Origin of the sequence: Kitasatospora sp. NPDC127121, assembly GCF_042677305.1 — a bacterium.
In the GTDB taxonomy this organism is placed as follows: Bacteria; Actinomycetota; Actinomycetes; order Streptomycetales; family Streptomycetaceae; genus Kitasatospora.
In genome coordinates, this window is the sequence record NZ_JBHXTQ010000002.1 from 112,662 (window position 1) to 154,959 (window position 42,298).

At 72.0% G+C, this 42,298-nt stretch carries 43 protein-coding genes and 1 tRNA gene (1 of these 44 running past the window's edge); 13 read left to right on the forward strand and 31 right to left on the reverse strand.

The window, feature by feature from the left end; genetic code table 11:
- Positions 1–632: the 3' portion of a zinc-binding alcohol dehydrogenase family protein gene (locus ACFVHI_RS02740; protein WP_380335089.1), read on the forward strand. The gene continues 358 nt to the left of window position 1, outside the view; the window shows 632 of its 990 coding nt (coding positions 359–990); the start codon falls outside the window, past its left edge; the stop codon is at positions 630–632.
- Positions 633–746: 114 nt separating this feature from the next.
- Here ACFVHI_RS02740 and ACFVHI_RS02745 read toward each other — a convergent pair whose 3' ends face one another.
- The 6 genes from ACFVHI_RS02745 to ACFVHI_RS02770 all read right to left on the reverse strand — a co-directional run bounded on the left by ACFVHI_RS02745 (position 747) and on the right by ACFVHI_RS02770 (position 6,123).
- Entirely contained in the window at positions 747–1,574 is an 828-nt protein-coding gene (locus tag ACFVHI_RS02745) for a putative adhesin (RefSeq protein WP_380335092.1), read from the reverse strand.
- A gap of 137 nt (positions 1,575–1,711) precedes the next feature.
- Complete coding sequence (locus tag ACFVHI_RS02750; protein WP_380335094.1) at positions 1,712–2,905, reverse strand: PQQ-binding-like beta-propeller repeat protein; 1,194 nt, start codon at positions 2,903–2,905, stop codon at positions 1,712–1,714.
- Positions 2,906–3,082: 177 nt separating this feature from the next.
- Complete coding sequence (locus ACFVHI_RS02755) at positions 3,083–4,213, reverse strand: methyltransferase domain-containing protein (RefSeq protein WP_380335097.1); 1,131 nt, start codon at positions 4,211–4,213, stop codon at positions 3,083–3,085.
- 254 nt (positions 4,214–4,467) lie between these two features.
- Positions 4,468–5,316 (reverse strand): helix-turn-helix domain-containing protein, encoded by an 849-nt coding sequence (locus ACFVHI_RS02760; RefSeq protein WP_380335099.1) that lies wholly within the window; start codon positions 5,314–5,316, stop codon positions 4,468–4,470.
- Between the two features lie 178 nt (positions 5,317–5,494).
- On the reverse strand, positions 5,495–5,752 hold the full coding sequence (locus ACFVHI_RS02765; RefSeq protein WP_371518753.1) for a hypothetical protein: 258 nt from the start codon (positions 5,750–5,752) through the stop codon (positions 5,495–5,497).
- On the reverse strand, positions 5,749–6,123 hold the full coding sequence (locus ACFVHI_RS02770) for an ATP-binding protein (protein ID WP_380335102.1): 375 nt from the start codon (positions 6,121–6,123) through the stop codon (positions 5,749–5,751). The genes ACFVHI_RS02765 and ACFVHI_RS02770 overlap by 4 nt, the downstream gene beginning before the upstream one ends.
- Positions 6,124–6,290: 167 nt before the next feature.
- Here ACFVHI_RS02770 and ACFVHI_RS02775 point away from each other — a divergent pair, with 167 nt between their 5' ends.
- From ACFVHI_RS02775 to ACFVHI_RS02785, 3 genes are all read left to right on the forward strand, one after another.
- The gene (locus ACFVHI_RS02775) at positions 6,291–7,151 is read left to right on the forward strand and encodes a helix-turn-helix domain-containing protein (protein ID WP_380335105.1); all 861 of its coding nucleotides are present in this window, start codon (positions 6,291–6,293) and stop codon (positions 7,149–7,151) included.
- Positions 7,152–7,159: 8 nt separating this feature from the next.
- Positions 7,160–7,336: a DUF397 domain-containing protein gene (locus tag ACFVHI_RS02780; RefSeq protein ID WP_380335108.1), complete on the forward strand. Its 177-nt coding sequence runs from the start codon at positions 7,160–7,162 to the stop codon at positions 7,334–7,336.
- A gap of 256 nt (positions 7,337–7,592) precedes the next feature.
- Entirely contained in the window at positions 7,593–7,997 is a 405-nt protein-coding gene (locus ACFVHI_RS02785) for a hypothetical protein (protein ID WP_380335111.1), read from the forward strand.
- 59 nt (positions 7,998–8,056) lie between these two features.
- Here ACFVHI_RS02785 and ACFVHI_RS02790 read toward each other — a convergent pair whose 3' ends face one another.
- From ACFVHI_RS02790 to ACFVHI_RS02845, 12 genes are all read right to left on the reverse strand, one after another.
- The gene (locus tag ACFVHI_RS02790) at positions 8,057–8,650 is read right to left on the reverse strand and encodes a hypothetical protein (protein ID WP_159398501.1); all 594 of its coding nucleotides are present in this window, start codon (positions 8,648–8,650) and stop codon (positions 8,057–8,059) included.
- Between the two features lie 209 nt (positions 8,651–8,859).
- Complete coding sequence (locus tag ACFVHI_RS02795) at positions 8,860–9,630, reverse strand: ABC transporter permease (RefSeq protein WP_380335114.1); 771 nt, start codon at positions 9,628–9,630, stop codon at positions 8,860–8,862.
- A complete protein-coding gene (locus ACFVHI_RS02800) occupies positions 9,627–10,553 on the reverse strand; it encodes an ATP-binding cassette domain-containing protein (RefSeq protein WP_063349236.1) in 927 nt (308 codons plus the stop codon). The genes ACFVHI_RS02795 and ACFVHI_RS02800 overlap by 4 nt, the downstream gene beginning before the upstream one ends.
- Entirely contained in the window at positions 10,553–11,389 is an 837-nt protein-coding gene (locus ACFVHI_RS02805; protein ID WP_380335117.1) for a DUF4097 domain-containing protein, read from the reverse strand. Before ACFVHI_RS02805 ends, ACFVHI_RS02800 begins: the two co-directional genes overlap by 1 nt.
- A 132-nt stretch (positions 11,390–11,521) precedes the next feature.
- The gene (locus tag ACFVHI_RS02810) at positions 11,522–12,097 is read right to left on the reverse strand and encodes a YlcI/YnfO family protein (protein WP_380335120.1); all 576 of its coding nucleotides are present in this window, start codon (positions 12,095–12,097) and stop codon (positions 11,522–11,524) included.
- 159 nt (positions 12,098–12,256) lie between these two features.
- On the reverse strand, positions 12,257–13,324 hold the full coding sequence (locus ACFVHI_RS02815; protein WP_380335122.1) for an adenosine deaminase: 1,068 nt from the start codon (positions 13,322–13,324) through the stop codon (positions 12,257–12,259).
- 64 nt (positions 13,325–13,388) lie between these two features.
- On the reverse strand, positions 13,389–14,684 hold the full coding sequence (locus ACFVHI_RS02820) for a DUF445 domain-containing protein (protein WP_063349233.1): 1,296 nt from the start codon (positions 14,682–14,684) through the stop codon (positions 13,389–13,391).
- Between the two features lie 210 nt (positions 14,685–14,894).
- Positions 14,895–16,190 carry a nucleotide sugar dehydrogenase gene (locus tag ACFVHI_RS02825; protein ID WP_380335236.1) on the reverse strand — a complete coding sequence of 432 codons (1,296 nt, stop codon included), beginning with the start codon at positions 16,188–16,190 and terminating at the stop codon, positions 14,895–14,897.
- Positions 16,191–16,316: 126 nt separating this feature from the next.
- Positions 16,317–17,549, reverse strand: a complete 1,233-nt coding sequence (locus ACFVHI_RS02830) for a glycosyltransferase family 2 protein (RefSeq protein ID WP_380335125.1) — start codon at positions 17,547–17,549, stop codon at positions 16,317–16,319.
- A 129-nt stretch (positions 17,550–17,678) separates the two neighbouring features.
- Positions 17,679–18,638, reverse strand: a complete 960-nt coding sequence (locus ACFVHI_RS02835) for an ATP-binding cassette domain-containing protein (protein WP_063349230.1) — start codon at positions 18,636–18,638, stop codon at positions 17,679–17,681.
- Positions 18,639–18,688: 50 nt separating this feature from the next.
- Positions 18,689–19,516 carry an ABC transporter permease gene (locus ACFVHI_RS02840; protein WP_380335128.1) on the reverse strand — a complete coding sequence of 276 codons (828 nt, stop codon included), beginning with the start codon at positions 19,514–19,516 and terminating at the stop codon, positions 18,689–18,691.
- A complete protein-coding gene (locus ACFVHI_RS02845) occupies positions 19,509–20,378 on the reverse strand; it encodes an ABC transporter permease (protein ID WP_380335131.1) in 870 nt (289 codons plus the stop codon). Before ACFVHI_RS02845 ends, ACFVHI_RS02840 begins: the two co-directional genes overlap by 8 nt.
- Positions 20,379–20,662: 284 nt before the next feature.
- Between ACFVHI_RS02845 and ACFVHI_RS02850 the strand changes: the two genes are divergently transcribed.
- Positions 20,663–23,038 carry a transglycosylase domain-containing protein gene (locus ACFVHI_RS02850; protein WP_380335134.1) on the forward strand — a complete coding sequence of 792 codons (2,376 nt, stop codon included), beginning with the start codon at positions 20,663–20,665 and terminating at the stop codon, positions 23,036–23,038.
- An 82-nt stretch (positions 23,039–23,120) separates the two neighbouring features.
- On the opposite strand, the gene ACFVHI_RS02855 is transcribed toward ACFVHI_RS02850, so the two are convergent.
- The 3 genes from ACFVHI_RS02855 to ACFVHI_RS02865 form a co-directional block, all read right to left on the reverse strand.
- Positions 23,121–24,299 (reverse strand): winged helix DNA-binding domain-containing protein, encoded by a 1,179-nt coding sequence (locus ACFVHI_RS02855; protein ID WP_380335137.1) that lies wholly within the window; start codon positions 24,297–24,299, stop codon positions 23,121–23,123.
- Between the two features lie 127 nt (positions 24,300–24,426).
- Positions 24,427–24,729, reverse strand: coding sequence for a co-chaperone GroES (locus ACFVHI_RS02860; protein WP_079136310.1), 303 nt, complete (start codon positions 24,727–24,729; stop codon positions 24,427–24,429).
- A gap of 282 nt (positions 24,730–25,011) precedes the next feature.
- Entirely contained in the window at positions 25,012–25,353 is a 342-nt protein-coding gene (locus ACFVHI_RS02865; RefSeq protein WP_063349226.1) for a DUF3618 domain-containing protein, read from the reverse strand.
- A gap of 146 nt (positions 25,354–25,499) precedes the next feature.
- On the opposite strand from ACFVHI_RS02865, the gene bcp reads away from it, so the two are divergent.
- The gene (bcp, locus tag ACFVHI_RS02870) at positions 25,500–25,976 is read left to right on the forward strand and encodes a thioredoxin-dependent thiol peroxidase (RefSeq protein ID WP_063349225.1); all 477 of its coding nucleotides are present in this window, start codon (positions 25,500–25,502) and stop codon (positions 25,974–25,976) included.
- A 125-nt stretch (positions 25,977–26,101) separates the two neighbouring features.
- Here bcp and ACFVHI_RS02875 read toward each other — a convergent pair whose 3' ends face one another.
- A complete protein-coding gene (locus ACFVHI_RS02875; protein WP_380335140.1) occupies positions 26,102–28,591 on the reverse strand; it encodes a chitinase C-terminal domain-containing protein in 2,490 nt (829 codons plus the stop codon).
- A gap of 265 nt (positions 28,592–28,856) precedes the next feature.
- On the opposite strand from ACFVHI_RS02875, the gene ACFVHI_RS02880 reads away from it, so the two are divergent.
- Both ACFVHI_RS02880 and ACFVHI_RS02885 read left to right on the forward strand, forming a co-directional pair.
- Positions 28,857–29,684 (forward strand): HNH endonuclease, encoded by an 828-nt coding sequence (locus tag ACFVHI_RS02880; protein ID WP_063349224.1) that lies wholly within the window; start codon positions 28,857–28,859, stop codon positions 29,682–29,684.
- Between the two features lie 65 nt (positions 29,685–29,749).
- Positions 29,750–29,834, forward strand: a tRNA-Leu gene (locus ACFVHI_RS02885).
- 60 nt (positions 29,835–29,894) lie between these two features.
- Here the strand turns inward: ACFVHI_RS02885 and rdgB are convergent.
- The 4 genes from rdgB to ACFVHI_RS02905 form a co-directional block, all read right to left on the reverse strand.
- Positions 29,895–30,500: an RdgB/HAM1 family non-canonical purine NTP pyrophosphatase gene (gene rdgB, locus ACFVHI_RS02890; protein ID WP_063349223.1), complete on the reverse strand. Its 606-nt coding sequence runs from the start codon at positions 30,498–30,500 to the stop codon at positions 29,895–29,897.
- A gap of 31 nt (positions 30,501–30,531) precedes the next feature.
- Positions 30,532–30,921 (reverse strand): hypothetical protein, encoded by a 390-nt coding sequence (locus tag ACFVHI_RS02895; RefSeq protein WP_380335144.1) that lies wholly within the window; start codon positions 30,919–30,921, stop codon positions 30,532–30,534.
- A gap of 172 nt (positions 30,922–31,093) precedes the next feature.
- Positions 31,094–31,819, reverse strand: a complete 726-nt coding sequence (gene rph, locus ACFVHI_RS02900; protein ID WP_063349221.1) for a ribonuclease PH — start codon at positions 31,817–31,819, stop codon at positions 31,094–31,096.
- Between the two features lie 105 nt (positions 31,820–31,924).
- Positions 31,925–32,158, reverse strand: coding sequence for a glucose PTS transporter subunit EIIB (locus ACFVHI_RS02905; RefSeq protein ID WP_063349220.1), 234 nt, complete (start codon positions 32,156–32,158; stop codon positions 31,925–31,927).
- 399 nt (positions 32,159–32,557) lie between these two features.
- Between ACFVHI_RS02905 and ACFVHI_RS02910 the strand changes: the two genes are divergently transcribed.
- The 4 genes from ACFVHI_RS02910 (at position 32,558) to ACFVHI_RS02925 (ending at position 38,721) form a co-directional block, all read left to right on the forward strand.
- Entirely contained in the window at positions 32,558–33,859 is a 1,302-nt protein-coding gene (locus tag ACFVHI_RS02910) for a PTS transporter subunit EIIC (RefSeq protein WP_063349219.1), read from the forward strand.
- A gap of 818 nt (positions 33,860–34,677) precedes the next feature.
- A complete protein-coding gene (locus ACFVHI_RS02915) occupies positions 34,678–35,949 on the forward strand; it encodes a PTS transporter subunit EIIC (RefSeq protein WP_380335149.1) in 1,272 nt (423 codons plus the stop codon).
- A gap of 427 nt (positions 35,950–36,376) precedes the next feature.
- The gene (locus tag ACFVHI_RS02920) at positions 36,377–37,438 is read left to right on the forward strand and encodes an LLM class flavin-dependent oxidoreductase (protein ID WP_380335152.1); all 1,062 of its coding nucleotides are present in this window, start codon (positions 36,377–36,379) and stop codon (positions 37,436–37,438) included.
- Positions 37,435–38,721, forward strand: coding sequence for an LLM class flavin-dependent oxidoreductase (locus ACFVHI_RS02925; RefSeq protein WP_380335155.1), 1,287 nt, complete (start codon positions 37,435–37,437; stop codon positions 38,719–38,721). Before ACFVHI_RS02920 ends, ACFVHI_RS02925 begins: the two co-directional genes overlap by 4 nt.
- A 33-nt stretch (positions 38,722–38,754) precedes the next feature.
- Here the strand turns inward: ACFVHI_RS02925 and ACFVHI_RS02930 are convergent, their stop codons facing one another.
- The gene (locus tag ACFVHI_RS02930) at positions 38,755–39,501 is read right to left on the reverse strand and encodes an MBL fold metallo-hydrolase (RefSeq protein ID WP_350881195.1); all 747 of its coding nucleotides are present in this window, start codon (positions 39,499–39,501) and stop codon (positions 38,755–38,757) included.
- A gap of 199 nt (positions 39,502–39,700) precedes the next feature.
- Positions 39,701–39,892 carry a MerR family transcriptional regulator gene (locus ACFVHI_RS02935; protein ID WP_208869099.1) on the reverse strand — a complete coding sequence of 64 codons (192 nt, stop codon included), beginning with the start codon at positions 39,890–39,892 and terminating at the stop codon, positions 39,701–39,703.
- 186 nt (positions 39,893–40,078) lie between these two features.
- On the opposite strand from ACFVHI_RS02935, the gene ACFVHI_RS02940 reads away from it, so the two are divergent.
- Positions 40,079–40,549, forward strand: a complete 471-nt coding sequence (locus ACFVHI_RS02940; RefSeq protein ID WP_380335158.1) for a type II toxin-antitoxin system PemK/MazF family toxin — start codon at positions 40,079–40,081, stop codon at positions 40,547–40,549.
- 9 nt (positions 40,550–40,558) lie between these two features.
- Here ACFVHI_RS02940 and ACFVHI_RS02945 read toward each other — a convergent pair whose 3' ends face one another.
- From ACFVHI_RS02945 to ACFVHI_RS02955, 3 genes are all read right to left on the reverse strand, one after another.
- Positions 40,559–41,527: a PLP-dependent cysteine synthase family protein gene (locus ACFVHI_RS02945; RefSeq protein WP_380335161.1), complete on the reverse strand. Its 969-nt coding sequence runs from the start codon at positions 41,525–41,527 to the stop codon at positions 40,559–40,561.
- A gap of 79 nt (positions 41,528–41,606) precedes the next feature.
- Positions 41,607–41,885, reverse strand: a complete 279-nt coding sequence (locus ACFVHI_RS02950) for a MoaD/ThiS family protein (RefSeq protein WP_063349212.1) — start codon at positions 41,883–41,885, stop codon at positions 41,607–41,609.
- A 111-nt stretch (positions 41,886–41,996) separates the two neighbouring features.
- Complete coding sequence (locus ACFVHI_RS02955; protein WP_347878546.1) at positions 41,997–42,116, reverse strand: putative leader peptide; 120 nt, start codon at positions 42,114–42,116, stop codon at positions 41,997–41,999.
- Positions 42,117–42,298: the final 182 nt, after the last annotated feature.

Here is a 42,298-nt window from a genome sequence, read left to right on the forward strand (position 1 = left end):
CCCCGCTGGGCCTGGCCACCGCCGTGCTGCTGCTCACCGACGCCGGCCGGCTCACCGCAGGGGACACCGTCCTGGTGCACTCGGCCGGCGGCGGGATCGGCCACGCCGTCGCCCAACTGGTCCCGCTGATCGGGGGCGGCGGTCGGCTGATCGGCACGGTGGGCCGACCGGAGAAGGCGGCGGCCGCCGTCGCCTCCGGCTACGACCACGCCTTCGCCCGCGACGAGGCGCTGCCCGAGGCCGTCCGGGCCGCGACCGGCGGCCGGGGCGTCGACCTCGTGCTGGACCCGCTGGGCACCGAGGCCCTGGAGCTCGACCTCGAACTCACCGCGCCCGGCGGCCGGATCGTCCTCTTCGGCAACGCGGGCGGCGGCGCCGTCGCCGACCTGCCGCCGCTCGGCCGCCTGATGGCCGGGAACCTCACCGTCACCGGCTTCAGCCACCGCGCCCTGGCCGCCACCGCCCCCGAGCGGCTGGCCCGAGCCATCCGCACGGTCCTCGACCTGCTCGCCGCCGGTGACCTCACGCTGCCGGTCACCGAAGTCCCCGGCCTGACCGCCGTCCCCGCCGCGCACGATGCCATGGCGGAGGGTCGGGCCACCGGCAAGTACGTGGTGCGCGTGGCCGGTTGAGCCCTGCCCCGGGCGGCGCCCCTTGCGCAGGAAGTCGGGTGGGCCGACTTCCTGCGCAGAGCGCGGAGCGCGGAGCCTGAAGCGCGGAGCCCGGAGCGTTGGAGGCCGGGCGGGTCAGGGGTTGTAGAGGCCGCCGGCCTCGCCGGGGTCGCCGGGGCCGTTGTAGCCCTGAGGACGGCCCTGGTTGCGCGTCCCGGGCCTGTTGGTCTCGACAAAGCGACAGGCGGCGAAGTGCACGTCGCCCATGCCGGGCCGCAGGATGTCGCTCAGCAGCACGTCGCCGTCGAAGACGATCGAGCGGCCCGCGAGTTGGGGGTCGGTCAGCGTGGCGACGTTGATGACGGCGGCGGCTGGCGTCCCCGGGTCGAGTTCGACGTCGTACCCGCCGCCCACCGGGCTGGCGATCGCCGGGTTTCCCCGGATGGTGAGGCCGCTGGGGTAGGAGATGGTGTAGTTCTGCAGGCTCCGCCCGCCCACCACGGTGCGCGTGGCGCCACGGTCCTGCCCCTGTTCCACGCTGCCGCCCCGGTTGGCGCCGTTCTCCACCTGCCCGCCCAGGTCGTCGGGGAGGACCATCCCGTGCTGCGTGTAGAAGTGCACCCTCGTCCCCGCGGGCACCCGGAAGGTGCCGTTCGCGGCCTCCCAGGCGCCGTGACCGCTGAGCACGAGACCGTCCGTACGCGCGGGCGCGGTGTTGTCGGCCTCCCAGTCGTCGTCCGGGTTCTGGTGATTGATCATGGGCCGGTTCTGGTCGGCCGCGCGCTGGATCCCGGTCGCGCGGAGCATCTGCACGACGGCCGCGTTGCCGTGGCTGCTCTGGAGGCCGAGCAGCGACTGGGCGGCGGCCTGCGCCCGGTTCGGGTTCCTGGTCGCCGGCTCCGAAGTGCGGGCCGGCGTGCGGGCCTTGCCGGCGGCACCCTTGGTCCTGTCGTGGGCGTGCATCGTCCCCCTCTCGACTCGAAAGCTCACTCTCCTGGATATCGGTGGCGTCGGCCCGGGCGCCAGGTCCGTACGGGCAGTGCCCGCTGCCTGAAGGCGCACCGCGCGGTGCCCTGCCGCGCCGAGACCTCGCGCGGTGGTCAGGCCGCGGGTATGCCCGCCGCGTAGAGGCCTGCCCGGCTGCCGCGGTAGGCGACGCCGCCGAAGGCCGTCAGCGAGAGCCCGGTGTACTCGGTGCCGAACTTGGCCGGATCGTCCTGCCATTGAAGCCGGCCGGTGGCCAGGTCGAGGGTGTGCAGCCGACCGTCGTTCAGCGCCACGTAGACCCGGCCGTCGGCGACGGCCATGGTGCTCATGCCCCGGCCCAGGCCGTCCGGCACCGAGGAGGTCCACCGGCTGCGGCCCGTACTCGCCTCCACGGCGACGACCCGGTCGTTGTCGAGGAGGCAGAGCGTCCCGTCGGCGACCGGGGCGGGCCGGACACCGGGGTGGCCGAGATCGTCACGCTGCCAGAGCACCCGGCCGGTCGCCGCGTCCAGGGCGGAGACGGTCGAGGCGGCACCGGTCGAGGCAGAGGCGGTCGAAGTGGCGCCGGTCGGGGCGGAGGCAGCGGAAGTGGACAGGTAGAGGACGCCCTCGTGGACCACGGGCCGGTCGACGAGCTTGCCGACGGCGGGCTGCTCCCAGCGCCGCTCACAAGTCTTCGCGTCGAGGGCGGAGATCCCGCCTGCGGGGGCGGCGAGGTACACGGTGCCGCCCGCGATCGCCGGCCCGCAGGCGGCCTCCAGCGGGCCGGCCCACCGGGCCTCGCCGGTCGCCGCGTCGTAGGAGTGGACGCGGCCGTCGCAGGTCACGAACACGTCCCCGCTGACGGTGGGGCCGTCCGTCCATCCGGACAGGTAGCCCCCCGGCGCGGGCACGGCCCATCGGACGGCTCCGGACGCGGCGTCCAGGGCGTGGACGTGGGAGTCGGTGGTCACGCAGACCAGTCCGTCGCCTGCGGCGATCGGCCAGCCGAAGTTGCTGTCGGCGGGATTGTGCGAGGTGACCTTGGCGCTCCAGCGCGGGGTGCCGGTCCGCAGGTCGAGGGCGCTGACCGTGCCGTCGAAGTCCGCGACGTAGAGGTCGGGCTGCGGGGTGGCCGACAGGGCGACCCGGCTGCCGGTACCGGTCCTGCTCCAGACGCGGTGGCCGGTGTCGGCGTCCCGCCGCGCCCACCAGCCGATGCCCCCGACGGTGACGGCGGCCCCCGCCACACCGGCGACGCCCAGCAGCATGCGCCTGCGGCTGACGTGGGGGCGGACGGGATCGGTCTGCGATTCGTTCGAGGTCACACCGAAGGTGACCGTCTGCGCCCGCCGCCGGTTCCACCGCGCGGGCGAGCTTCACAAAAGGCGCCGAGAAGGGCGGCCAGGATGCGGCCGGGATTCTGAAGGCTGTGCGCAGGAAGTCGGACCGGCCGACTTCCTGCGCGGGGACTCAGGTCAGTCGCTTGAAGCTTCGCGGCCGGGTCATCCGATCAGCTTGCCGGGCTCGTCGAGCCACACGTGCTGTTCACCGGTCGGCGTCATCGTCACGCCGAAGCGGGTGAGGTCCGGTTCGCCGTCGGCCAGCCATCCCCGGCGGGCGCGGACGATCTCGTCCCACAGGCGGCGGGGCCCGGCCTGCTGGACGGCGTCGGCGGCGCCCCAGTCGTGGTGGCGGACGGACGCCCAGGAGCCGACGCCGTCGGAGAGCTGCATGCGGTAGGTGCCGCCGGGGTCCGTGTCGTCCCAGGTGTGGTGATACCGAACGCCGGGCACCCGGAGGCCGATGGCGAACGCCACGTCCACGTTCTCCAGCGCCAGCTCCGGGTCGATCGGCGACGAGCCCCGGTGGATCGGCCGGTCGGTCGGTTCGGTCACCGGGTGGGGGCGCTGGCTGCGGACCCACATGAAGCTGACGTTGTCCACGAACCTGCCGTGGGAGGGCTCCCCCGGACCGCCGACCACCAGGCGCAGGAGTCCGGCGTTGGCGTAGGGCGTGCCCCAGGGGGTGACGATCACGCCGCCGGGGCGGGTCTGTTCGAGCCAGGCACGCGGCAGTCGGCGAACCGCCGCCGTGGAATGGACGCGATCGTAAGGCGCCCGGAGGGGCTGGCCTTCGAGGCCGTCGCCGGTCGAGCAACTGGGGTGGAAGCCTGCTGCGGTGAGTCGTCGGGCCGCTGCGGCGGCGACCGCTCGATCCACCTCCACGGTGGTCACGTGGGCGTCGCCGAGCCTGGCGGAGAGGAGCGCGCTCGTCCATCCGGTGCCGGTGCCGATGTCGAGCACGGTGTTCCCGTCGACCACGTCCAGGTGCCGGAGCATCCGCGCGACGAGGGACGGCATGGAGGCCGAGGAGGTGGCGATGCCCGGCCCGGTATCCAGGCCGTCATCGATCTGGGTGACCACCACCTCGTCGGCGTTCACCAGGGCCCACCAGGCGTCCGGGTGGTCGGTCCGGGTGATCAGGCCGTAGCCGGTCGGCCTGTCGCCGTCCGGGGCCCAGACGGAGTCCGGGACGAAGGAAGAGCGCGGGGCACGCTCGAACGCGCCCCGCCACCCCTCGCCCAGTGCCCCCGCTGATTCCATTCGGGTCAGCAACTGTGCGTAGTCGTCCATCAGTTAGCGCTCACTTCTTCGGCGGCGTCACGGGCTTGGTCCACTGACCGTCGGACTCCTTCGGGGACTGCTTCTTGTCCCCGTCCTCGCCACCCTTGCCGTCTCCGTGCTCGCCCATTCCGGCTCCTCTCGATCGGTGCCGGTCATTCGGGTGCCGGCAAGGTCCTGTCCAGCACGGTAGAGGCCCAACCTTGCTGGCGTGAGCGGCATTTCTCCGTATTTCTCCTGTGCGCGGCGAGGCTTCCGCAGGTTTCTCAGGTGGCTGCCAGTGCCAGCGTCGAGCGCGCACGGGCGATCAGCCGGTGTGCCGCGGGGCCGTACACCGCAGCATCGTGCAGCTTGCCCCAGACCTTCCGGTACAGCGCGATGTCGACGGGTTCATCGAGCCACAGCTCGGCGTTCCACGTCTCGACGATCGTGAGCCTGTCGTCGTAGATCCAGAAACCGTGCTTGGGAATGACTGTCACCGGAGCCCCGAGCGGAACGATCCCCACCTCAACCGTGTCGAGCCCCAGCAGGCCGCCCAGTCGGTCGAGTTGAGCGGCCAGGACGTCGGGCGGACAGATCTGCACGTACAGTGCGGCCTCGGACATGATGAAGCGGAAGCGCTTCCCTCGCTGGTAGAGGGACTCCTGGCGCTTCAGCCGGGCACATACTCCTTCCTCGATGTCACGCGGCCCGTCATCCAGATCGGTTGCGTGAGTCAGGACGTGGCGGGCGTATTCCGCGATCTGGAAAATGTCCGGGATGATGGCAGGTTCGTAGCCGGTGGTCACCGCCGTCTCCCGGCCGTGCCTGACTCCGGCTTCCTCGCGCACCCGGTACCCGCCGGCCAGCACCCGCTTCCATCCCCGATAGCGGGACTCCAGGCCTTGCAGCCTGCCTTTCAACTCGGCGGCGGCCTCCGGACGCCCCAATGCTTCGGCCCACGCGTGAAGATCCGCGGGAGTGGCCGTCTGCTTGCCGTTCTCCAGCTTCGAAATCTTCGACGCCGGCCAGCCCAGTCGTCCGGCGAGGTCGCGGCCGTTCACGCCCGCCTCGGTGCGCAACTCCCGTAGCCGCACACCGAGAGACAGCCGGGCCTGCTGAAAATCGGTACTCACCACCCGGAGGCTACCTGTCGACCGAACTCGCACGTCGGAACCGCGAAGTGCCGTGCGGCATCGCAGGCTTGGCGCTCGGCAAGCACTGCGGGGGTGACCGTGCAGTCGTGGAGGTGACGGGCTCGGGTTTCGCAGAGGGCGCCGAGGAGGGAGGCCAGGAGGTTGAAGGTCAGGAGGCCTAGCATCGGCGGCGGTCCCGCTCACGCTTGTACTCGCGGAGGAGGGCGAGGAGGTTGATGAGGGTGCTCGCCGGGATGTTGCCGAGGGAGACGAGGGCGCGGCCGTCGAGGTTGGTCTCGCCGGCCTGGGCGGAGGGCCAGAGGAGCCCGAACTCGCGACCCTCGGTCCGGAGTTCGACGATGAGTCCGGTGATCTGGCGGGCCGTGAGGTGGCGCAGCGCCGGATCGGCCGGGTGGATGGGGTGGTGGGCGATCACGCGACACCGTCCAACTCGAACCAAACGATTTTGCCCAGCTTCAGGGGGTCGACGCCCCAGCGGTGGGTGAGGCCGGCGACCAGCTGGAGGCCCCGGCCGGACTCGGCGAGCGGGCACGGCGTTCGCTGCTCGGGGAGGGCGGAGGAGCGGTCCGCGACGGTGACGCGGAGGGTGTTGGAGAGGGGGTCGGAGAGGAAGTGGATGAGGACGACGGGGGAGGTCGTCTCGCCGTGACGCCAGGCATTGACGATCAGTTCGACGAGGGCGAGCTCGGCGTCCGCGATGGAGGAGGAGGGCCAGCCGACGCGGGCCATGCCGTCGCGGAGGGTGTCGCGAGCGAGGGTGAGGGAGGGGGAGTTGAGGTTACGCACGATGTCTCCCAGTGACGGAGATGGGTGCTCTTCAATGCCCGAGCGGCACTACCGACAATCCGCTCGGTGAGCGGTGCATCACAGACTGTAGGGCATGCGATAGCAAATTTGCTAGCGAGGCCAGGAAGATATGCCTATCTGCTCGCTGGACTCGCCACACACCGACGATGGATGCTGGGAAGATGCCACCTACCCCAACCGCACGCCGCAAGCGCGTCGGCATCGAGCTGCGAAAGATGCGAGAGGCCGCCGGACGCACAGCTGGAGACGCTGCCGCCGTTCTCGGGCTGGACCGGAGCAAGGTCACGCTGATCGAACAAGGCGCCTACCCGGTCAGCGCTGAACGGGTGCTTGCGCTCGCCGCCGAGTACGAGGAGGCCGACTCTGCGTACGTCGACGCCGTCGCCGAGATGGCCGCCGACCGCACCAAGGGGTGGTGGGAGGAGCACAGAGGGCTCGTCCCACCAGGGATTCTTGAGATCTCCGAAGTTGAACACTATTCCAGCGCGTTGGTGACGTATCAGATCTGCCATGCGCCCGGGCTCATGCAGACCGAGGAGACAGCTCGCGCGATCTTCCGAGAGGTCTATCCTCCGCTGCGGCCACTGAACATCGAAGCGCGAGTCGAGAACCGGATGCGGCGAGCAGAGCTCCTGACACGCAGCGATCCACTGGAATACGAAGCAATCGTGCACGAGGCCGCGCTGCGCATGGAGTTCGGGGGAACGGCTGTCGCCAGAGAGCAGCTGAAGCAGTTGCTCGTGCTCTCGGAGGCCCCCAACGTGACACTGCGCGTATTGGAGTTCAGGGCCGGCGGATTCAAGGGTGCGGGCCACGCCGTGCTGTATGCAAGCGGGCCGGTACCCCGCCTCGATACGGTCCAGCTTGACTCCGTAGGATCGCCAGCGTTCCTGACCGAGATGAACCAGCTGGAGAACTACCGGAACATCATCGGGGCGATGCGTGATCGCGCGCTCGATCCATCGGCCTCCCGTGACGTGATCTCCAGCATCATGAACAGCCTGTGAGGGATCCCGTGGAATGGCGAAAGCCCAGTGCCTGTGGCGACGGCAATAACTGCCCAGAGGTCGCCATCACCTCCGACGCCGTCTACGTCCGCAGCAGTCTGCTCCCCGACGCCATCGCCCAACTCACCCCCACCGAATGGCGCGACCTCGTCTCCGCCATCCGCGCCGGCGAGTTCGACGTCTGATCCACCACGCAGGGCGGGCCGTTCGTCGAACGGCCCGCCCTGGCCGTCCCCTTGAGCCCCTTCCGCCCCTGCTAACCCAGCAGTCCGATAACCCCATATTCACAAGACGGCCTGATCCCACCGCTCCCCAACCACCCCCGTACGACCATCGGTTTGCCGCCGAGGAGGGCCGGGGTAGTGCCGAGGAGTTCGCACTCCCACGGACTCCAAGTCCGGTGCGAGCGCTGATTGTTAGACATTGCGAAGGGATATATCCATGAACAGGACCCTCCGGAGCGCCCTCGTGGCAGTCGCCGCCGTCGGCGCCCTCGGCGCCGCCGCTGCCGCTCCCGCCATGGCCGCAGGCACCGCGCCGGCCCAGCCGACGGCCCGGGTGCAGGCACAGCTCAGCAACCCGAAGACGGTCAAGGCCGACGACTTCAACAAGGCCCGCGACATCCTGATCAAGGCGGGCAGCAAGACGGCCGAGAAGACCCACCCGTCCCACGGCGTCAAGGACGTCCCCGTCTCCTACGGCACGAGCCTGCTCGCCGAGGCCCGCGACGAGTTCCGCGCGGCGGACAAGAACCTGCCCGAGAAGGACAAGCAGTCCGGCATGTCGCACGCCCACTACAAGGCCGTCCACGACGCGGCCAAGAAGATGGGCATCGACACCTGGTAACCCCGCCCGGGCCCTCGCGCGGCCTCCCCGCCGCGCGAGGGCCTACCGCCCCCCCAGCTCTACCGGGGCGTCGGGCCCTGCCGGCTCGGCCGGCCGTCCGGGTCGAGGGTGAACACCACGGTCTCGGTCCCCTTCACCCCGGTCACCGCGATCCGGTCCGGCCCGGACCAGTCGACCCTGCCGAACTCGCCGCCACGGATGTCCCATTCGCCCAGTTCCCAGTGGCGGGCGGACCAGCCGCTGCCGGTCAACAGCTCGACCCGGTAGATCGGGTCGATCGAGAAGGCGACGTCGGTCACGGTCAGCACGCGGTCCGGGCGCTCCGGGTGGCTCTTCCGGCTGACGGGCTGCCCGTCGCGGTCGAGCAGCAGCGACAGGAGCACGGCCAACCCCCCGAGGAAGACGAGTGACACCAGGGCGGCCGCGCAGCCGACCTGCGACCACCAGGTGCGGAACTCGAACTGGATCACCAGCGAGACCACGGCCAGCACGACGGTGGCGCCGAGCAGCGGCAGCGGGTGGTTGAGCCAGCGCTCGACCTCCACCAGCCCACCTGAGAACGAGGCCTGATAGCCCGGCAGATAGACGAGGAGCGCCGCCAGCGCCACACCTCTGAGCCACCACACGATCCGCTTGCGACGTGCCGCCGTCATGCGCCCCTCCCCAGGGTGAGCCTTTGCCCGGACTTTACTACCGGATGTCCGGCGGTTGGGGCTCCGGTCGGCTCCGGCCCAGGCCCGGGGCGTCCACCACTACCGGCCACGACTCAGGACCGGCCACGACGCGGTACCGGCCACGACGCCGAGAGGCCCGGGCGGACATCGCTGTCCTCCCGGGCCTCCCGCTACCGGCCGTACCCCCGTCACCGCCGGTAGAAGACGCTCCTCGACCAGAAGTAGCCGATCAGCGTCAGCCCGGTGCACCACGCCAGCGCGCTCCAGGCGCTGTTGCCGATCGGGGTGCCCATCAGCAGCCCCCGCAGGGTCTCGATGATCGGCGTGAACGGCTGGTACTCGGCGAACCACCGCAGGGCGGTCGGCATCGAGTCGGGCGGGACGATGGCGCTGCCGATGAAGGGCAGGAACTGAATCGGCATCGGCAGGTTGCTGGCGCTCTCCACCGTCTTGGCGACCAGCCCGATGCCCGCCGATATCCAGGTCAGCGCGATGGTGACGAACAGCAGCAATCCGACGGCCGCCAGCCATTCCACCAGCCCGGCGTTGGGCCGGAAGCCCATCGCGAGGGCCGCGCCGACCACCAGGACCAAGCCGAGCATGGTCTGTATCACGCTGCCGACCACGTGCCCGGCCAGGAAGGCCGAGCGCGATATCGCCATCGTGCGGAAGCGGTTGACGATGCCTTCCGTCATGTCGACGCAGACCCCGATCGCCGTGACCAGCGACCCCGAGGCCGCCGCCATCAGCAGGATGCCGGGCGTCACGTAGTCGATGTAGCTGCCGCCGCCGATGCCCGCGCCGAGCGCGCCGCCATAGGCGTAGTTGAACAGCAGCAGCATCATCACCGGCATGATCACGACTGCGAAGGTCAGGGACGGGTACCGCAGCGCGTGCTTGAGGTTGCGCCGCAGCATGGTCAGCGAGTCACTGACCGCGTAGCTCACCGAAGCGCTCATCGGACGCCCTCTCCCGTCAGCGTGAGGAACACGTCGTCCAGATCGGCCGTCTCCACGACCAGCGACTCGGCCCGGACCGAGGCGTTGTCGAGCGCGTCCAGCACCGCCTTCACGGTGACCACGGAGTTGTCCCCCGGGATGTCCAGCCGCAGCGCCTCGGTGTCGACCACCGCGTAGTCGAACAGTCCGGCGGCAGCCCCCAGTTGGGCCGCGTCCGCGAACTGGAGCCGGATCCGCCCGCCGGGGACGATCCGCTTCAGCTCGTCCGCCGTGCCCTCGGCGACGATCCGCCCGCCGTCCAGGACGGCGATCCGGTCGGCGAGTTCGTCGGCCTCCTCCAGGTACTGGGTGGTGAGGAAGATCGTCACCCCATGGTCGGCGACCAGCCCCCGGATGATCTCCCACATCGTCCGCCGACTGCGCGGGTCCAGCCCGGTGGTCGGCTCGTCGAGGAAGATCACCCGCGGATCGCCGACCAGCGTCATCGCCAGGTCGAGCTTGCGCCGCATGCCGCCGGAGAAGGTGACGACCGGCTTGCGCGCCGCCTCCGTGAGGTCGAACCGCCGCAGCAGATCCTCGGCCCGCCTCCGCCCCTCCCGACGGGGGAGGTGGTTGAGGTCCGCCATCAGCAGCAGGTTCTCCTCGGCGGTGAGCAGGTTGTCCACCGCCGAGAACTGGCCGGTGACACCGATCGCCGCCCGCACCCCGGAGGCCTGCTCGACCACGTCGTGCCCGGCCACCCGGGCCACCCCGCCGTCGGCCGGGATCAGGGTGGAGAGGATCTGCACGGTGGTGGTCTTGCCGGCGCCGTTCGGCCCGAGCAGGGCGAACACGCTGCCCGCCGGAATCTCCAGGTCGATGCCGTTCAGCACGGCCTTGTCGCCGTAGGACTTGGTCAGTCCGACTGCCGAGATCGCCGCCATCACGCCCTCCGGATCACGACGTCGCCGAGCTGGGTGCGGCCGCGGACCTCGACGGTCTCCCGAGCGTCGCCCGGACCCTGCGTCGCACCGAGGGCGTTGCGCACGGTGCCGACCTTGCTGTGCACGTCGAGCCAGGCGGCCGTGCCCTCCGCGATGCCGACCTCCAAGTCCCCCAGGGAGGTCTGCATGGTGATCTGGCCGCGCACCACCCGGCCGATCCGGATCGGGCCGTGCGCCGTCTTGGCGTCCACCCCCGCGTGGGCGGTGCCGACCTCGATCCGGCCGAAGGAGGAGCTGGCCTTGAGCGCCCCGTGGACCTCACGGACCTCCGTGTCGCCGTTGCTGTTCTTGACCGTCAGCGTGCCCCCGACCGTGCCGACCGCGACCCGGCCGAGCCCGGAGACCTCCGCGTCCCCGTCGACCGAGTCCACCCGGACCTCCCCGTGGTCGGTCTTGAGCCGCGCGCTCGCGGCCTGCTCGACCTGGATCCGGCCGAGCGAGGTCTTCAGCCGGCAGTCGCCGAGCGGGCCCTCGGCGACGAAGGTGGCCATCGGGGCGTCGGCGTTGACCTCGGAGCCCGCCGGCAGCTCGATCAGGATGTCGATCGAGCCGATCCGGCCGAACGGCGAGCGCTTCTTCGGGCCCTTGAGGGTGAACCGGCCGCCGGCGTAGTCGACCTGGGTCTGCTGGGCGGCCTTGACGTCCGCCTCCTCGGCGGGGTTGGCGGGCTTGACCTCGACCACGGTGTCGGTGCGCTTGCTCGCGCTGATCCGCACCGAGCCGATCTCGAATTCGAGGGTGGCGGAGATCGGTCCGTCGGTCTCGTACGTAGGCATGGCTGTCCCGTCCTCTTGACTCTGATGGGTGTTCCCGCTGGTCGGAGCGGGGGTGACGTCGTTGCGGATGGAGCGCGGATGGAGCGGATGGAGCGGGTCTGGCAGGCGGAGCGGATGGAGCGGGCGGAAGCGTCAGTGGACCCAGCCGGTGAAGCCCTGGCCGCCGCGGCGCGGGCGGACCGTCGGCTGGGGGGCCGGTGCGGCGGCCGGGCGGGCGGCCGGCTCGCCGGCCTCCAGCGCGCCGGCGACGGCCCGGACCAGCCAGGCGTTGAGGGAGAGGCCCTCCTGCCCGGCGGCCTCCTCCGCCCGGGCCTTGAGGTGGGCGGGCAGGCGCAGGTTGATCCGGGCGGTGCCCGTCTCGTCCGACTCCGGCACCACTGGCGGCGCCACTGGCACCACCGATGCCACCATCGGCGCCATCGGTGGCACCACGGGCGGCACATCACCGTGGAAGGCGTCGGTGCCGGGCGGTACGGTGACCACGAACTCGGGATCGAGCCCGCGCAGCCGCACGTCCACCGAGCCGGGGGCGAGCTCGCGGGTCACTTCGCCCATCGCGGCCGAGAGCGCGTTGAGCAGGGTGAGCCGCACGGCCGAATCCAGCGGCAGCGTCAGCCGCTCGGCCAGCGCGCGGGCTTCGTCCCCGCCCGTGCCCGCGGCCACCGCGAGCTCGTTCCGAAGGTTTTCGACGTACGGCGTGAGGTCCATGGCTTCAGCATGGCACAGCAGTGGTGCCATGTCGAGCCATTAATGGCGCCACTTTGGCACCATGTCCGAATGGGGACAGAAAACCGCCCCGCCGGCAGCTGCCGGCGGGGCGGTTCACGGGGCACTTCACAGGGCGTCCACCAGGGCGGACGCCGGGAATCAGGCCTTCCAGCCCGCCAGGTACGCGTCGATCTCGCCCGCCAGCCGCGCCTTGCCCGCCACGTCCAGGAAGGACGCCTCGACCGCGTTGCGCGCCAGCGCCGCCACCCCGGACTCGTCCAGGCCCAGCAGCCGCGCCGCGACGGCGTACTCGGCGTTGAGGTCGGTGCCGAACATCGGCGGGTCGTCGCTGTTGATGGTGACCAGCAGCCCGGCGTCCACCATCCGCTTGATCGGGTGCTCCTCGATCCGCTCCACCGCCCGGGTGGCGATGTTGGAGGTCGGGCAGACCTCCAGCGGGATCCGGTGCTCGCCCAGGTGGTCCAGCAGCGCCGGGTCCTTCACCGACTGCGTGCCGTGCCCGATGCGCTCGGCGCCGAGCACCCGGATCGCGTCCCAGACCGTCTCCGGCCCGGTGGTCTCGCCCGCGTGCGGGACGCTGCGCAGGCCGGCCGCCCGCGCCCGGTCGAAGTAGGGCTTGAACTGCGGGCGCGGCACGCCGATCTCCGGGCCGCCGAGGCCGAAGCTGACCAGGCCCTCGGGGGCCAGGTCGACGGCGAGCCGGGCGGTCTCCTCGGCGGCCTCCAGGCCGGCCTCGCCGGGGATGTCGAAGCACCAGCGCAGCACGACCCCGAGCTCCTTCTCGGCGCGCAGCCGGGCGTCCTCGATCGCCTCCATGAAGGCGACGTCCGGGATGCCCCGCTTGACCGAGGAGTACGGGGTGATGGTCAGTTCGGCGTACCGGATGTTCTGGCGCGCCATGTCCTCGGCCACGCCGTAGGTGAGCGCGCGGACGTCCTCGGCGTCGCGGATCAGGTCCACGACGCTCAGGTAGACGTCGATGAAGTGCGCGAAGTCGGTGAAGGTGAAGTACTCGGCGAGCGCCGCCGGGTCGACCGGCACCTTCGAGCGGCCGCGGTGGCGGGCCGCCAGCTCGGCGACGACGCGCGGCGAGGCCGAGCCCACGTGGTGGACGTGCAGCTCCGCCTTGGGCATCCCGGCGATGAACGCCTCGATGCCCCCCTGGCCACTGGGGTTTCCGATCCGACTTCCGTCCGGCTGGACCACGGTGGTTCCCTACTTCCTCTACGCGCGTACCGACAGGTGCTGGCAAGGATAGGCCGCCCCGGGGTCAGCCTCCGAGAGCGGTCGCGACGGTGTGGATGAGCAGCCCGGCCATGGCGCCGACCACGGTGCCGTTGATCCGGATGAACTGCAGGTCGCGGCCCACGTTGGCCTCGATCTTGCGGGAGGCGTCGTCGGCGTCCCAGCCCGCCACCGTCTCGGAGATCAGCGAGGTGATCTCGGCGCGGTAGGTGTCGACCAGGTACTGGGCGGCGTCCTGGAGCCAGCCGTCCACCTTGGCCTGGAGCTTGGCGTCGGTCGCCAGGCGCGCGCCGAAGCTGCTCACGCCCTCGCGGATACGCCGGCGCAGTTCGCTGTCCTCGTCCTCGGCCGCGTTCACCACCAGGGTGCGGACGGCCGCCCAGGTGGAGGCGATCAGGTCCTGCACCTCGGGCCGGGCCAGCAGCTCCACCTTGGCCCGCTCCACCCGGGCGATGGTCTCCGGGTCGGTCTGCAGTTCGGTCGCGAAGTCGGCGAGGAAGTTGTCGATGGCGCCGCGGGCCGGGTGGTCCGGGTCGTCCCGGATGTCGGTGACGAACCGCATCAGCTCCTTGTAGACCCGCTCGCCGACCTGGTTGTCGAGGAACTTGGGCGTCCAGCCCGGGGTCTTCTGGGTGACCCGCTGGACCACCTCCTCGTGGTTGGCCGTCAGCCAGCCGTGCGCCCGGACGGCCACCAGGTCGACCACGCCGTGGTGCCCGCCGTCCGCGACCACCTTGCCCAGCATCCGGCCCATCGGCTCGGCCACCGAGGTGGCCGCCGCCCGCCTGGTCACCGCCTCGGCGACGACCGCCTGCACGTCGTCGTCCCGGAGCACCGCGAGCACCCCGCGCAGCGCCGCCGAGGCCTCCTTGGTGACCCGCTCGGCGCTGCCCGGCGCGGCCAGCCACTCCCCCAGCCGCCGGGCGATGCCCAGCGACGCGAGGCGGCCGCGCACCACGTGACCGGAGAGGAAGTTGTCGCCGACGAAGTCGCCGAGCGAGCGCCCGAAGGCGTCCTTCTTGGTCGGGATGATCGCGGTGTGCGGGATCGGCAGGCCCAACGGGCGGCGGAACAGCGCCGTCACCGCGAACCAGTCGGCCAGCGCGCCGACCATGCCCGCCTCGGCGGCCGCCGCCACGTACCCGGCCCAGGAGCCGGCGCCGGCCGCCTTGGCCCAGGTGGCGAGGGCGAAGACCAGGCTCGCGAAGGCCAGCAGGCCGGTCGCGATGGTCTTCATCCGGCGGACGCCATGTCTCTTCTGCTCGTCGGCGGCGGTGAACCGGACCCCGGGGCCCGTACCGCTGAAGGCTTCGTCACTCACCCCGCCAGTCTGCCCGCTGCCCGGCGCGGGTGAGAGCGCGCCCCGCGATCACGCGCCTGGTTGCGCGCCCGGGCACGCCTCGCGCGCAGCCAGGCGCACGCCCTGTGCCCGCCCACTCACGCCGCGTGCGGTACGCCGTGCCCGCCGACGCGGCGAGCCGCACGCCCGCCAGAGCCTGAACCCTCACCCCTCAGGCCCCGCCCAACATGGTCACGCCCCGCCCAGCACGATCCGCCGCACCCCCTCGACCGCCCACACCGCCGGATCCGTGCACCGCCGCCCGTCCAGCAGCACCCGCACCCCCGGCAGGTCCTCCGGCGCCAGCCCCCGGTACTCCGGGTGGTCCGCCTGGAGCACCGCCGCCACCACCGGCTCCCCCTCGTACGGAGGCAGCCCGAGCGCCGCCAGTTCCCCGCCCCCGTACAGCGGATCGCTGACGTACGGCCGCGCCCCCGCCGCCCGCACCGCCTCGACCAGCGGGAACACCCCCGAGTACGCCGTCTCCTTGACCCCGCCCCGGTACGCCGCCCCGAGCACCAGCACGCCCTGCCCGGCGATCCCGCCCGCCAGCGCGCCGTCCAGCACCCCGACCGCGTACCCGGGCATCTCCAGGTTGGCCTCCCGGGCGGCCCGCACGACCGTCGCACCCGGGTCGTTCCACAGGTACAGCCGCGGGTACACCGGGATGCAGTGCCCGCCGACCGCGATGCCGGGCCGGTGCAGGTGGCTGTACGGCTGCGAGTTGCACGCCTCGGCGATCTCCGCGAAGTCCACCCCGACCCGGTCGGCGTACCGGGCGAACTGGTTGGCGAGCGCGATGTTGACGTCCCGGTAGGTGGTCTCGGCGAGCTTGGCGAACTCCGCCGCCTCCACCGAGGCCAGCTCCCAGACGCCGTTGGGCCGGGGCAGGTCGGGGCGCGGGTCGAAGTCCAGCGCGGCCCGGTAGAACTCGGCGCCGCGCCGGGTCGAGGCGGCGTCCACGCCGCCGACCAGCTTGGGGTAGCGCCGCAGGTCGGCGAAGACCCGCCCGGTGCGGACCCGCTCCGGGCTGAACACCAGCGCGAAGTCCGCCCCGGCGGCCAGCCCGGAGCCGGCCGCCAGCCGGGGCGCCCAGCGGCCCCGGGTGACGCCGACCGGCAGGGTGGTCTCGTAGCTGACCAGGGTGCCCCGGCGCAGCCCGGCGGCGACGGCGTCGGTGGCCGCGTCGAGCAGGCCGAAGTCCGGGGTGCCGTCGGCGGCGGTGACCAGCGGGACGACCAGCACCACGGCCTCGGCGGCGGCGACGGCGGCCGTGGTGTCGGTGGTGGCCCGCAGCCGCCCTTCGACGACCACCCGCTTCAGCGCCTCGTCCAAACCCGCCTCCCGGGGGAACGGCGGCACGCCCTGGTTGACGCTGCGGACGACCCCGGGGGCGATGTCCGCCCCCGTCACCCGGTGCCCCTTCAACGCGAACTGCACGGCCAGCGGCAGGCCCAGCTTGCCCAGCCCGACCACGCAGACGTCCATCGCCCCGCTCATCCCCGCACCCCGTTCATCCTCGCGTCCCGTTCATCCCCGCACCCTGCTCATCCCCGCGTCCCCTCTCCTCCGGGGCGCCCAGCCTCCGGGATCCCCGGCCTCCGGGCCCCCCGCTCACCCCCGGCCCCCGTTCACCGTGTTGGCGAGCCGGCGCCACACCGGGTAGCGCCGCAGCCCGCGCCGCAACTGGGCCGGCACGGCGCCGCGCCACACCTGCTGGGCCAGGTTGAGCGACGGAACCTCCACCGGCAGCCGCACCGGCTCCTCGCCCAGCAGGAACAGCTCGTCCGGCAGGCCCAGCCGGGCGTCCCGGAACGCCGGGTAGCCCGCGTAGTGCCGCCGCCCGTCGACGACCACCGGCGGGTCGCCGTGCGCGGCCTCGTACCGGATCAGGTCCCGCAGCGCCTCCGGCCGGACGGCGGCGGCGAGTTCGAGCCGCAGCCGCTCGGCGACGGGCAGCCGCTGGTAGACCGCGCGGGCGCCGAAGCGCTCGATCAGCCGGCCGACCTCGGCGCAGACCTGCTCCTGCACGGTGCCGTCGAGCAGCAGGAAGTCGTCCTGGAGCAGCCGCGGCACGTCCCACGCGAAACTGCGGGCCCGGATCGCGTCCAACTCCCCGCCGGGCGCGGCCAGATCGGCGGCGACCTGCTGCAACGCCGCGATCCCGCGCAGCCGGTCCAGCACCCCGGCCCGCTGGGTGACGTTGCCCAAGTCCTGGCGCAGCACCAGGAAGTAGCAGTCGTAGTCGGCGAGGACGGACACCCGGCCCGCCCGCAGGCAGGCCTCCAGGGTGAACGGCTGGTCCGAGAAGACCTTCAACTCCTCGTCGCGGCGCAGCCCGTGGCGCCGGACGAGGTCCATCCGGAACAGCTTGGTGTCGGACAGCGCCCAGGCCAGCGCCGAGTCGGTGAAGCCGACGGACTCGGCGTTGGCGTGGAAGATCCCCTGCGGCACCAGCCGCCCGTTCACCCCGACCTGCTTGGGCACCAGCACGTCCGAACCCCAGGCGTCGGCCGCCGTGACCAGCCGCTCCAGCGCCTCGGCGCCGAGCCAGTCGTCCGCGCCGAGGAACAGCACGTAGCGGCCGCGGGCCAGTGCCAGGCCCCGGTTGGTGGGGGCCGCCGGGCCGCCCGAGTTGGGCTGGTGCACCACCCGGAACAGCCCTGGGTGGCGGGCGGCGTAGTCGTCCAGGACGGCCTCGCCGCCGTCCGTGGAGCCGTCGTCGACGACCACCACCTCCAGCCGCCCGGGCGCCAGGGTCTGCCCGACCAGCGAGTCCAGGCAGGCGGTGAGGTAGGGCATGGTGTTGTAGACCGCGACCACCACGGTCACATCGGGTCCGGTCATCGAGAAGCGCTGCCCTCCGGTGTGCTGTTCGCCGAGCGATGCAACGTCAACTCGGCTGCCCGCCGGGGAGTCACGTGCCCTCCCCGGACGGGTGACAGCGACCGGACACACGTTCAGCGTTCGGGAGGGTCAGCCGATCGCCACCTCCGTGTACATCCGCGCGATCACGTCCTCGATCGCCGGCTCGCGCACCGACAGGTCCACCAGCGGATAGCGCGCGGCCACCGCCGCCACGATCGGCGCGGCGCTCTGCTGCGCCGGGAAGGCCAGCCACTGCCGGGGCCCCTCGACCTTCACCACCCGGGCGCCGGCCACCTCGATCGCGGGCCGGGCCTCGGCCAGGTCGACCACCAGGGTGCGCTCGCTGCGCCCGGTGGCGTGCAGGCCGTCCAGCCCGCCGTCGTAGACGACCCGGCCGTGGTCGATCACCATCACCCGGCCGCAGAGCTGCTCGATGTCGGTCAGGTCGTGCGTGGTGAGCAGCACGGTGGTGCCCCGGTCCCGGTTCACCTCGCGCAGGAACTCGCGCACCTTCCCCTTGCTGACCACGTCCAGGCCGATGGTCGGCTCGTCCAGGTAGAGCACCTGCGGGTCGTGCAGCAGCGCCGCCGCGAGGTCGCCGCGCATCCGCTGGCCGAGCGAGAGCTGGCGGACGGGGGTGTCCAGCAGCCCTTCCAGGTCGAGCAGTTCGACGCAGCGGGCGAGGTTCTCGCGATATCGGCGGTCGGGGATGCGGTAGATCCGGCGGGCGAGTTCGAAGGAGTCGCACAGCGGGAGGTCCCACCAGAGCGTGGTGCGCTGGCCGAAGACGACGCCGATCCGGCGGGCCAGCGCGACGCGTTCGCGGGCCGGGTCCACTCCGGCGACGCGCAGCCGCCCGCCGCTGGGCACGAGGATGCCGGTGAGCATCTTGATGGTGGTGGACTTGCCGGCGCCGTTGGGGCCGATGTAGCCGACGCACTCGCCGGCCTCGACGGTGAAGCTCAGCCCATCCACCGCGCGCACCTCGCGCTTGACCCGGCTGAAGCGGCCGGTGCGGGCCCGCACGGTGAAGGTGCGGCGGACGTCCTCGAGTTCGATCAGTGCCATGGGGGTTCCTTGCGTAGGAGGGGGGTTCAGCTACCGGTGCCCCGGTAGGTTCAGCTGCCGGTGCCGCGGTAGGCGCGCAGTCCGGCCCGCCAGGCGAGCCCGGCGGCGGCGACGCAGAGCGCGGCGGCGAGCGGGGAGGCGTACTGGAAGGCGGTGGGCAGGCCGAGCGGGTCGGGCCGGCCGAGGATGTGCAGGGCGGGCAGCCAGTTGACGAAGGCCAGCGGGACGCCGAAGACCACGCCGGCCACCAGTTCCTTGGCGAAGATGGTCGGCGGGTAGTGCAGCAGGGTCGCGCCGCCGTAGGTGAAGGAGTTCTGGATCTCCTTGGACTCGCCCCACCAGAACTGCACGGTCGCGCCGCCGACGTAGATCGCGCCGAAGATGACGCTGCCGCAGACCAGCAGGGCGGGCACCAGCAGCACGCGGTCCCAGGTCCAGTGCACGTCCAGGGTGGCCAGTGACCAGGCGAGCACGGCCAGGGCCTGGATCGGGCGGCCGAGCCGGCGCAGCGAGAAGCGTTCGGCGCACAGTTGGGCGAGCGCGGGCGCCGGCCGGATCAGCATGGTGTCCAGCGATCCGTTGACGATCCGCACGCCGAGGCCCTCGACCGAGCCGACCAGCAGGTTGGCCACGCCGAGGGCGAAGGTCGCGGTGCCGTAGAGGAACGCGATCTCCGGCAGGCGCCAGCCGCCCAGCTGGTCGGTGTGCCGGAACATCAGCACCAGGACGACGAAGTCCAGCGAGTGCGTGGCGAGGCTGGCCACCAGGTTCAGGGCGAAGGAGGCCCGGTAGGCCATCATCGAGCGCATCCACATCCGGGCGCACAGCCACCAGGAGCGGACCGCCCACGCGGTGCGGGGCACGATCGGCTCAGCCACCCTGCACCACCACCTTGCGGGTCGCCAGCCACTGGGCGCCCCGGCCCGCGGCGAGCAGGGCGACGGCCCAGGCGAGCTGGAAGCCGAGCGCGCCGAGCAGGTCGGCGCCGGTCGAGCGCTCCAGGAAGACGTCGGTCGGCACCTTCACCAGCGCCGCCCAGGGCAGCACCGCGGCGAGGTCGCCGAGCAGGCCGGGGAAGAGCACGATCGGCAGCAGCATCCCTGAGAAGAACATCGAGACCACCAGCATCACCGAGCGCACCCCGTCCGAGTCGTGCAGCCAGAAGCCGGTGATCGAGGCCAGGAAGCGCAGCCCGAAGCTGACCACCAGCGCGAGCAGCACCGAGAGCAGGAAGACCGCCCAGGTCAGCGGCTGCTCGGGCATCCGGGTGCGGAACACCAGGGCGCCGACGAGCAGCGGCACGGTGCCGCGGACCAGCAGTTGGAAGGCGGCCCGGCCGAGGTCGGTGGCCAGCCACCAGCCCTGGAAGTCGACCGGGCGGTAGAGGTCGACGGCGATGTCCCCGCTGCGGAAGCGGTCCTGGAGGTCGTCCTGGAAGCCGCCGCCCCACACCGCGACGGTGACCAGCAGGGCCTGGCTGACCCAGATGTAGGTGACGGCCTGGCTCTGGTCGTAGCCGCCGAGGCTGGGGCGGGCCTGCCAGAGGGCGAGGAAGGAGGAGGCCAGGATGATGCCGAAGACGGTGTTGGTGAAGGTGCCGGCCAGGGTGGCGGCCCGGTAGGTGGAATAGCGGCGGAAGGCGCCGCGGGCGACGGCCGCGTAGAGCCCGAGGACGGGCAGGGGTCCGGTGGGATCAGGAGGGCGTGCGGTCCGCGTCTCCGCGGGTGCGAGATTCAGCATATTGTCTCCTTGTCGACAAATACGGGCAGACGGATGCCCGCCGACGTCCGCGCACACCCCAGCGGCTCCGACCGGCCGAACCCGGGGGTACCGGGCCGAACGCGCGGAGCTGACGGAACTGGGTGCGCTGTGCGGGTGCGCTATGCGAGTGCGCCACGTGAGGCGCTACCTGGTTTGCACCTTTCACCGTAGCGCCGAGGACCAGCCGCCGCACCCGATTTCCCCGAGCACGCCAACCCCCCGACCACCCCCTGATCGGCCATCAAATAGCACATAATCGCGGCATGACCTTGAGCACCCGACGCCAGGCCAAACGAGCCGCCCGCCGCGCGGCCCGCCGAGCCCTCCCCCGCTGGCGCCGGCTCCTGCCCACCTGGCGCATCACGCTCGGCGCCCTCACCGCCGCGCTCCTGCTCACCGCCGGCGCCTTCGCCGTGCTCTACGTCATCGTCCCGGTGCCCGACCCCAACGCCCACGCCGTCGCCCAGAACAACATCTACCTCTACGCCGACGACACCACCGAGATCGCCCGCACCGGCGCCGTCAACCGCACCGACGTCACCATCGACCAGATCCCCCCGCAAACCCAGCACGCCGTCGTCTCCGCCGAGGACCGCACCTTCTACCGCAACCGCGGCATCGACCTCAAAGGCATGCTCCGGGCCGGCTGGAACACCCTCACCGGCAAGGGCACCCAAGGCGGCTCCACCATCACCCAGCAGTACGTCAAGAACTACTACCTGACGCAGGACAAGACCATCGAACGCAAGGGCCGCGAACTCTTCATCGCCCTCAAGGTCGACCAGCAACGCGACAAGCCCGAGATCCTCGCCGGCTACCTCAACAGCAGCTACTTCGGCCGCGGCGCCTACGGCATCCAGAGCGCCGCCCACGCCTACTACGGCGTCGACGTCTCCGCACTCACCCTCGCCCAGGGCGCCTACCTCGCCTCCCTCCTCCAGGCCCCCAGCAGCTACGACGTCAAGACCGCCACCCCCGCCAACCGCGAGAAGGCCATCGCCCGCTGGCACTACACCCTCGACGGCATGGTCCAACTCGGCTTCCTCACCGACGCCGAACGCACCGCCACCACCTTCCCCGAACCGATCGACCCCCAGCCCGCCACCGGCCTCTCCGGCCAGGCCGGCTACCTCGTCGGCGTCGCCGACGACTACCTCGTCTCCGCCGGCATCATCGACACCGCCACCCTCAAGGCCGGCGGCTGGCGCATCACCACCACCTTCGACAAGCCCAAGCAGGACGCCTTCCACAAGGCCGTCCAGGACGAACTCACCGACGAACTCGACCCCCAGCGCCGCCCCGCCACCGACACCGACGTCCGGGTCGCCGGCGCCTCCGTCGAAGCCGCCACCGGCCGCGTCGTCGCCGTCTACGGCGGCCCCGACTACGCCAAACAGCCCTACAACGACGCCCTGCGCCAGGACAACCAGATCGGCTCCACCTTCAAACCCGTCGACCTCGCCGCCGGCCTCATCGCCCAGCACACCCTCGACGGCCGGCCGATCACCCCCGACACCCGCTACGACGGCACCAGCGAACGCCCCGTCACCGGCGGCCCCACCCCCTACGCGCCGCCCAACGAGGACGACGTCGACTACGGCAACATCACCCTGCGCTACGCCATGGTGAAGTCCGTCAACTCCGTGTACGCGCAGGAGGGCGTCGACGCCGGCCTCGCCCGCGTCCGCGACACCGCCGTCAAACTCGGCATCCCCGACAGCGTCCGCGGCATGGACCCGGCCAACACCTCGATGACCCTCGGCACCGCCACCCCCAGCGCCCTCGACCTGGCCGGCGCCTACGCCACCCTCGCCAACCACGGCCAGGCGAACGCCCCGTGGTCCGTCCTCAAACTCGCACGCGTCCACACCGGCGGCGCCGTCGACGCCCCCAAGATGCCCGACCACACCCCCGTCGACGCCATCGACCGGCCCTACGCCGACACCGTCACCGACGTCCTGCGCGACGTCATCGGCCCCCGCGGCACCGGCGCCGCCGCCCTCGACCTCGGCCGTCCCGCCGCCGGCAAGACCGGCACCACCGACTCCAACCTCTCCGCCTGGTTCGCCGGCTACACCCCCGAACTCGCCACCACCGTCGGCCTCTTCCGCGAGAACCCGAAGACCCACGCCAAGGAACCACTGGCCGGCACCGCCGGACTCGCCCGGATCAACGGCGGCACCTTCCCCACCCGGATCTGGACCGCCTACATGAGCGCCGCCCTCGACGGCACCACCACCCAGCAGTTCGACCTCCAGACCGGCCGCGACACCCCCGCCCCCGACTTCAGCCCCAGCAGCAGCGCCACCACCACCCCCAGCCCCACCGCCACCACCCCCACCACCGGCGGCGGCAGCAGCGAGGAACCCCCCAGCAGCACCCCCGTGCCCGACACCCCCACCCACACCCCCACCCACGCCCCCAGCGCGCCCGCCCCGCAGCCCACCACCACCCAGGAACAGCCCAGCCCGCAGGCACCCCAGCCCACCACCACCCAGGAGCAGTCCAGCCCCACCCCCCGACCCACCCAGACCCGGCCCACCCACCCGACCACACCACCCAGCACCACCGGCGCCACCACCAACCCGGCGACGAGCGCGACACCACCGGCCCAGCGCGCCACCCCGCCGGCCCAGTGAGCCGCTTCACCGGCCCGACGCGCCACCCCGCCGGCCGCTGAACCACCCCGCCGAGCGGTGAACCACCCCGCCGGCCGGTGACCTACCCCGCCGCCAACTCCCGCTCCAACGGCGACCGGAACCGCGGCGTCACCCGCACCTCCCCCAGCCAGCCCGCCAGACGCGCCGCCTCCGCCGCGATCGCCGCCCCGGCCTCCGCCCCCACATCACCGAACAGCCGCCACACCACCTCGCCGTCCGGCCGCTGCGCCCAGCCGCCCACCACCCGGCCGCACCACCACACCGTCGGCCCGGCGTTGCCCGCCCGGTCGAACAGCGCCGGCACGTCCTCCGACCGCAGGTACCAGTCCCGCCCCCGCCAGCCCATCACCGTCGGATCCAGCGCCGGCAGCAGCGCCGCCCACGGCTCCGGCTCCGCCACCGGCCCGGCGTCCCCCGGCAGCACCAGCGCCGCCGCCCCGCCCGCCAGCTCCACGTCCTCGGCGCCCACGTCCGCCAGCGCCCGGCGGGTGTCCCCCAGCGTCCAACCCGTCCACCACTTCACGTCCTCGACGGTCGCCGGGCCGTACCCGGCCAGCCAGCGCCGCACCACCTCCGCCTTCGCCTCCCGCACCGGCGCGTCCGGCCACTGCGGCACCGGCGCCCACGGATAGACGTTGCTCAGCCACGACCCGCGCGGACGGCCCCGCCGCACGTGCCCGTCCGCGGCCAGCACCCGCAGCAGCCGACTGCCCACGCTCTGCCGGCTCTCGTACGGCTTGCCCGCCGACATCAGCATCGTCTCGCGCAACTCCGGTACGTCGTCGCCGAGTTCCTTCGTCGTCGCCTCACCGCGCCGGGCCACGGCGGCCAGCACCGCGCGCTCCGCCCCGGCGAGCCGCGCCTCGTCCCAGCCGTCCGCGTGGTCCCGAAGGTGCTTGAGCAGCGTCGCCCGCTCCCTCGCCGCGATCGCCCGCGCCGTCGACGAACTCACGTGCGGCGCGAAGCCCTCCGTCACCGCGAACAGCGTCCGCCGCATCGACAGCAGCTTCACCAGCGTGACGTCCTCGTACAGCGCCCGGTCCACCTCCGCCGCCGACGGCTCCGCCAGCCGCGCGCACGCCGACAGGTACACCGTCGCCGGGTCCGACGCGTGCAGCCCCACCAGCGCGTCCGCCACCTGCTCCACCCGCGCCACCCGCACCGACGGCGCCAGCAACTGCCGCCGCCCCACCCGGGCCCGCCGCTCACCCTCGCCGATCACCGGCACACGCCTCGTCATGCCGGGACCCTAGCGCCCACCACCGACAGGCCCGGCCCCTAGCGCGCCCACCACCGACAGGGCCGGACGCAAGGAGCCGGCCGGGGCACCGCCCCGACCGGCTCACGCCACGCCCGTGCTCAGAGGTTCAGAGGTAGAGCCCGGTCGAGCCCTCCGTGTCACCGAAGCGGGTCGCCGCCACCGCGTGCAGGTCACGCTCGCGCAGCAGCACGTAGGTGGCGCCGCGGACCTCGACCTCCAGCTTGTCCTCCGGGTCGTACAGGACGCGGTCGCCCGGCTCCACCGAGCGGACGCTCTGGCCCACCGCGACGGCCTCCGCCCAGGTGCAGCGCTTGGACAGCTCCGCGGTCGCGGGGATCAGGATGCCGCCGGTCGAGCGGCGCTCACCCTCACTGCCCTCGATCCGCACCAGCACGCGGTCGTGCAGCATCCGGATCGGCAGCTTCTCGCCCAGCCGGTCGTGCCGCGCCGCCTCGTACTCGGGTGCGGCGGAGGAGGCCTGCGGGGTCGGTTCGTCGTTCGTACTCACGATCCCGAAGGTACCGCCCCCGGGCGCGCGGCGTGACGCTGGCCCGGCATGCGGGAAGCCGCGGCACCCGCGGGGCCGGGCACACCCCCAGGTCAGGGCACACCCTGGGCCCGGACACACCTTCCGGCCCGGGCACACCGAAGGCCGGACGCCTCCCGCGCCCGGCCCTCACCCCGCGCCCGTTCAGCCCTTGCGGCGCTTCCGGGCGGAAGCCACCAGCAGCAGCACGCCCACGCCGACCAGCGCGGCCGGAACGATCCGCTCCGTACGCGGCTGCCCCTTCTCGTCCACGAACTGCGCCCGCACCTTCTCCACCACGCCGTTGGCGGCGACGTACGCCCGGCCGGCCTTCTCCTCGACGGCGGCCACGGCCTTCGCCTTCACCTGGGCGCTGATCGTGCTCGGGTGGACGCGCACGGCCAGCTCGTCCAGGGTGGCCGCCAGCTGGGTGCGGGTCCGGGAGATGTCCGCCTCGATCTGGGCGGTCGTCCGCGCCGACTTGTCCTTCGTGCTCGCCTCGCCCACTCGGGCCACCCCATTCACTTGCTGATGTTGTCCTGTGCGACTGACCCAGTCTGTCAGTTGCCGAGCACGGCCGCGCGACCCCACCCACCATCGGAGGTAAGTTTGCCGTGCTATGACCGCCCGCCCCAGCAACAGGAGATTTACCCGTGAGTGAGCGTCTCCAGCCCGGCGACACCGCGCCCGCCTTCAGCCTGTCCGACGCCGACGGCAACCAGGTGTCCCTCGCCGACCACCTGGGCCGCAAGGTCATCGTCTACTTCTACCCGGCCGCGCTCACCCCCGGCTGCACCAAGCAGGCCTGCGACTTCACCGACAACCTGGAGGTCCTCGCCGGCGCCGGCTACGACGTCATCGGCGTCTCCCCGGACAAGCCGGAGAAGCTCGGCAAGTTCCGCGAGGCCGAGAACCTCAAGGTCACCCTGGTGTCCGACCCGGACCACCAGGTGCTGGAGGCCTACGGCGCCTACGGCGAGAAGCAGAACTACGGCCGCACCTACGTCGGCGTGATCCGCTCCACCGTGATCGTGGACGAGCAGGGCAAGGTCGAGCGCGCGCTGTACAACGTGAAGGCCACCGGGCACGTCGCCAAGCTGCTGCGCGACCTCAAGGTCGAGACGGCCTGACGCTCGAAGGCCTGGTGCTCCGGCGCCCGGCACCCCGCTCGCCTGGCACCTCGCTGAACGAAGCGGTGGCGGCACACCCCCCGACCGGGTGCACCGCCACCGCCGTCTCTCACCTCAGGGCGCCGTCAGCAGGCCCCGAGGTCGCTCCAGACGCCCCACGAGCCGCTGGCCGCGGGGTCGTCGCCCTTGGTCCACCACTTGTTCTGGTAGTAGTGGCCCTTCCACGACACCTTGGTGGTGGCCGCGTAGGTGGTGCCCGCGTCCCAGCTCGGGGCGGCCGTGCAGGCCCCCGTCGTCGGGGTGGCGGTCGCGGTGGCCGTGGCCGTCGCGGTCGGCGAGGCCGTCGCCGTCGGGGAGGCGGTCGCCGTCGGCGAAGCGGTCGCGGTCGCGGTCGCGGTAGGCGTCGGGGTCGGGGTAGGCGTCGGGGTCGGCGTGCCACCGTCCACCGTGCCCCGGGTCAGGTCGCCCTTGAGCCCGTACAGCGTGCCGTTCACGTTGACCGTCCAGTTCGACGGGGTCGAGACCGGCAGGTAGTAGACGAAGTCCAGGTCCACCGAGGCGCCCGGCGCCAGCGACTGCCAGCCCGGCAGCTTGACCGACACCCGGTTGTAGGTGCCCTTCAGGCCGCCCACGTTGCCCGGACCGGGGTTGTCCTGCCGGATGACCTGGAGGCCGAAGCCGGACTGGTCCTTGGCGTTGCCCGGAGCCGAGTTGCTGTAGTCGAACTGGAACTCGGTGCCGCCCGGCAGGGTCGTCGTCGAGTTGTTGACGATGTGGATCTTCGGGTTGATCGGGTAGTTCGAGTCACCCAGCGCGAAGTTGGTGAACGACACGTCGATCGGCAGGGTCTGCTGCGGCAGCGGGACCGTCGAACGGGTCGCGCCGTACGGCGTGGCCGCCTTGAACTTGTCGTACATCAGCGAGGTCAGCGTCGAACCCGGCACGTACTCGCCCTTGCCGCCGTTGGCGCCCGCGTCCCACTTGTAGTCGCCCGCGAGCTCCCAGATCATCGCGCCGCCGGCGCCCTGGTTGACGATGTAGTCCGCCTTGGCACCCACCGACTGCTCGTCCTCGGTGGAGAGGAACACCTTCTTGGCGTCGTTCCACAGCCACGGCGCCACCAGGCTGCTGCTGTAGTTGCGGGCGTAGGTGCCCTGCAGCGCGGTGTCCTTCACGCCGTACTTGGCCAGGTAGTCGGGCAGGATGCCCTTCTCCAGGTTCTTCGCGTGCCACATCGGGTTCGACCCGGCCGGGGACTCCTTGCCCGCGTCGTCCTTGTCGTTCCAGATGTTGTCGATGCCGACCGCGCCGTCACCGCAGGAGGTCAGGCCGGAGCCGACCGGGCAGGTCGTCGCCGCCGCGGTGCCCCACAGGCCGTTGGTGCCGCCCGTGACGTTCTTGAAACCCCGGGTGTAGTACGGCAGGCCGACGTTGATCCGGCCGCCCGGCATCGCACCGCGGAAGTAGTGGTACGACCAGTCGGCGTTCAGGTAGCCGATGCCGCCGTACTGGCCGGTGCCGTACACGTTGGCCGCCGCCAGCTCGCCGTCCTTGCCGTCGTCGAACAGCGAGGCGTTCGGGCCGACGTACTTGTTCCAGGCGCCGTGCAGGTCGTACGACATGATGTTGACGTAGTCCAGGTACTGCGCCACCTGGAAGGTCTCCATGCCACGCAGCAGGTAGCCGGACGACGGGGCCGCGACCGACAGCAGGTAGTGCCTGCCGTCGGCGGCGCCGGCCCGGTCCAGGTTCTCGCGCAGCGTCTTCATCAGCGCCGCGTAACCCTTCGCCAGCGAGCCGCGCTTGGAGTTGGCGAGCTGCCAGTCCAGCGGGTTTCCGGCGTCCTTCATCGAGGTCGGGTACTCGTAGTCGACGTCGACGCCGTTGAAACCGTACTTGCGGATGAAGTCGACGGACGAGGCGGCGAAGGTGTCGATGCCGGCCTGGTTGACGCTGCCGTCCGGGTTGACGGTCATCGAGTAGAAGCCGCCGGAGTTGACGCGCTTGCCGTCGTCCCCGAAGTAGCCGCCGGTCTCGGTCCAACCGCCCACCGAGATCAGGGTCTTGACGTTCGGGTACTGCTTCTTGAACTTCGTCAGCAGATTGAAGTGGCCCTTGTAGGGCAGCGTCGGGTCCAACTCGGCGCCGGGCACGCCCGGGAAGGAGATCCCGGTGGCCTCGTTGGTCGGGCCGTCGGTGCCGACGGAGAGCTTGTTGTCACCGCCGACGTGGCCGAACGCGTAGTTGAGGTGGGTGACCTTGTCCCAGGGGATGTCGTTCACCAGGTAGGGCTGGTCGCCGTTCTTGCCGGTGCGCCAGCCGGTGAAGTAGCCGATGATGCGGCGCTGGTGGTCCGCGCCCATCTTCTCGCGGCCGCCGGTGTCGTAGACCGAGCAGTACGGGACGTCCACGCCGGGCGTCTGGTACAGGCCGTCGGGGCGACAGGCCCCGTTGTCGACGGTCGCGGACGCCTGCGAGGGCACCGCGCCCAGCGTCGACAGCAGCAGACCGGCCAGACCGGCCGCCGCCAGCGAGATCGCGCCCGCCCGGGCAGCCGGGCTCTTGCGGCGGAGTGCGGCGGTGGGACGCCGCTCCGCCGTGTTTCGGATCAACACTCGGTCCTCCGGGAGAGAGTGTCGGCGCGTGCCTGTGGGGGAGCACGCACGTGGGGGATTGCAATTGGCGCCGAAGCTATGTGGTCTGAACCACATAGGTCAATAGGTCTGTACCAATTGGTAATCAAACCCCCAACCCCGCCGGTCACCCCACCGACGACAACAAGTCACCCCCTGGCCGAAACCCCGTCACCCGTAACCAAACCCCCCACCGATCGTTCGCACACCGGGGGACGGGCGAACCACTGCCCGAAGGGGAACAACCATGCCGGTCAAGTACACCCGCGAACTGCTCGCGTCGCTCGCGGCCGAGTCCAGCAACGTCAACGACATGATGCGAAAGCTCGGCGTGCCGATGGCGGGCGGCACGCACAGCTACCTGAGCCGGCGGCTCCGGCACTACGGCATCGACACCTCGCACTTCGCCCAGGAGGGATGCCGCGCCTACAGGCAGCGCCAGTACTCGAAGGAGGTGCTGGCCGAGGTCGCTGCTGCCGCAACCACGCTCGACGAGATGCTGATCGCACTCGACCGCGAACCCAACCAGTACAACCGCTCCTACCTGCGGCGGAAGGCCAAGGCGTACGGCATCGACACATCCCACTTCCCGTCGCCTGGAACCGTCTACACCCGGGAACTCCTCCAGGAGGCCGTCGTGGCCTCGCACAGCGTGGCCGGAGTCGTGCGCTACCTCGACCAGCGTCAGGCCGGTGGCACCCAGGCCCACATCGGGCGCCGCATCAAGGCACTCGGCATCGACACCTCACACTTCACCGGGCAGGCCCACGGCCGCGGCAAGCATGCCCCCACCAGAATCCCCGCCGAACAACTCCTCGCTCAGCGCCCCTGGGGGGCCAAGCGGCTCCCCGGCTCGCGAATCCGTAGCGCGCTGAACGAACTCGGCAGGCCGCAAGAGTGCGAGGGCTGCAGCACCGGCCCCGAGTGGCGCGGGCACCCGATGACGCTGGAGGTGGACCACATCAATGGGGACTGGTCGGACAACCGGCCGGACAACCTGCGGCTGCTCTGCCCGAACTGCCACGCCATCACTCCGACCTACTGCAAACAGAAGTCGAGGAAGCACGCTGCCTAGCGGCTTGGTCGAAGGAAGGTGTCGGCCAATTCGCGGGCCCAGTAACATGATGGTCAGCAGGACAGGCGGCCGTGGCGCAGAGGCGACGCAGACGGTTTAGGTCCGTTGGCCCGTGAGGGCTTGAGGGTTCGAATCCCTTCGGCCGCACCAGGATGACCTTCAAATCGAAGGGCCCGACCGGAATGATTCCGGTCGGGCCCTTCGATTTTCTCAGCCCAGGAGGTCCTTGACGACCGGGGCGAGGCCGCGGAAGGCCTGGCCGCGGTGGCTGATGGCGTTCTTCTCGGCGGGGGTGAGTTCGGCGCAGGTGCGGGTCTCGCCGAGGGGCTGGAGGATCGGGTCGTAACCGAAGCCGCCGTCGCCGGAGGGGGCGGTGCGCAGGGTGCCGAGGAGGCGGCCCTCGACGACGCGCTCGGTGCCGTCGGGGAGGGCGAGGGCGGCGGCGCAGAAGAAGTGGGCGCCGCGGTGCGGGTCGGAGATGTCGGAGAGCTGGGCGAGCAGCAGGTCGAGGTTGGCGCGGTCGTCGCCGTGCTTGCCGGCCCAGCGGGCGGAGAAGATGCCGGGGGCGCCGTTCAGGACGTCCACGCAGAGGCCGGAGTCGTCGGCGACGGCGGGCAGGCCGGTGGCGCGGGCGAGGGCGTGGGCCTTGAGGAGCGCGTTCTCGGCGAAGGTGACGCCGGTCTCCGGGACGTCCGGGATCTCGGGGTAGGCGTCGGCGCCGACGAGTTCGACGTCCAGGCCGGCCTCGCCGAGGATGGCGCGGAGTTCGGCGACCTTGTGCTGGTTACGGGTGGCGAGGATCAATCGGGTGGACATATCGCCCACCCTATCGGCAGCCGTTCCGGCGTCAGCCGGTGCAGACCGAGGTGAGGTTGCCGGCCGCGTCGCCGAGCGGCTTGAGGTCGGGGACCTCCTTCTTGTCGACGGCCTGCTGGACCTTGTCGGCCTGCTTCTGCAGGTCGGCGACGGCCTTGGCGACGTCGGTGTTCTTGGAGTTCTTGCCGACCTGGTTGAGGTCGGTCCTGAGCTTCTCCAGCGCCTTCGCGGCGGCCGCCGAGTCGTTGCTCGCGTTGCCGTAGGCGCTGGTGACGTCGGCGAGGTCGCCGGTGATCCTGACCGCCGTGTTGCCGCAGTCGATCGCCTTCTGGGCTGCGGAGCAACTGACCATGCTGAGCGGGAGGATGGCGATCAGGCCGGCCACGGCGAGGGCGGCGGGGCGGGCGATGCTGGACGGCATCCGGTCCTCCTGTGGGGCGCGCGGGTTCCGTGGGACGGGACGCGCGCCGGGGGGTGCGCGGTTCCCGCAGCAGGGGTGCTGCGGGAACCGTACGGGCTTCGGGCCCGGCGTGTACAGCGGCCCGTACGGCGGCGGGTACATCCGGGTCCACGGCGCCGTGGGCCGAACCGGTTCAGGCCTCCAGGGCCTTGCGCTGGATCTCGTCGAGCTCGGCGCAGCCCAGGGTGCCGAGGTCGAGCAGGCGGTCGAGCAGGGCGCGGTCGAAGGGGGCGCCCTCGGCGGTGCCCTGGACCTCGACGAAGCGGCCGTCGGCGGTGCAGACGATGTTCATGTCGGTCTCGGCGCGGACGTCCTCCTCGTACTGGAGGTCGAGCATCGGGACGCCGTCGATGATGCCGACGCTGACGGCGCTGACGCCGCCGGTGATGGGCTGGCCCTTGGCGCGCAGGAGCTTGCGGTCGCGGGCCCAGGCGACGGCGTCGGCGAGGGCGACGTAGGCGCCGGTGATGGCGGCGGTGCGGGTACCGCCGTCGGCCTGGAGGACGTCGCAGTCGAGGACGATGGTGTTCTCGGCGAGGGCGCGGTGGTCGACGACGGCGCGCAGCGAGCGGCCGATGAGCCGGCTGATCTCGTGGGTGCGGCCGCCGATGCGGCCCTTGACGGCCTCGCGGTCGCCGCGGGTGTTGGTGGCGCGCGGGAGCATGGAGTACTCGGCGGTGACCCAGCCTTCGCCGCTGCCCTTGCGCCAGCGGGGGACGCCCTCGGTGACGCTGGCGGTGCACAGCACCTTGGTGTCGCCGTAGGAGATGAGGACGGATCCTTCGGCGTGCTTGCTCCAGCCCCGTTCGATGGTGATGGGGCGGAGCTGGTCGGGGGTGCGGCCGTCGATGCGTGACATAGGCACTGAGCGTAGTCGCTCGGAGCGGGTGTTCCTGGTGCGCCTCGGCCCGCCGTTCCCGGGTGGGGCGGCGGGCCGGGGGTGGGGTGAGCCCGGTGGCTCAGCTCACATCATGTCCTCGATGTCAGCGGCGATCGGGTCGGCGTCGGTGCCGATGACGACCTGGATGGCGGTGCCCATCTTGACGACGCCGTGGGCGCCGGCGGCCTTGAGGGCGGCCTCGTTGACCAGGGAGGCGTCCTTGACCTCGGTGCGAAGGCGGGTGATGCAGCCCTCGACCTCTTCGATGTTGTCGATGCCGCCCAGACCGGCGACGATCTTCTCAGCCTTGCTGGCCATCTGATTTCTCCCTCTGTCTCGGCCCGCCGGCCGCTCTGCCGGGTGCCGTCCTGCGCTGTGCTGGGGTGTCCGCCGACCGGTGGCCGGCGTGGTCGGTACCGGTGCTGACGCGGGTTCAGCCGCGGTCGCGCCGCCGGGCAGCGCGACCAGCATCACCTGCTCCGGTCCGATCTGCCACGTTAGTCCACTTTTGGCCCATTCCGGCGCGCACGGTCCCGGCCGCCACCAGAGGATGACGAGCAGCGGGCTCGCGCCCGGCGTGCGGCCTGCGTCCCAAAGTGGTCTACACCAATATATGTGTACTCCGATGAACGCAGAAAGGACCCCGGGTGTTCCGGATCCCCGCCCGGGGGTCCCGCCGGGGGCCACCGGCCGGCAACTGCTCCCGGAGGGCGAAGGATGAGTTCGGCAGGCGCCACGGCCCCGCAGCGCGTGTGGTGGCACACCTTCTACGGCGGCCTCCAGAAGATGGGCCGCTCCCTGCAGCTCCCGGTGGCGGTGCTCCCCGCGGCCGGCATCCTCAACCGGCTCGGCCAGCCCGACGTCTTCGGCCAGGACGGCCTCGGCTGGACCGACGTCGCCAAGGTCTTCGCCGCGGCCGGCGGCGCCCTGCTGGACTCCTCGTTCGGCCTGCCGATGCTGTTCTGCGTCGGTGTGGCGATCGGCATGGCGAAGAAGGCGGACGGTTCCACCGCGCTGGCCGCCGTGGTGGGCTTCCTCGTCTACTACAAGGTCCTGCACGCGTTCCCGGAGAGCTGCAAGAGCGGGACGGTCCTGGTCACCGACTCCTGGACCGGCCAGTGCGTGGACTACAGCTCGGCCAAGGCGGCGGCCGCGACGTACCAGAACCCGGGCGTCCTGGGCGGCATCCTGATCGGCCTGATGTCGGCCTGGCTCTGGGTCCGCTTCCACCGCACCAGGCTGGTCGACTGGCTGGGCTTCTTCAACGGCCGCCGCCTGGTGCCGATGATCACCGCGGTGGTGGGCCTGGCCACCGCCTGCGTGGCGCTCTGGGTCTGGCCGCCGATCGGCCGCGGGCTCAACGACTTCAGCCAGACCCTGGCCGACCTGGGCGCGGGCGGCGCCGGCATCTTCGGCCTGTTCAACCGCGCGCTGCTGCTGATCGGCATGCACCAGTTGCTGAACACATTCGTCTGGTTCCAGTTCGGCGAGTTCATCAAGCCGGACGGCACCATCGCGCACGGCGACATCCCGCGCTTCCTGGCGGGCGACCCGACGGCCGGCCAGTTCCAGTCCGGATTCTTCCCGATCATGATGTTCGCGCTGCCCGCCGCCGCACTGGCGATCGCGCACTCGGCGAAACCGCACCGCCGCAAGGAGATCTACGGCCTGATGCTCTCGGTCGGCCTGACCTCCTTCGTGACGGGCGTCACCGAACCGCTCGAGTACTCCTTCGCCTACGTCGCCCCGGCCCTGTACGGCGTGCACGCGCTGCTGACCGGCGCCTCGATGGCCGTCACCTGGGGGCTCGGGGTGCACGACGGCTTCAGCTTCTCGGCCGGCCTGATCGACTACGTCATCAACTGGGGGCTGGCCACCAAGCCGTGGCTGATCATCCCGATCGGGCTCTGCTTCGCCGCCGTGTACTACGCGCTCTTCCGGTTCATCATCGTCAAATTCAATCTGAAAACACCCGGGCGGGAGGACGAGAGCGAGGTCGAGGACGTCACCAAGCTCTGAAACCGAGCGTCACCGGGCAGCACCCGCAATGGCCTCCGGACCCGACGGCCCGGAGGCCTTCGGCATTTCCGGAAAGGACCAAATGCCCGGGCGGTAAAACAATTCCGATATGCGCCCCGGGGATTCCCCGGCGGGCCGTCGGCCGTGTCAGGCGGGGCCGGGGCGGCCCGCACCGCCCGGCCGCCGGGCCGCCGGACGGGGGCGCGCCGGGGGTGGGGAAAGGCCGCCGCCGCCCGGCGCGGGCGGTGGCCGGCAATCGGCCGCCGCCGTTTCCGCGCCGGCCCCGACCATGCGCCGCGGGGGGTCGGAAAGCCGCGGATTGGCCGAAGCCGGACGGGGTGGGGCCCGGACTCCTCCCGGCCGACGGTCGTTCGTGATGTCCGACACCCCGGCGGGCCCCTTCCCCGCCGCCCGCCGCGCCCGGCCCGGACCCCGGCGGGCGGGCACCCGGGCTCCGGGGGCCGCCTCCGCCCGGGCCTCGCCGCGTCCGCCCGTGAACCCCGCCGACCCGGCCCCCGTTCGCACATCGCCGGGCCCGCGACGGACCCCTGACGAGGCCTCGACGGGGCCGCCGGGCGGGGCCGGGCCTTTTTGTTGCGCAAATAGCCAAAATCCCAATCACGGCGGGTAATCATGATCGTCGTTCCGCAACTAGGTTTCGATTTCATAGCGCTTCCCGGCAGGGGCGCTTTCCGGGGTTCCCCCCCTTCTCCACCCGTGCTACAAAACTGGTCTACACCACACGTGGTGTAGACCAGTTCGCGGTTCGGCCCCCTGTGCCCCTCCCCCGACCGCCATGCCGTTAGGAACCCACCCCAATGAGTCAGTCAGCGCAGGCACCGACGCCCGCCTCGGCTCCGGCCACGCCAAGCCCCGCCAAGAAATTCGGCCAGAACCTGCTCCAGGGCCTGCAGAAGATCGGCCGCAGCCTCCAGCTGCCGGTCGCCGTCCTCCCGGCCGCGGGCATCCTGGTCCGGCTGGGCCAGCCCGATGTCTTCGGCAAGGACGGGCTCGGCTGGGGGAAGGTCGCCGAGGTCTTCGCCACCGCCGGTGACGCGGTCTTCAAGAACCTGGCGCTGCTGTTCTGCGTCGGTGTCGCCATCGGCTTCGCCAAGAAGGCCGACGGCTCGACCGCGCTGGCCGCCCTGGTCGGCTACCTGGTCTTCCACAACGTGCTGACCGTCTTCCCGGTGGACGGGACCATCACCGCGGCGCTGCCGGAAGGAAAGCCCCAGAACCCCGGGGTCTTCGGCGGCATCGTGGTCGGCCTGCTCAGCGCCGTGATCTGGCAGAAGTACCACCGCAAGCAGCTCATCGACTGGCTCGGCTTCTTCAACGGCCGCCGCCTCGTGCCGATCATCATGGCGTTCGTCGGCACCCTGCTCGGCGTCCTCATGGGTCTGGCCTGGGGCCCGATCGGCACCGGCCTGACCCACGCCAGCGACTGGCTGACCGGCCTCGGCGCCGGCGGTGCGGGCATCTACGGTGTCGCCAACCGCGGTCTGATCCCGGTCGGCATGCACCAGTTCCTCAACACCTTCTTCCAGCAGCAGGTCGGCAGCTTCACCGACGCCTCCGGCCACACCTGGACCGGCGACATCCCGCGCTTTTTCCACGGTGACCCGACCGCCGGTCAGTTCATGTCCGGCTTCTTCCCGATCATGATGTTCGGTCTCCCGGCCGCCGCGCTGGCGATCGCCCACACCGCCCGCCCCGACCGCCGCAAGGCCGTCACCGGCATGATGATCTCCGTCGCGCTGACCAGCTTCGTGACCGGTGTCACCGAGCCGATCGAGTTCTCGTTCATGTTCATCGCGCCGGTGCTGTACCTGATCCACGCCCTGCTCACCGGCCTCTCGATGGCCGTCACCTGGGGCCTCGGGGTGCACGACGGCTTCGGCTTCTCGGCCGGCCTGATCGACTACCTGCTCAACTGGAACCTGGCCACCAAGCCCTGGATGATCATCCCGATCGGCCTGGTCTTCGCCGCGCTGTACTACCTCCTCTTCCGCTTCGCGATCACCAAGTTCAACCTCAAGACCCCCGGTCGCGAGGACGAGGACGAGATCGAGGACGTGACCAAGGCCTGAGGCCCCGTCCGTCCGCACTCCACGACCCCGCCCCGCCGCTGCTCCCCCAGCGGCGGGGCGGGGTCGTCGTGCATCCCGGCGGGGTCGTCGTGCATCCCAGCCCGGGTCGGCGGGAACGGCGGTTGACGAACCGGCGGAGGCACTGGTCAACTGAAGCCGTGAACGCGTCCTGCCCGCTGGTGACCCGCAGCCACATCGACTTCGGTCGCGTGTGGTCCGCGGCGTGTCGCGGCTGAGCCGACCGTTCCCCCCGCCGCCCGGCTGACCTCCCGCCCGGCGCCGTTCCTCCCCTCCCGCCCGCACGGGCCCCGCCCGCCTCCGGGCCGTCACCGCGCACCCGCGCGCGGCCGTACGCACCCGCACGCACCCTGTGCGCGTTCGCCGGCGTCGCCCGCACGCGTCCGCACGAGGAAAGTCAGGCCTCAGCATGCCCCGCCAACTGCACCTCTCCGCCGCCCTGGACAGCCCCGGCCACGTCGACGCCGGGCACTACGCCGCCCTCGCCCGCCTCGCCGAGCGGGCCACCCTCGACTTCGTCACCCTCGACGACTCCTTCACCCCCGAACCGCGCCGCCCCGACGCCCTCGCCACCCTCGCCCGGATCGCCCCGCTGACCGAGCGGGTCGGGCTGGTGCCCACCGTCACCACCACCCACACCGAGCCGTTCCACACCTCGATCGCGGTCAACACCCTGGACTGGGTGAGCCGGGGCCGGGCCGGCTGGCTGGTCGGCGTCTCCGCCACCGAGGCCGAGGCCAAGGCCTTCGGCCGCCGCCCGACCGCCCCCGCGGACGCGCTCTGGGCCGAGGCCGCCGACGCCGTCGAGGTCGCCGCCCGGCTCTGGGACAGCTGGGAGGACGACGCGGAGATCCGCGACACCGCCACCGGGCGGTTCGTCGACCGCGACAAGCTGCACTACGTCGACTTCGAGGGTCCGCACTTCTCCGTCCGCGGACCGTCGATCACCCCGCGCCCACCGCAGGGCCGCCCGGTCGTCGCCGTCCCGGTGGCCGCCGTCGACCTCGCCCCGTACGCCTCCCCCGGCGGGCGCGCCCGGGTCGCGACGGCGATCCGGTACGCCGACGTCGTGCTGCTGGACGCCCCCGACCACGCCGCCCGGCTGGCGGCCGCCACCGAACTGCGGCTGCGCGCCGGCGAGCACCTGCGCATCCTCGCCCGGACCGATGCCGCCCTGCCCGACGACGCCGCGGCCGACCGCCTGCTCGCCGACCTCGCCGCGATCGGCACCGGCGTCGACGGCTTCCACCTCGTCCCCGCCGAGCCCGAACGGGACCTGGCCGCCCTCGCCGAACGGGTCGTCCCGGTGCTGCGCGCCCAGGGGCTGTTCCGCGCCGGGTACGCGGCCGGCCGCACCCTGCGCGACCACCTCGGCCTGGCCCGCCCGGCCAACCGCTACGCCACCGCCGCCGCCACCAACACCCCGTCCACCATCCCGTCCGCTGCCGCTCTCGCCGAGGTGACCCGATGACGGACCGCCCGCTCAAGCAGATCCACCTCGCCGCGCACTTCCCCGGCGTCAACAACACCACGGTGTGGAGCGACCCGGACTCCGGCAGCCACATCGAGTTCGACTCCTTCCGCCACCTCGCCGAGACCGCCGAGCGCGGGAAGTTCGACTTCTTCTTCCTCGCCGAGGGCCTGCGGCTGCGCGAGAACAAGGGCCGCATCCACGACCTGGACGTGGTCGGCCGCCCCGAGTCGATCACCGTGCTGAACGCGCTGGCCGCCGTCACCACCCGCCTCGGGCTGGCCGGCACCGTCAACGCCACCTTCAACGAACCGTACGAACTGGCCCGCCGCTTCGCCTCGTTGGACCACCTCTCCGGCGGGCGCGCGGCCTGGAACGTGGTCACCTCCTCGGACGCCTTCACCGGGGAGAACTTCCGCCGCGGCGGCTACCTCGACCGCGCCGACCGCTACACCCGGGCCGCCGAATTCGTGCAGCTCGCCCGGGAGTTCTGGGGCGGCGGAGCGGAGACCGTCCGGCACCGCGGCCCGCAGTTCGAGGTCGAGGGCCGGCTCTCGCTGCCCCGCCCGCCGCAGGGCCACCCGGTGGTCATCCAGGCCGGGGACTCCGACGAGGGCCGGGAGTTCGCCGCCGCGACCGCCGACGTCGTCTTCAGCCGGCACTCCACCCTCGCCGACGGCCAGGCCTTCCACGCGGACGTCAAGCGCCGGCTCGCCGCGTACGGCCGCAAGCCGGACGAGCTGAAGATCATGCCCGGCGTCACCTTCGCCCTCGGCGACACCGACGCCGAGGCCGCCGAACTCGCCGCCGAGATCCGCCGGGCCCAGGTCGGGCCGCAGACCACGATCGCCTTCCTGGAACAGGTCTGGGGCATCGACCTGTCCGACCACGACCCGGACGGTCCGCTGCCCGCCGTCGACCCCGACCCGGACAGCGCCCTGGCCCAGGGCCGGGTCCGGATCGGCGACCCACTGGCCGTCGCCGCCCGCTGGCGGGCCCTGGCCGCCGAGAAGAAGCTCACCAGCCGCGAGCTGGTGATCGAGGTGACGGGCCGGCAGTCCTTCATCGGCTCCCCCGCGACGGTCGCCGAGCGGATCGACTTCTTCGTGCAGAACGACGCGGCCGACGGCTTCATCCTCGTCCCCCACCTGACCCCGGGCGGCCTGGACGCGTTCGTCGACCGCGTGGTGCCGCTGCTCCAGGAACGCGGGGTGTTCCGCACCGACTACAGCGGCACGACCCTGCGCGACCACCTCGGCCTGCCGCTCCCCGGCCGCCCCTGAGACGGCCGACGCCGAGACGACCAGCCCGCCTGCTCAGATCCGGTACACCGCGCCGGCCCGGGCGACCTCGACGGGGCCCGGGTACGCGGCGGCGGCGTCGCGGCGGTTGTGCTCGGCGTCGGTCCACGGGGGGATGTGGGTCAGGACGAGCCGGCGGACGTGGGCGGCGGCGGCGTGCTCGCCGGCTTCCCGGCCGTTGAGGTGGACGGCCTGGTAGGTGTCCCGGCCGTCGATGTAGGCGGCCTCGCAGAGGAAGAGGTCGGCGTCGCGGGCGAGTTCGACGAGTTCGGCGCTCTCGCCGGTGTCGCCGGAGTAGACGAGCGCGCGACCGTCGTGTTCGAGGCGGAAGGCGAAGGCGTCGACGGGGTGGTTGACCTGGGCGACCTCGATCCGGAACGGGCCGAGGTCGAAGGCCCCGGGGGTGAGGGTGTGGAAGTCGAAGACCTCCTTCATCCCCGGGTTCTCCGGCATGTCGTAGGCGCGGGCGAGCCGTTCGGCGGTGCCGGCCGGGCCGTAGACGGGCATCGGGTCGGGGCAGCCCTCGGCGCGGTAGTTGCGGGCGACCCAGTAGGCGCACAGGTCGACGCAGTGGTCGGCGTGCAGGTGGCTGAGCAGGACGGCGTCGACCTCGTAGATGTCCACGTACTTCTGCAGGGCGCCGAGGGCGCCGTTGCCGAGGTCGAGCACGACGCGGTAGCCGTCGGCCTCGACGAGGTAACTGGAGCAGGGCGATTCGGCGGACGGGAAGCTCCCCGAGCACCCCACCACGGTCAGTTTCATCCGAGCCCCTCCGCCCCGACACGTCCTGGCTGCTGCTGGAAAACGGCAGGCCGGGCCGGTGAAACCGGCCGGTAGCACTGCTTCGCGTGTCGAGAGTAAGGGCGGAGCGGCACTTTGCCCCCGTCCCCGTGCCGGGCTGTGGCTGGAATCACCAGAACGCCGGGGCGGGGGCGGTGCCGTCCGTTCGGGTGCCGTCGGGTCAGCGGTGGCGGGGGCGGTTGCGGGCCCAGGCCTTGATCGTGTCGGGGTACCAGCGGGGGTGGCCGCTGCCGTCGAGGACGTCCGGGGCGGGCAGCAGACCGTGCCGCCGGTAGTTGCGGACGGTCTCGGCCTGCACGTTGATGTGGCGGGCGATCTCGGCGTAGGACCACAGCTCGGAGCTTCTCCCCACGAGGCACCTCCGGAGGGGCGGGGCGGGCGTACGTGAGGCAGCCTGTCCGGGCGTTGGCGACTCTTCTCCACAGAACGGGCACCGTGGTCATTCCGTGACGAACCGGGAGCACGCTGCGGACAAATGCCCGGCCGTCCCGGCACTCACGGTGGTGGGGGCCGCCATAGGCCCGGTACGGTTCGCGCCATGAACAGTTCGACCGGGGTCTGGGTGGTCCTGGCGGTGGCGGGCGTCGCGCTGCTGGCCGCCGTCGTGCGGACGCTGGTCCGGCGCACCCGCCCGGCGCCGCGACCGGCCGGGCCGACGGCTCCGCGCCCGCGCCCGGCGGCCAAGGGCCGTCCGGGGCCGCAGCCGCAGGAGATCTGGTGGGCGGAGGTCCCGTTCGAGGACGGCCCGGGGTCGAAGGACCGCCCGTGCCTGGTGCTGCGGGTGCACGGCCGCACCGCCACCGTCGCGAAGATCACCAGCAAGCACCACGGCGAACGCCCGGGCGTGCTGCCGCTGCCGCCCGCTTCGGTGGGCGACCGGCAGGGCCGCACCAGCTGGCTGGAGACCGACGAGCTGCGCGAGGTGCCGCTGTCGGCCTTCCGCCGCCGGGCCGGCACGGTGGACCGGCAGGTCTGGTCCCGCGCCCAGCAGGCCCTCCAGCACCGCTAGGGCTTTTTCTCAGGCCCAGAGCTGCCCCTGCAGCGCCTCGACGGCCGCCTCGGTGGTCTCCGCGGTGTAGATGCCGGTGGACAGGTACTTCCAGCCGCCGTCGGCGACCACGAACACGATGTCGGCGCGTTCCCCGGCCGCCGCGGCCTTGCGGCCGACGCCGAGCGCGGCGTGCAGGATCGCGCCGGTCGAGACGCCCGCGAAGATGCCCTCCTGCTGGAGGAGTTCGCGGGTGCGGCGGACGGCGTCCGCGGAGCCGACCGAGAAGCGGGTGGTGAGCACCGCGGCGTCGTACAGCTCGGGGACGAAGCCCTCGTCGAGGTTGCGCAGCCCGTACACGAGGTCGTCGTAGCGGGGTTCGGCGGCGACGATCCGCACGCCGGGGACCTTCTCGCGCAGGTAGCGGCCGACGCCCATCAGGGTGCCGGTGGTGCCGAGGCCGGCCACGAAGTGGGTGACGGTCGGCAGGTCGGCGAGGATCTCGGGGCCGGTGGTGGCGTAGTGGGCGCCCGCGTTGTCGGGGTTGCCGTACTGGTAGAGCATGACCCAGTCCGGGTGCTCGGCGGCGATCTCCTTGGCGATCCGGACGGCGGTGTTGGAGCCGCCGGCGGCCGGCGAGGGGATGATCTCGGCGCCCCACATGCGGAGCAGTTCGCGCCGTTCCTCGCTGGTGTTCTCGGGCATCACGCAGACCATCTGGTAGCCCTTGAGCTTGGCGGCCATGGCGAGCGAGATGCCGGTGTTGCCGCTGGTGGGTTCCAGGATGGTGCAGCCGGGGGTGAGCCGGCCGTCGGCCTCGGCGCGCTCGATCATGTGCAGCGCCGGGCGGTCCTTGATCGAGCCGGTGGGGTTGCGGTCCTCCAGCTTGGCCCAGAGCGTCACCTGTCCGTCGGTGTTGCCGGGGACGGCCGCGGACAGCCGCGGCAGGCGGACCAGCGGGGTGTTGCCGACGGCTTCGAGCGGGCTGTCGTAACGCAAGGGAGGCCTCCGGCCACGGCGGTGAGGGTGCGGAAGGGCGCCCTCCCGCCCGCCGCGGGGCGGGCGGGAGGGCGGGAGGTCAGCGGGCTCCGCCGGCCACGGCGGGCAGGATGGTGACGCTGTCGCCGTCGGCGAGGGTGGTGGAGATGCCCTCCAGGAAGCGGACGTCCTCGTCGTTCAGGTAGACGTTGACGAAGCGGCGCAGCTCGCCGCCCTCGACCAGGCGGGCGGCGATGCCCGGGTGGCGGGCGTCGAGGTCGGCGAAGAGTTCCCCGAGGTTGCTGCCGGTGCCCTCGACGGCCTTGGCGCCGTCGGTGTAGGTGCGGAGGATGGTCGGGATGCGGACCTCGATGGCCATGGGTGCGCTCCTGTGCGAGTCGTGAGGTGGGCCGCGACGGGCGCGGCGGGGAGGGTGGTCCCGGGGCTCGGCGTCGCCGGCAGGCGGTGGGCCCGGGTGGGGCGGGGCGGCTCAGCGCGAACGCGCGGGCGTGCCGGGACAGATCGCACTGGCGAGCCGGCACAGGTCGACGTGCAGGCGCGCCACGAGGCGGGTGCCCGGGGCCTGGTTGCTCACATCGACGGAACGCATGGGCTCATCGTATAGATTCCCGGGCCCGCTCCTCCATGCCCGTCTCGGGATCCGGATGCTCCCGTTTCTCGGGCTGAGACGACACGGGCCCGGGGGGCCCGCGCGGGGGGGGGGGGGGGCGCCCCCCCGGGGGGGGTGGGGGGGGCCGGGGGGGGGGGACGACCGGGACGTCTTACACGGTG

Bases quoted from the DNA above. Each gene is read 5' to 3' on its own strand.
- ACFVHI_RS02745 (WP_380335092.1), bottom strand. From the start codon at position 1,574: ATGCACGCCCACGACAGGACCAAGGGTGCCGCCGGCAAGGCCCGCACG.
- ACFVHI_RS02755 (WP_380335097.1), bottom strand. From the start codon at position 4,213: ATGGACGACTACGCACAGTTGCTGACCCGAATGGAATCAGCGGGGGCA.
- ACFVHI_RS02775 (WP_380335105.1), top strand. From the start codon at position 6,291: ATGGATGCTGGGAAGATGCCACCTACCCCAACCGCACGCCGCAAGCGC.
- ACFVHI_RS02785 (WP_380335111.1), top strand. From the start codon at position 7,593: ATGAACAGGACCCTCCGGAGCGCCCTCGTGGCAGTCGCCGCCGTCGGC.
- ACFVHI_RS02790 (WP_159398501.1), bottom strand. From the start codon at position 8,650: ATGACGGCGGCACGTCGCAAGCGGATCGTGTGGTGGCTCAGAGGTGTG.
- ACFVHI_RS02795 (WP_380335114.1), bottom strand. From the start codon at position 9,630: ATGAGCGCTTCGGTGAGCTACGCGGTCAGTGACTCGCTGACCATGCTG.
- ACFVHI_RS02800 (WP_063349236.1), bottom strand. From the start codon at position 10,553: ATGGCGGCGATCTCGGCAGTCGGACTGACCAAGTCCTACGGCGACAAG.
- ACFVHI_RS02805 (WP_380335117.1), bottom strand. From the start codon at position 11,389: ATGCCTACGTACGAGACCGACGGACCGATCTCCGCCACCCTCGAATTC.
- ACFVHI_RS02810 (WP_380335120.1), bottom strand. From the start codon at position 12,097: ATGGACCTCACGCCGTACGTCGAAAACCTTCGGAACGAGCTCGCGGTG.
- ACFVHI_RS02825 (WP_380335236.1), bottom strand. From the start codon at position 16,190: ATGGACGTCTGCGTGGTCGGGCTGGGCAAGCTGGGCCTGCCGCTGGCC.
- ACFVHI_RS02830 (WP_380335125.1), bottom strand. From the start codon at position 17,549: ATGACCGGACCCGATGTGACCGTGGTGGTCGCGGTCTACAACACCATG.
- ACFVHI_RS02835 (WP_063349230.1), bottom strand. From the start codon at position 18,638: ATGGCACTGATCGAACTCGAGGACGTCCGCCGCACCTTCACCGTGCGG.
- ACFVHI_RS02845 (WP_380335131.1), bottom strand. From the start codon at position 20,378: ATGCTGAATCTCGCACCCGCGGAGACGCGGACCGCACGCCCTCCTGAT.
- ACFVHI_RS02850 (WP_380335134.1), top strand. From the start codon at position 20,663: ATGACCTTGAGCACCCGACGCCAGGCCAAACGAGCCGCCCGCCGCGCG.
- ACFVHI_RS02855 (WP_380335137.1), bottom strand. From the start codon at position 24,299: ATGACGAGGCGTGTGCCGGTGATCGGCGAGGGTGAGCGGCGGGCCCGG.
- ACFVHI_RS02860 (WP_079136310.1), bottom strand. From the start codon at position 24,729: ATGCTGCACGACCGCGTGCTGGTGCGGATCGAGGGCAGTGAGGGTGAG.
- ACFVHI_RS02880 (WP_063349224.1), top strand. From the start codon at position 28,857: ATGCCGGTCAAGTACACCCGCGAACTGCTCGCGTCGCTCGCGGCCGAG.
- rdgB (WP_063349223.1), bottom strand. From the start codon at position 30,500: ATGTCCACCCGATTGATCCTCGCCACCCGTAACCAGCACAAGGTCGCC.
- ACFVHI_RS02895 (WP_380335144.1), bottom strand. From the start codon at position 30,921: ATGCCGTCCAGCATCGCCCGCCCCGCCGCCCTCGCCGTGGCCGGCCTG.
- rph (WP_063349221.1), bottom strand. From the start codon at position 31,819: ATGTCACGCATCGACGGCCGCACCCCCGACCAGCTCCGCCCCATCACC.
- ACFVHI_RS02905 (WP_063349220.1), bottom strand. From the start codon at position 32,158: ATGGCCAGCAAGGCTGAGAAGATCGTCGCCGGTCTGGGCGGCATCGAC.
- ACFVHI_RS02910 (WP_063349219.1), top strand. From the start codon at position 32,558: ATGAGTTCGGCAGGCGCCACGGCCCCGCAGCGCGTGTGGTGGCACACC.
- ACFVHI_RS02915 (WP_380335149.1), top strand. From the start codon at position 34,678: ATGAGTCAGTCAGCGCAGGCACCGACGCCCGCCTCGGCTCCGGCCACG.
- ACFVHI_RS02920 (WP_380335152.1), top strand. From the start codon at position 36,377: ATGCCCCGCCAACTGCACCTCTCCGCCGCCCTGGACAGCCCCGGCCAC.
- ACFVHI_RS02925 (WP_380335155.1), top strand. From the start codon at position 37,435: ATGACGGACCGCCCGCTCAAGCAGATCCACCTCGCCGCGCACTTCCCC.
- ACFVHI_RS02930 (WP_350881195.1), bottom strand. From the start codon at position 39,501: ATGAAACTGACCGTGGTGGGGTGCTCGGGGAGCTTCCCGTCCGCCGAA.
- ACFVHI_RS02940 (WP_380335158.1), top strand. From the start codon at position 40,079: ATGAACAGTTCGACCGGGGTCTGGGTGGTCCTGGCGGTGGCGGGCGTC.
- ACFVHI_RS02950 (WP_063349212.1), bottom strand. From the start codon at position 41,885: ATGGCCATCGAGGTCCGCATCCCGACCATCCTCCGCACCTACACCGAC.
- ACFVHI_RS02955 (WP_347878546.1), bottom strand. From the start codon at position 42,116: ATGCGTTCCGTCGATGTGAGCAACCAGGCCCCGGGCACCCGCCTCGTG.